At 52.0% G+C, this 40,758-nt stretch carries 46 protein-coding genes and 1 pseudogene (1 of these 47 running past the window's edge); 44 read left to right on the forward strand and 3 right to left on the reverse strand.

Annotation, left to right across the window (positions count from 1 at the left end; all coding sequences use genetic code 11):
- The 18 genes from HZA73_09695 to HZA73_09780 all read left to right on the forward strand — a co-directional run.
- Nucleotides 1-782 carry the 3' portion of an NAD(P)H-hydrate dehydratase gene (locus HZA73_09695; GenBank protein MBI5806306.1) on the forward strand. Its footprint begins 772 nt before the window's first position, so the window shows 782 of its 1,554 coding nt (coding positions 773-1,554); its start codon lies beyond the left edge, outside the window; the stop codon is at nt 780-782.
- Complete coding sequence (locus HZA73_09700; GenBank protein MBI5806307.1) at nt 779-1,141, forward strand: sulfite exporter TauE/SafE family protein; 363 nt, start codon at nt 779-781, stop codon at nt 1,139-1,141. The genes HZA73_09695 and HZA73_09700 overlap by 4 nt, the downstream gene beginning before the upstream one ends.
- Nucleotides 1,138-1,602, forward strand: a complete 465-nt coding sequence (locus HZA73_09705; protein MBI5806308.1) for a tetratricopeptide repeat protein — start codon at nt 1,138-1,140, stop codon at nt 1,600-1,602. The genes HZA73_09700 and HZA73_09705 overlap by 4 nt, the downstream gene beginning before the upstream one ends.
- Nucleotides 1,603-1,608: 6 nt before the next feature.
- Complete coding sequence (locus HZA73_09710) at nt 1,609-2,622, forward strand: tetratricopeptide repeat protein (protein ID MBI5806309.1); 1,014 nt, start codon at nt 1,609-1,611, stop codon at nt 2,620-2,622.
- A gap of 3 nt (nt 2,623-2,625) precedes the next feature.
- Nucleotides 2,626-2,979 (forward strand): zinc ribbon domain-containing protein, encoded by a 354-nt coding sequence (locus tag HZA73_09715; protein ID MBI5806310.1) that lies wholly within the window; start codon nt 2,626-2,628, stop codon nt 2,977-2,979.
- Between the two features lie 308 nt (nt 2,980-3,287).
- A complete protein-coding gene (gene pdxA / locus HZA73_09720; GenBank protein ID MBI5806311.1) occupies nt 3,288-4,262 on the forward strand; it encodes a 4-hydroxythreonine-4-phosphate dehydrogenase PdxA in 975 nt (324 codons plus the stop codon).
- Between the two features lie 4 nt (nt 4,263-4,266).
- The gene (gene ftsE, locus HZA73_09725) at nt 4,267-4,971 is read left to right on the forward strand and encodes a cell division ATP-binding protein FtsE (GenBank protein ID MBI5806312.1); all 705 of its coding nucleotides are present in this window, start codon (nt 4,267-4,269) and stop codon (nt 4,969-4,971) included.
- Nucleotides 4,972-5,304: 333 nt separating this feature from the next.
- The gene (locus HZA73_09730) at nt 5,305-5,460 is read left to right on the forward strand and encodes a hypothetical protein (protein MBI5806313.1); all 156 of its coding nucleotides are present in this window, start codon (nt 5,305-5,307) and stop codon (nt 5,458-5,460) included.
- Between the two features lie 374 nt (nt 5,461-5,834).
- Complete coding sequence (locus HZA73_09735) at nt 5,835-6,395, forward strand: sigma-70 family RNA polymerase sigma factor (GenBank protein ID MBI5806314.1); 561 nt, start codon at nt 5,835-5,837, stop codon at nt 6,393-6,395.
- A 226-nt stretch (nt 6,396-6,621) separates the two neighbouring features.
- On the forward strand, nt 6,622-7,209 hold the full coding sequence (locus HZA73_09740) for a zf-HC2 domain-containing protein (GenBank protein ID MBI5806315.1): 588 nt from the start codon (nt 6,622-6,624) through the stop codon (nt 7,207-7,209).
- A gap of 31 nt (nt 7,210-7,240) precedes the next feature.
- Nucleotides 7,241-8,500, forward strand: a complete 1,260-nt coding sequence (locus HZA73_09745; GenBank protein ID MBI5806316.1) for a hypothetical protein — start codon at nt 7,241-7,243, stop codon at nt 8,498-8,500.
- Between the two features lie 10 nt (nt 8,501-8,510).
- Nucleotides 8,511-8,702: a PspC domain-containing protein gene (locus HZA73_09750; GenBank protein MBI5806317.1), complete on the forward strand. Its 192-nt coding sequence runs from the start codon at nt 8,511-8,513 to the stop codon at nt 8,700-8,702.
- Nucleotides 8,703-11,081: 2,379 nt separating this feature from the next.
- Nucleotides 11,082-14,132, forward strand: coding sequence for a hypothetical protein (locus tag HZA73_09755; protein MBI5806318.1), 3,051 nt, complete (start codon nt 11,082-11,084; stop codon nt 14,130-14,132).
- A gap of 12 nt (nt 14,133-14,144) precedes the next feature.
- Nucleotides 14,145-14,576 carry a hypothetical protein gene (locus HZA73_09760; GenBank protein ID MBI5806319.1) on the forward strand — a complete coding sequence of 144 codons (432 nt, stop codon included), beginning with the start codon at nt 14,145-14,147 and terminating at the stop codon, nt 14,574-14,576.
- Between the two features lie 98 nt (nt 14,577-14,674).
- Complete coding sequence (locus HZA73_09765) at nt 14,675-15,895, forward strand: hypothetical protein (protein MBI5806320.1); 1,221 nt, start codon at nt 14,675-14,677, stop codon at nt 15,893-15,895.
- A 20-nt stretch (nt 15,896-15,915) separates the two neighbouring features.
- Nucleotides 15,916-16,419 carry a hypothetical protein gene (locus tag HZA73_09770; GenBank protein ID MBI5806321.1) on the forward strand — a complete coding sequence of 168 codons (504 nt, stop codon included), beginning with the start codon at nt 15,916-15,918 and terminating at the stop codon, nt 16,417-16,419.
- Between the two features lie 114 nt (nt 16,420-16,533).
- Nucleotides 16,534-17,268, forward strand: a complete 735-nt coding sequence (locus HZA73_09775) for an RHS repeat-associated core domain-containing protein (protein ID MBI5806322.1) — start codon at nt 16,534-16,536, stop codon at nt 17,266-17,268.
- A gap of 14 nt (nt 17,269-17,282) precedes the next feature.
- Entirely contained in the window at nt 17,283-17,702 is a 420-nt protein-coding gene (locus HZA73_09780) for a hypothetical protein (protein MBI5806323.1), read from the forward strand.
- A 96-nt stretch (nt 17,703-17,798) separates the two neighbouring features.
- Here the strand turns inward: HZA73_09780 and HZA73_09785 are convergent, their stop codons facing one another.
- Complete coding sequence (locus HZA73_09785; GenBank protein MBI5806324.1) at nt 17,799-18,071, reverse strand: hypothetical protein; 273 nt, start codon at nt 18,069-18,071, stop codon at nt 17,799-17,801.
- A 97-nt stretch (nt 18,072-18,168) separates the two neighbouring features.
- Between HZA73_09785 and HZA73_09790 the strand changes: the two are divergent.
- The 4 genes and pseudogenes from HZA73_09790 (at nt 18,169) to HZA73_09805 (ending at nt 23,045) form a co-directional block, all read left to right on the forward strand.
- A pseudogene (locus tag HZA73_09790) lies at nt 18,169-18,525 on the forward strand (GIY-YIG nuclease family protein).
- Nucleotides 18,526-18,970: 445 nt separating this feature from the next.
- Nucleotides 18,971-19,930 (forward strand): hypothetical protein, encoded by a 960-nt coding sequence (locus HZA73_09795; GenBank protein MBI5806325.1) that lies wholly within the window; start codon nt 18,971-18,973, stop codon nt 19,928-19,930.
- 432 nt (nt 19,931-20,362) lie between these two features.
- A complete protein-coding gene (locus HZA73_09800; protein ID MBI5806326.1) occupies nt 20,363-21,691 on the forward strand; it encodes an insulinase family protein in 1,329 nt (442 codons plus the stop codon).
- A gap of 1 nt (nt 21,692) precedes the next feature.
- Complete coding sequence (locus tag HZA73_09805) at nt 21,693-23,045, forward strand: insulinase family protein (GenBank protein ID MBI5806327.1); 1,353 nt, start codon at nt 21,693-21,695, stop codon at nt 23,043-23,045.
- A gap of 528 nt (nt 23,046-23,573) precedes the next feature.
- Here HZA73_09805 and HZA73_09810 read toward each other — a convergent pair.
- Both HZA73_09810 and HZA73_09815 read right to left on the reverse strand, forming a co-directional pair.
- Nucleotides 23,574-24,086 (reverse strand): hypothetical protein, encoded by a 513-nt coding sequence (locus HZA73_09810; protein ID MBI5806328.1) that lies wholly within the window; start codon nt 24,084-24,086, stop codon nt 23,574-23,576.
- 2 nt (nt 24,087-24,088) lie between these two features.
- Nucleotides 24,089-25,516, reverse strand: coding sequence for a tetratricopeptide repeat protein (locus HZA73_09815; GenBank protein ID MBI5806329.1), 1,428 nt, complete (start codon nt 25,514-25,516; stop codon nt 24,089-24,091).
- Between the two features lie 186 nt (nt 25,517-25,702).
- Between HZA73_09815 and HZA73_09820 the strand changes: the two genes are divergently transcribed.
- The 22 genes from HZA73_09820 to HZA73_09925 all read left to right on the forward strand — a co-directional run.
- Nucleotides 25,703-26,275, forward strand: coding sequence for a DUF3267 domain-containing protein (locus HZA73_09820; protein ID MBI5806330.1), 573 nt, complete (start codon nt 25,703-25,705; stop codon nt 26,273-26,275).
- A gap of 38 nt (nt 26,276-26,313) precedes the next feature.
- Nucleotides 26,314-26,874 (forward strand): RNA polymerase sigma factor, encoded by a 561-nt coding sequence (locus HZA73_09825; protein MBI5806331.1) that lies wholly within the window; start codon nt 26,314-26,316, stop codon nt 26,872-26,874.
- A gap of 5 nt (nt 26,875-26,879) precedes the next feature.
- Nucleotides 26,880-27,155 (forward strand): zf-HC2 domain-containing protein, encoded by a 276-nt coding sequence (locus HZA73_09830; protein MBI5806332.1) that lies wholly within the window; start codon nt 26,880-26,882, stop codon nt 27,153-27,155.
- Between the two features lie 72 nt (nt 27,156-27,227).
- Complete coding sequence (trxA, locus tag HZA73_09835; GenBank protein MBI5806333.1) at nt 27,228-27,554, forward strand: thioredoxin; 327 nt, start codon at nt 27,228-27,230, stop codon at nt 27,552-27,554.
- Nucleotides 27,555-27,607: 53 nt separating this feature from the next.
- Complete coding sequence (locus HZA73_09840; GenBank protein ID MBI5806334.1) at nt 27,608-27,820, forward strand: DUF2892 domain-containing protein; 213 nt, start codon at nt 27,608-27,610, stop codon at nt 27,818-27,820.
- A gap of 39 nt (nt 27,821-27,859) precedes the next feature.
- Entirely contained in the window at nt 27,860-28,075 is a 216-nt protein-coding gene (locus tag HZA73_09845; GenBank protein MBI5806335.1) for a zinc ribbon domain-containing protein, read from the forward strand.
- Nucleotides 28,076-28,092: 17 nt separating this feature from the next.
- Nucleotides 28,093-28,230: a hypothetical protein gene (locus HZA73_09850; protein MBI5806336.1), complete on the forward strand. Its 138-nt coding sequence runs from the start codon at nt 28,093-28,095 to the stop codon at nt 28,228-28,230.
- Between the two features lie 40 nt (nt 28,231-28,270).
- Nucleotides 28,271-28,468 carry a 4Fe-4S binding protein gene (locus tag HZA73_09855; protein ID MBI5806337.1) on the forward strand — a complete coding sequence of 66 codons (198 nt, stop codon included), beginning with the start codon at nt 28,271-28,273 and terminating at the stop codon, nt 28,466-28,468.
- On the forward strand, nt 28,465-29,394 hold the full coding sequence (gene trxB, locus HZA73_09860) for a thioredoxin-disulfide reductase (GenBank protein MBI5806338.1): 930 nt from the start codon (nt 28,465-28,467) through the stop codon (nt 29,392-29,394). Before HZA73_09855 ends, trxB begins: the two co-directional genes overlap by 4 nt.
- Nucleotides 29,395-29,485: 91 nt before the next feature.
- Nucleotides 29,486-29,866 carry a desulfoferrodoxin gene (locus HZA73_09865; protein ID MBI5806339.1) on the forward strand — a complete coding sequence of 127 codons (381 nt, stop codon included), beginning with the start codon at nt 29,486-29,488 and terminating at the stop codon, nt 29,864-29,866.
- Between the two features lie 148 nt (nt 29,867-30,014).
- Entirely contained in the window at nt 30,015-30,590 is a 576-nt protein-coding gene (locus HZA73_09870; protein ID MBI5806340.1) for a rubrerythrin family protein, read from the forward strand.
- A 71-nt stretch (nt 30,591-30,661) separates the two neighbouring features.
- The gene (locus HZA73_09875) at nt 30,662-31,066 is read left to right on the forward strand and encodes an OsmC family protein (GenBank protein MBI5806341.1); all 405 of its coding nucleotides are present in this window, start codon (nt 30,662-30,664) and stop codon (nt 31,064-31,066) included.
- Nucleotides 31,063-31,254 (forward strand): YtxH domain-containing protein, encoded by a 192-nt coding sequence (locus tag HZA73_09880; protein ID MBI5806342.1) that lies wholly within the window; start codon nt 31,063-31,065, stop codon nt 31,252-31,254. The genes HZA73_09875 and HZA73_09880 overlap by 4 nt, the downstream gene beginning before the upstream one ends.
- Before the next feature lie 38 nt (nt 31,255-31,292).
- On the forward strand, nt 31,293-31,808 hold the full coding sequence (locus HZA73_09885; protein MBI5806343.1) for a DUF255 domain-containing protein: 516 nt from the start codon (nt 31,293-31,295) through the stop codon (nt 31,806-31,808).
- Nucleotides 31,809-32,145: 337 nt separating this feature from the next.
- Nucleotides 32,146-32,595, forward strand: a complete 450-nt coding sequence (locus HZA73_09890; protein ID MBI5806344.1) for a redoxin domain-containing protein — start codon at nt 32,146-32,148, stop codon at nt 32,593-32,595.
- Nucleotides 32,596-32,819: 224 nt separating this feature from the next.
- Nucleotides 32,820-33,527, forward strand: a complete 708-nt coding sequence (locus HZA73_09895) for a TetR/AcrR family transcriptional regulator (GenBank protein ID MBI5806345.1) — start codon at nt 32,820-32,822, stop codon at nt 33,525-33,527.
- 186 nt (nt 33,528-33,713) lie between these two features.
- Nucleotides 33,714-34,040, forward strand: coding sequence for a hypothetical protein (locus HZA73_09900; protein MBI5806346.1), 327 nt, complete (start codon nt 33,714-33,716; stop codon nt 34,038-34,040).
- A 30-nt stretch (nt 34,041-34,070) separates the two neighbouring features.
- On the forward strand, nt 34,071-35,393 hold the full coding sequence (locus tag HZA73_09905; protein ID MBI5806347.1) for a hypothetical protein: 1,323 nt from the start codon (nt 34,071-34,073) through the stop codon (nt 35,391-35,393).
- Between the two features lie 56 nt (nt 35,394-35,449).
- A complete protein-coding gene (locus HZA73_09910) occupies nt 35,450-37,711 on the forward strand; it encodes a carbohydrate binding family 9 domain-containing protein (GenBank protein MBI5806348.1) in 2,262 nt (753 codons plus the stop codon).
- A gap of 50 nt (nt 37,712-37,761) precedes the next feature.
- Nucleotides 37,762-39,126: a TldD/PmbA family protein gene (locus HZA73_09915; protein MBI5806349.1), complete on the forward strand. Its 1,365-nt coding sequence runs from the start codon at nt 37,762-37,764 to the stop codon at nt 39,124-39,126.
- On the forward strand, nt 39,126-40,439 hold the full coding sequence (locus tag HZA73_09920; protein MBI5806350.1) for a TldD/PmbA family protein: 1,314 nt from the start codon (nt 39,126-39,128) through the stop codon (nt 40,437-40,439). The genes HZA73_09915 and HZA73_09920 overlap by 1 nt, the downstream gene beginning before the upstream one ends.
- A 74-nt stretch (nt 40,440-40,513) precedes the next feature.
- Nucleotides 40,514-40,758 (forward strand): isochorismatase family protein (locus HZA73_09925; GenBank protein ID MBI5806351.1); only part of this gene is annotated, 245 nt, incomplete at its 3' end.

Below are 40,758 nucleotides of genomic sequence, written 5' to 3' on the forward strand. Positions count from 1 at the left end.
CCGGTTCGGCGGGGATGACCGGGGCGGCCCGCCTGGTCTCGCTTTCCGCCCTGCGCTCCGGGGCCGGGCTGGTCTTTCTGGGGATCCCGGAGAGCCTGGGCGATGTGATGGAGTCCAAGCTGACCGAGGCCATCATCAAGCCGCTGCCGGAGACCCGCACCAGGACCCTGTCGCTGACGGCGCTGGACAGGATCAAGGCGCTGATGGCCAAGGCCGATTCGCTGGTGATGGGCCCGGGGCTTTCCACTCATCCGGAAACATTGGAACTGGTGCAGTCGGTGGTCAAGCACCTGAACCTACCGGCCGTGCTGGATGCCGATGCCTTGACCGCCCTGTCCGGCAATGTCCAGGTGTTTAAGACCCAGGCCCCGCTGGTGCTGACCCCCCATTACGGGGAAATGGCCCGGCTGACCGGAAGAACCATCACCGAGATAAAAACCGACCCCATGCGGGCGGCCAGGGAATTCGCGGTTGAATTCAGCAAAACCGTGGTGCTCAAAGGCGCCCCCACCGTGATTGCTTTGCCTTCGGGAAACATCTGGATCAACACTACCGGCAACAGCGGGATGGCCACAGCCGGGTCGGGCGATGTGCTGGCCGGTCTGATAGCCGGGCTGCTGGCCCAGGGCCTGTCCCCGGAAAATGCGGCCAAGCTGGGGGTCTATCTGCACGGGCTGGCCGGGGATCTGGCCAGGGAAAACAAGACCGAGTACTGCCTGCTGGCGGGGGATATTTTGGATGAACTTCCCGCCGCCTACAAAAAACTGATGGAGGTTTTATGATGATCTGGCTGGGATACGCTTTGTTGGGGGCGGTGGCCGGGGTTTTCAGCGGACTGCTGGGCATAGGCGGGGCCATTTTGATGATCCCAGCCCTGGTGTACATCTTCAAATTCTCCCAGCAGCAGGCGCAGGGAACTTCAATTGCCACCCTGCTCCTGCCCATCGGGCTGCTGGCGGCCTGGAAATACTATTCGGCCGGGCATGTCAATGTCAAGGCGGCGGCGCTGATGGCCGGGGGGTTCTTCTTCGGCGGCCTGTTGGGGGCGGTGCTGGCCGGAAAGATCCCCGGGGTCTGGCTGCAGCGCTCGTTCGGTTTTTTTCTGCTGATCATCGCGGTCAAGATGATACTGGTGAAATGAACAACCTGGATGGATGGATAATCGGCAACGTCAGGGAGGCCCGGGCCGGAGGCCGCCTGGAGCAGGGCATTCCCTTTGCCATCTGGCAGAGGCAGTGGGATATCTGCGACCTGTCGGGAAACCGGGCCCGGAGCCGGGTGATAGCCGAAAATATGTCCGGGCTGGCCCGGCGCCATCCCCGCTACGCGGTCACGGACCGGCTTTACAATGCCAAGATCCACTTCTATTCCGGAGAATACGCCAAGGCGTTGGAACTTTCCCAGGAGGCCCTGCTGTTGAGCCGGCAGGATGAAGATGATCCAAGACTTCCCGATATCTACGTCCAATTGTCGCAGTCCCACCAAAGTCTTTCCAACTTTGAGAAAGCCCTGGAATACCAGGCTCAGGCGGCCGGCCTCTACCGGTCAAAAGGCGACCAGATCAGCCTGGGTAATTCCCTGGCCAACAGCGGCCTGATATAGTGGAAAATGGGCCGGTCCCAGGAAGCCCTGTCCCATCTGGAGCAGGCCAGGAAGATATTTGAAAACAACCGCGACGAACGTTCCATGGCGGTGGTGCTGACCAACACCGCCAACGTGCTGCTGGCCACCGATGAGATGGAACAAGCCCAGAAGAACTATCTGGCATCGCTGGCGATCTGCCAGCGGACCGGAGACCTGGCCAAGCAGAGCTCCCTGCACAATAATCTGGGAGCGATCACCTTCCGCCGGGCAGATTATTCCGGGGCCCTGAAACATTACAACCTGGGGCTCAGGATCGATGAAACTTTGGGCAACCTTACCGGACAGGCTGCCAAGCTGAACAACATGGCGGTGATGCTGGGCTCGATGGGGAAGCATGACGAGGCCATGTCCAGTTTTGAAAGGGCTTTGAAGATAGACATGAAGACAGGCAACCAGGACGGCCAAATGCGCAAGCTGGGCAACATCGCCACCCTGCATTCTATAAAGGGAAACTATCCCCAAGCCATTGAGTGCATTGATCAGGCCATAGAGATATCCAGGAAGATCAACAGCCGGGGTTATTACGGGTATTTCCTTTCGCAAAAAATATCATACCTGGGCAATCTGGGAGACAATGACGGAGCCAAGAGCATAGGAAACGAGGCCATAGAATTGACCAGGGATTCCGGCAATCTCAGCCAGCTAGCCACGCTTTACTCCAATCTGGCCGACATTTACTATGACACCGGAGAACTGGACAAAGCATATGAATATTCCAGCCTGGCCATAGATATCATCAAGAATCACGAATTGTTCGAGGTCTTAAAGGAGAACAGCTGGTACACCCACAGCATGATACTGGAGAAAATTGGTAGAATCAAGGAGTCTTCGGAATACCTTAAAATGGCCTATGACGAAGTGCAAAGCAAGGCCCGGAACATCGGGGATGAACAGGAGCGGAAGGGGTTCTTGACCAAGAACCGGGCCATTGCCGAGATCGTGGAAAAATGGGAAAGTTTCCAAACAAAAGAAAAGTGATACATGCCGATATACGAATACCAGTGCCTTGATTGCAAGAAGAACTTCAGCCTGCTGATCCTCAGCCCCTCCACTTACGGAACCCCCAAGTGTCCGGGCTGCGGAAGCGAAAGGCTGGAGCGGCTGATGTCCCGGTTCCGGACCATCCGGTCCGAGGAATCCAGGATGGAGCGGCTGGCCGACCCTTCCACCTTTTCCGGGGTGGACGAGAACGACCCGGCTTCCGTGGCCAAATGGGCCAAGAAGATGGGGAATGAGCTGGGAGACGAGGCCGGCGAAGGGTTTGACGAGATGGTGGACCAGACGATTGAGGAGGAGGCGCATAAAAGCGCGGGCACGGAAGAATCGTTTGAGTAGTCCGGCAAAGAGGCAAGGCAACGCGGGAACCGATGGAGCAGCCAAACAAGGAAGACCGGCAACGATGGAAACGCTGGAAGACCTCTCCCTCTAATCCCTCCCCTCGAGGGGAGGGAAGGGTTGGGTCGGTGGTGTGGGATGGCAGGGACGACAATGGACAAAGGGTTTCCAACGGTGTATACGTCTACCGCCTGCAAAGCGGCGGCAAATGCCTAACCCGTAAGACGATTCTTCTAAAATGATATTTTATTCAATGGTTAATAACTCTGTGCCTCTGAGTCTCTGTGGCAAAAATTGAAAGCTGACAAATGAAACCATGCATAGCCATAACCATCGGCGACCCGGCCGGGATCGGCCCGGAGATCGCCCTTAAGGCCGCGGTCGACCGGGAGGTCTTGCGGCACTGCCGTCCGGTGCTGGTCGGTCCCCAGGATATCTGGGAGCAGGCGGCCAGGATCTACGGCATCAGGATCACCGGGCTGGAGATACATGACATCTATTGCCAGAAATTCTTCCTGACCCCCGGCAAGACCTCAGCCCAAAGCGGGGGCATCGCCGCCCGTTCCATTATCGCCGGAGCCCTGCTGGCGTTGGACAACCAGGTTAAAGCTCTGGTTACCGCGCCCATCTCCAAGCTGGCCCTGCGCCAGGCCGGGTACCAGCAGCCGGGACACACCGAACTGCTGGCCGAGATCTGCGGGGTGAAGGATTTCGGGATGATGTTTGCTTCGGAGAACATCAAGGTCACTTTGGCCACCATTCACCAGCCTTATGCCCAGGTCCCCAAAACCCTGACCACGGCGGTGATCAGGGAAAAGATAGAGCTGACCCAAAAGGCCCTGGTGAACTGGTGGGGCGTCAAAGATCCCAGGATCGGGGTGCTGGGCCTGAACCCCCACGCCGGCGAGGACGGGCTGTTCGGCACCGAGGAAAAAAAGATCATCCTGCCGGCGGTACGATATTTCCAAAAAACCGGCTGCGCGGTGACCGGCCCCCTGTCCTCGGAATCGGGCTTCGGCCTGATCCTCCGGGGAAAGCTGGACGCTCTGATTGCCATGTACCACGACCAGGGCCTGCTGCCGCTGAAGGTTCTGGGCGGCACCATCAACATCACGCTGGGATTGCCCATCATCCGGACCTCGCCGGACCACGGCACAGCCCTGGACATAGCCTGGCTGAATAAGGCCGATCACAACCCCATGAAAAATGCCATACTGCTGGCGTCCGCCCTGGGGGCAAAGAACATTTCCGGTCAACCATTCACCAGCCGAAACGGGAAATGAGAAAATGATAGAACTAGTGCACGTTACCAAGACCTTTCAGAACAGCTGGACCGCTTTAAAGGACATCAGCTTTGAATTGGAGAAGGGGGAGTTCGTGTTTCTGATCGGACCTTCGGGCTCGGGCAAAAGCACCATCCTCAAGACCATCATGATGGAGATCCTTCCGGACGAGGGCCTGGTGAAGGTGGCGGGTTTCGGCTCGGACTGCATCAAGGCCCGGGACATCCCCAAACTGCGGCGCAAACTGGGGGTGATCTTTCAGGACTTCAAGCTGCTGCCAGAAAAGACCGTCTACGAGAACGTGGCCTTTGCCCTGGAGGTGACCGGGGCGGCCGAGAGGCTGATCCACAAAAAATCCATGGCGGCCCTGAACGAGGTGGGGATGTCACACAAAAGGCATTCCTTTCCCTACCAGCTTTCGGGAGGCGAACAGCAGAAGACGGCCATAGCCAGGGCTCTGGTCAACGATCCCTTCATTCTTTTAGCCGACGAGCCCACCGGCAACGTGGACCCGGCCGGAACCCTGGAGATAATCCAGATCCTGAAGAACATCAACGCCAAGGGCACGGCGGTGCTGATGGCCACCCACGAGCACGAGCTGGTAAAGAAGATGCCCCACCGGGTGATAGAACTGGAGGCCGGGGCCATCATCAGGGACATGCCGGGCAAGAGCCATTACCGCCGGGGCAGCCATACTGAAAACGAATAGCCCGTATTTTTGCAAATTTTCGTAATAAATATAATCCAATAACCTCGGGAAAACTGGGGAACAAAAGGCACCAGCCCCGGTATGTCGCGTTAAAACGATCAGTGAGCATCGCAGTTGACGGCGGAAAAAGCTTGTCTGCATGTTTGAGGGCTTGGCCAAAGCCCGAGTTCAGACAAGCCCGCCAGCAACGAGAAGCGCAGCGCGGGCCCGCTGAAGCTTTAGCGTAAGCGTGGCCCGGAGAGTTTTAAGCGACGAGCTTTTTTCTTTTTGGTTCTTTTTCTTAGTTGGCGGAACAAAAAAGAAAAAGAACAATAATAAAATTAAGGAGAAAATATGTCCAAGACAATCACCGCCGCCTCCAACGGGATAGGAATGGGGTCGGCCCTGGCCATGATCCTGTCCTGGTCCATCAATCATTCGATCCTGTGGGCCATACTGCACGGGATCTTCGGATGGTTCTATGTCATCTACTTTGCTATAAAGCATTAAGACACAGGCTTCCGGCGGCCGGGAGACCGGCCGGTAAAGGAAGTTTAAAAAATATTTTGCGTTCTGTGAAACAAATTTAACCCCTCCGGCGTATTCTCCTTTGAACAGGGAAACAACCAACCATCAAAAGGAGAACGTCAATGAAAACCAGCAACCCCCAGTTTGAGTGGGACGGCTTGATCCCGGTGGCCTTTCTGGTCAGCATGATAGTGATGACAATAGTCAGCATCTAAATGACTGAACAATATACAGGCCGCTAATAAAAAGCCCTCCAACCCGTAATTGGCAGGGCTTTTTACGTTATTTCAGGTCTTCCAGCCGCTCCGGTAAATCAGCAACATCAAGAAACACCAGGGAAAAGCCAAGCATCGCCAATGCCCACCGACAAACAGGACATAATACTGGTCCAGCGCTGCCTGGACGGAGATTCCAGGGCTTTTAACGACCTGATGAACAAATACAAGCGCCAGGTCTTCAGCCTTATTGTCCGTTTGGTCAAAAGCCCGTCCGATGCCGAGGACATCCTGCAGGATACCTTCATTAAAGCCTACCGCAATCTGTCCTCGTTTGACGCCCAGTACCCCCTGCTGACCTGGCTTTTCAAGATAGCCCACAACACCTCCATAGATTTCTTAAGGGCCAACAAGGGCGAGACATTGACCATCAACGACGAAGAGAATCCGATAGACCTTGAAGACACCGGTTCCTCCCTGGAGGAAAAGATGGAGCAGCTTTCGGAAAAGGAGCTGATAACGAGAATGGTAAACACGGTCCCGGCTCCTTACCGCGAGGTACTGATCATGCGCCACCAGCAGGAGCTTTCTTATGAAGAGATATCCGAAGCCATTCAGATCCCCATGGGCACGGTCAAGGTCCGCCTGTTCCGGGCCCGGGAGATCCTAAAAACCAAGCTGGAAGCGGCCGGTTATGGGTAGCTTGAAGTTAAAATACGACGAAATAAACAAGACCCAACCTAGGCTAACCACAGAAACACCGAAATATACGAAACACGGAACTAAAATCCATAAAAGTAAATATTCAGTAATTCCGCCATTTTGTGTTTCTGTGGTAAAAGTAACAATGTCTAGTAGTTCTAATAACCTGCCAAACCAGCGAAACAAAATGCCCGCCCATTGCGTATTCACCACAGAGGATAAAAAAATGAACTGCACAGAAATTAAACATAAGCTGCCGGACTATATCGACCAACTGCTTGATAAGCAAGAAGTTAAGTCGGTAAAAGACCATTTAAGGACCTGCCGGCCCTGCCAAAGGGAGTACCGGCTGTACGCTATGGCTGTTTCCTCGGTGGCCGGCTTACCGCTGCTTTCTCCCTCGCCGGAGTTCAATTCCAAGGTCTTTTCGGCCCTGGGGTTGGAATACAAACCATCGCTATTCCCGGCCTGGTCCAAGTGGGCCGCCGGACTGGCCAGCCTGGCTCTGATGTGGGCCGGAGGGGCAATGCTGGCAGGGATCTATGCCGTCAGCAGGCTGGGCCTGGCCCAGACCTATTTGTACCTGAAAAACCCACAGAAAATCCTCACCGCCCTGCAGTTTGGCCTGATTAAAACCTGGTTCGTTCTCTCCGATATGGTTAACAATTTCCAGGCCCTGGCGGCCTGGCTGTTCAAAGGTTCAAACCTGCCGCTGCAGATATTATTAACATTCCTGGCTGCGGCCGGAGTGGTGATGCTGGCCATGATGAAGATGAGATACCAGCCCCAGGGCAGATCCTGGAACCATTCATAAAAAAACAAAAATAAACACAAGGAGAATTAAAATGAACACAAACCGTAAGTTCATGATCGGCCTGGTCCTGGTCCTGGCGATCGGGACGCTGGTGCTGATGATGGCCGCAGCCACCCTGCTGGCCCAGAAGGATACAATGGTCATCAAGACCAAGCTGCTGGACAGGAACACGGCCGTCAAGGTGCAGGGCCTAAGCGAGCCGGCGCCCAAGGCCGGCCAGACCTACAAGCTGAAGATGGCCGACAAGGACATCGAGATCAACGCCAAGGACTCCCGGGTCGGGGATGTGTACGTGGCGGCCGGCGACACCATTGATGACGACCTGGCCACCACGGGCGGAAGCATCACGGTGGACGGGGTGGTGACCGGCGACTGCGCGGACATGGGCGGCTCCATCATAGTCAACGGCGAGGTGCAGGGCGACGTGGCCTGCTTCGGCGGTTCGGCCGATGTGGCCGGACTGGTGGGCGGCGGCCTGGCCTGCTTCGGCGGCTCGGCCAATATCACCGGCAGCGTGGGTGAAGATCTGGTCTGCTTTGGCGGCACGGTCACGCTGGGGCCCAAGTCCTCGGTGGGCGGCGACGTGGCGGTGATGGGCGGCACGGTGGAGAAATCCGACAGCGCCCAGATCGGCGGCGAGATCCAGAAGCTGGACCTGGGAATGCTCAACAACATGCTGCCGGGTATGATCGGCCATGCCAGGGTGGTGCACGAGCATCCAGTAAAGTCAAGGTTCCTGGTCTTCGGGGTCTGGTTCTTCGTGGCTTTGGGCTTAAGCCTGATAATCCTTTTGATCACGGCCCTCTTTCCCCATCATATTGAAGCTGTGAAGAACGCCACCGTGCAGGACACCTGGAAGTCCTTCGGCATAGGCCTGCTGGTGATAGTGGCCTTCATGCCGGTCTGGATAATGCTGATCATAACCATAGTCGGCATCTTCGTGGTGCCGCTGGCCTACGCCGCGGCCCTGCTGGTCTCCCTGGCCGTCTTTGGGATGATCCTGGGCCAAAGGTTCTTCCAGGTCACAAACAAACCCCAGCCGGGCACCGTGCTGACCGCAATGACCGGTTTCCTGCTGCTGATGGCTGTGATGGTGGCCGGGATGCTGATCAACGTGGCCGGCAGCCCCTTCAACATCCTGGGCTGGATCCTGGTGATCATCAGCTGGATAGCCTGCTGGATAGGCATCTCCCTGGGACTGGGCGGGGTCTGGCTGTCCCGGTTCGGCACGGTCAAGACCTACCGTACCCCGGCTTTGCCGCCGGCAGTCCCCGAAACAAAGCCGCAGTAAAGGGGAAGCCATGATCAAGAAACTTTACCGTTCCCGGGACAATAGAATGGCCGGAGGGGTCTGCGCCGGACTGGCCAAGTACTTTGAACTGGACCCCACATTGGTCCGGCTGGGAATGGCGGTCCTGATGGTGCTGGGCGGAGGGATACTGATCTACATCATCGCCTGGCTGATAGTGCCAGAGGAACCAACGGTACAATGAACTATTAGCCCTACAACGCTCTGCCTATGCCAAGGCTTCCTCCTACGCAACTGCTGCGGCGGACATGTTGGCAGACATGCATAGCTTCGCCGGACAAGCAATTGACAATTAGCAGGAACCCCGGAGCCTGAGATATCAGGTCCGGGGTTTTGTGTTTTTAAATCCAAATGATTATCCCATTCGCTCAGGAATAATTTATGGGATCAATTATTGGACACGGGCTTCGATAAGGTTTCGATAAACTCAACCCGGCGCCTCAGCCGAACGATTTACACGGATTTATTGAATATATCTGCGAAAATCGGTAATAATCAGCGTGTATCTGCGTTCCGGTTGGTTTTTGGTTAGGCTTCCTGAAGGAATGGGATAGTCATTTAACCCGAATAACACATAGGTCCCCCAAAACATAATTCCTAAAATAACTTGACATTTATCCTGGTTTGGTAGTATCATACTTTTCAATAAATGTAAAAACAGATTTGTTCACTCGTCATATACACTCTGTATATAAAAATGTTTAACCAAACATTAAACATACAATGTTCTGGCATGCATTTTGCCAGACCAGACCAAAGATCTGAGTCGTTACCGACAGAAAACAATGACCTAAAGTATAAGGTCCCGTCTTGCTTCGCATCAGGAAGCAGGGCGGGGCTTTTTGTTTAACATTTCATTTTTTACACCTTAGAAAACGAGAAAATATTGATTACTGACATCCTGCGGGGCGCACACTCCGTTCTGCGCCCCGCAGAGAAGATCATCAATGCCACAGAGAACAACCCGCATGTTACAGAGGCTTTTGTCAATGCCGCATGGACCTTTCCGCATACCACAGAAATGATCGTCAATGTCACAGAGAGGAAACCGCATAATGCAGAACAGGCACATATGATGTATCGAAGACACAGTGCTTCTGAAACCGCTTGCTCTCATTAATCACACGGTCACCCATACCAAAAAGGCAGTTGTGCTGCAGATGGAATTGTTGAAAATATTAACATGGGGAACTAAATAACAAAATCATATAAAGGAGTAAATTACAAAATGAACAATCATATCAATTTAAATAATAGACATATATATATTCTGATCTTAGTCGGTTTATTAAATTTGCTCTTGCCTTTAACAGCTTTTGGCTGGGGGACATATAGTGTTACAGGTTGCGGGAATGTAATTCTATCACCTGGTGATGTTTACCAAGGTGGATCAACTGCTTATGCTAATTCATATGAAAGCGATCTGCAAGATTGGTTGGGAGCTACATATGACGGCAGATATTCTTTTGTTGAGCAAACGCCCTATGTCCAGGATTATTTAGGTAATAAATTACATTTCAGGAAAGGTGCTTCCGATTCAACAATGGTAGCCTCCAACAATGGCACAGCATACTGTGCTTTTACTGTTTCCCTTGATCCAGACTATTCTGGCGAAGACGTATCTGTATATCTGTATTTAATGCGGGCTACAACACAAATAGTTTCTGTTGCGAGGTTCTTTATAAAAGGGAAAAAACATCCAAAATGTGACATGGTAGGAAATCCAGTATCTGCCTATTATGGTAACAAACAAATAAATGAGATTGATATCAGCAAAAATGATTTAATGTTAAATCGGCAATATGGACGCAGAATAATATCTATAACCGATACCGGTAAACCTTGGAACAGACCTTTTGCTGCAACCAATTGGAACCATAATTGGAATAAATACATTTATAAGGCAACAAGTAATGACACAATAATTTTAATGAATGGTACAGAGGGTGCGAGCAAATTCATTCGGGTTGCCGGGAGCACGAATTATAAATCCGAACGGCAGGGTATGGGCTACTTAGACAGCATACCCGGTGGCGGGTGGAACTTGAATATATCTGATGGTAGTCGTTACCGGTTTAATATATATGGCAGTTTGGACAGCCTTTTATTAAAGAATGGTAATTATTATAGGCTTTGGCATACTGCAGATAGCACATATCTGGACAGTATAACAAACATGACGAATGATAGACTGAAATTCCGGTATAATATTGCCAATAGATTGGCAAGAGTGTTTTATGATTCGACCCAGAATTTCATTGAGTATAGATATGACAGTACCATTACTGGTTGGTCAATTAGTCAAGTATTGATGCATTATAGTCCAAGTGATTCTGTGAAAGTAATCAGCAGGTATTACTATGATGGGTATGTTCCAAATTATGTGGGAGCCGGTAACATATCTGTATATCAAAAAGGGTATAATTATTCAGATACTATTTATACTAACAATCGTAACAAAGGTGATCGTACAATCTGTTGGTATGATTCAACCTATAGGGGACGCGTTTCATACCAGGAGGTAGTACATGGTGACAACGACACCGGCCATGTGGATGACGAAGTGACATACAGGGCATACTTCAAATATTATTTTGGTACTGGCACGACCGGTTACGACAGCACTAAGGTATACTATTGGGAAGACCAACCATTTACCGGAGCCCATGATCCGGCGGATACCTCTTTCAAACCCAAGGATAGCCTTTCAGCCTGGACCGATAACGAAAAGTATTTTATCCGAACGCTGATTTTCAACAAGGACGGCACCAAATACAAGGATATGACCTATAGTCCCATTACCGGGATTACTGTTACTACAAAAGATACGCTTTATGACAAAGATTACAATCCCGGCTTGGTTATAGGCTCCAACAATGACAGCACTAAATATTATTATTCACACTACCATAACCCCGGCGATACCACCACTCGCTACTGGCCCAGCCCCACCAAGATAAAATACCCCAACGGCGACTCCGTTCTCACCTACTTCTCGGCCAAGGGCGACAGCAACTACCGCCTGCCGGATTCCACCATTGACGAGGCGGGCAAAAGGACCTGCCACTATTACGATGCTTCCAACAATTACGTGGACACGGCCACGGTTTACAAAAACAGGGTACTGGCCGACGGCGAGGGCAGCAGCCACGATGTCAGTCAAAGATACCACTATAATAGTAAGGGCAACCTGACCGAAACCCTGGATCTCCTGGGTCACAAGACCATAATGCATTACACCGATTCCGACACCGGGCAATACCTGATTGAACAAAGAATAGACATGGGGACTGCCGGGGAAGGGAACGAGGACATCGTCACCCAATACGGCTACAATCTTACCCAGGGGACTATGGACACCATGACGTTCTACCGGGATTATCCCAACGACCCCAGCCGGACGTTCTATACTTATGACGTCAACAAGCGGTTGGTTAAGACTGTATATCCTGATACTTCAGTTGATTCCATGACCTATGACCTGCGGGGCAATCTGCTGGAAAAGATAACCCAAAAGTCGTACACTCTGCTTTACAAGGCCATATACGAGTATGACCCGCACGATCATCTAACCAAGCTTAAGGAATACAAGGATCCTCAGAACTCGCCGAACGATTACGATTCCACCGTGTATACTTACAACCTGCACGACAGGTTGATCTCCCAAACCAACGCCTTGGGGCAGACCACATATTATAACTACTGCATGGACCGGTTAGTGAAAACCACCTACCCCGATGATACCTACGACAGCCTGGGTTATTGGGCCGGGGGCGATCTTAAGTTCAAATTAGACCGCAAAGGGCAGGTGACGTATTACCAGTACGATGGCTATAACGGCGGTTGCGGGTGCATGTCTTCCAGCCGTTCCAGATTGGCTAAGAAGTATTATTATGATAGCTTGGACCAATACCAAAACGGTTTTGCCTATCCTTCGGATTCCGTGATCTACGATTACGACCAGGTTGGCAACCGCACAAAAATGGTTGACAAAAACGGGACTACGATGTATTCTTATGACGATATGAACCGGCTGTGGAGCGACTCCTGCGGCTACCTGAACACCAAGAACCGGTACCAGTATGATATGGCTGGCAACCGGACGAAACTGAATGTTTACCAGGGCAATGATACCACCGTCTGCTACCTGGATCAAAACTACGACAATTACGATGCGGCCAATAGGGTGGGCCTGACAATTGCCTCGGGCGACACTTTTGATCTTAGTTACTGGGACACCGGCACGCCCAAGGAGGTGCAATACCCCAACGGGGCCAAAGAGGTTTACGGGCTAAATGTTCGTGGACAGCTTGACTCCATAGCCACCACGTTAGGCGATACCTTGACCTGGTTCAAACACAGCTACGGGTACAACGGCCTGGGGGACAGGGAATGGCAATACATTTACCAAACCCGGCCGGAGGTGTCCACATTATCCGATACCTTTAAATATGGCTACGACGGATTGCGGCGGCTGACTACTGCCATATACCCGCCCAGCACCAACAGCGGTGATACTGTAACCTACGTTTACGACGCTGTGGGAAATAGGCTGGAGAAACAGAGCATGGTCAATGGAACCACTACTTATACCATTGACAACTTGACCAACCGTATGGCCCAGGCAAATAACATTTATTTTACTTATGACAGCAGCGGCAACTGGACCCGTAAGGCGCACGATACCGACGAAGGATTAGTGACGGACATCATTTTCACGTATGATCATGAGAACCGGCTGGTAGACGCCCGTGGCCCCGGCTATAATCCATACTATATGACCACGTATTACAATGGCGATGGTGTTAGATTAGCCAAGAGCACCAATGCTGACGCCGAAAAGCGGTATGCGTATGACGGCATGAACACGGTAGTGGAGCAGGATGCCAGCGGTTACTTAAGGTACAAGTATGTTTATGTCAACGGAATGCTGTTGTCCCGCATTGACGGTAGTGATAATAAGTATTATTACCACAGAGACGGGTTGGGTTCAATAATTGGCGTAAGTAATAGCACACCTGAAATTACCACTGCGCAATTGTTTGATGAGTTTGGCAATTGGCTGTACTTTGACAGTGATTGGGACTATTATGGCTATACGGGCCAGGAGTACGACTGGACGCTGATGGATGCGGTGAACCTAAGGGCCAGGGAGTATTACCCGGAATATGGCAGGTTCATGCAGGAGGATCCGATAGGGGACCAAGGGGGATTAAATTGGTATGGTTATACCGGGAACAATCCGGTAAATTACATTGATCCGAAGGGATTAGAAGGTTCATATGGTGGATGGATGTTAATTTGGCCACCTACTTTAAGGTATGGCATTGGCGGTGGTATTATGTATTACTATTATCAGCAAATGATTAAAATGAATTGGAAAGGAGCTGATGCATATTTTCATTGTCTCGGATCTTGTGAAGCAGCTAAATGGGCAGGACCCTATACAAGCTTATACTGGGGTGTTTTCAGAGAACTAACCGATGAAATACGTGGAAAAGGTTGGTCTGGTGAAGATATTAAAAGTAATATACAAGGTATCAATTGTCCATTAAGCCAGACATGTAAGGAAAAATGTAAACCGCTGGTACCTAAAGGCATGCCACTAGATTAAGAAAGGTTTAAAATGAAGATATTAAAAATTACATTTTTAACGGTTGTTTTAACGATCACCGCTTTCATCATCATTAGGCAACCTTGGCAAAAAAATGTAATGGTTTTATCTCAACCATTACTTCAAAACAATCAAACAATTGAATTATGGGAAAAACCATATCATAATATCTTTAGCATGGAGTATACAACATGGTTTGTATTTAATAATAACGGAAATAGGACTTGGCATTTGATTGATGACAAATATATTTCCTTTGGCACAGTTTCGTTATTCGTATCAAACAACAACGATACAATTAGAGTTGAAACAACTGGAGCAGCTACACCTCTTCATTTAATTGCACAGTATAGTTTATCTGATAAAAATTTTGTTGCAAGAAGTGAAGAAACTGTTAGTAATAAAGCAGGATGGAAATTGCTTAGATCATTAAAAATAAGATAAATAGATGTCTCAACTGCCCCGCCTAATGGCGGGGCAGTGATGGTACTGCTGAAAAACCCTACAACGACCTGGGCGACCGCACCAGTCAGTATGTGTACATGACCAGACCCGGCACCACCGCGCTCTCCGGCACGATAAATTACACCTACGATGGCTTGCGGCGGCTTACTACTGCCATATATCCGCCCAGCACCAACAGCGGGGATACTATAACCTACACCTACGATGCCATGAGCAACCGGACGGCTAAAACAAGCGTAAACAACGGAACCACGCCGTATGCCGTTGACGACACTACCAACCGGATGTCCCAGGCTGGGAATTACTATTTTGACTATGACAGCTGCGGAAACTGGACCCGCAAGTGGCATACAACAGACGAAGGTTCGGTAGTTGATATTTATTTTAGTTACGACTACGAGAACCGTCTGACGGACGCCCGGGGGCCTGGAGGCGATCCGTATTACATGACGAACACGTATAACGGAGACGGAGTTAGACTATCTAAGGCCACCAACGCCGACCTCGAGAAGCGTTATGTGTATGACGGCATGAACACCGTGGTGGAGCAGGATGCCAGTGGTTACTTAAGGTACAAATATGTTTACGTGAACGGAATGCTGTTATCGCGTATAGATGCCAGCGATAATAAGAGCTACTACCACCATGATGGTTTGGGGTCAATTATTGGCGTAAGCAACAGCGCACCGGAAATACTCACAGCTCAATTGTTTGATGAGTTCGGCAACTGGCTGTATTTTGATAGTGATTGGGATTATTACGGCTACACGGGCCAGGAGTATGATTGGACGCTGATGGATGCGGTGAACCTTAGGGCAAGAGAATACTATCCTGAGTACGGCAGGTTTATGCAGGAGGACCCGATAGGCAATAGGGGCGGGAGCTTGAATTGGTATTTGTATGTGGCAAATAATCCGATTAATGCTGTTGATTTACATGGCTTATATATTATTGACAACAGTTATGATAAGTATTTGAGACAGAAGTTATTGACGACGCAGGGTATAGCATTAATGAGGGCAACAATAACTGCTAATCCTTGTTGTGTCGGTGGACAAAATAATGTAGATAAAATATTGGCTGCATTACATAATAGTATTTTTATATACAATGATGTTGAATCAACATATCGGGCTTCATGTCAATATAATAATATCACTTTCACAAGAGAAACATTTGACTCTAGGTCTGGTATTGTTGCTTCATCGGTATTGCACGAACTTACCCATATGGCGTTTCGTGTTTCATCGGAATATTTACCCAAGAAATATGAAGCAGATTGTTTCGGGTATAAATAATTAATTGAAAGGGAAAGAAAATGCATAAAAATATTCTAATAGCGATAGTGGCAATATTGTTATCTTGCACAAAATATGGTATATCAAGTAATGATAAAAATATTATTTACGGTTTAGTTATAAGTGATCAAAAAAGTATTCATGCACAAGAGATGCCTACGTTTAATATAAAAAAAATATATGTTAATATTCTCGGCTGTGACCCAAACAATGAATTGGTTGAATATTTAAAGCAAAATAATGCGATTGATATAGTGCCTGCATCGAAGAGCATTAATGTTTACCACGACCCAGTGAAGTTTGATTATTATAAAAACCCAATTTCAGTGAGGAGTAAAAGCAATAACGAAAATGGCATTATATTTGAGATAAAAAGTATTAAAAAGGAACCTAAAACAGGGATAATAACTGTTAACTTATTCTATTATGCGGGGCCTTTATTCGCGGGTAATTATGAGTATTTAATAGATAAAAACGATAAAGAATGGTATATTGTAAAAAGAAGCATTGGCGAAATATCATAATGATGTGAACCAGACCCGCCCTTAAGGGGCGGGTCTGGTTCTTACAGCTGGGACGGGGTAAGATTATCCAAGGCCACAAATGCTGACGCCGAAAAGCGGTATGCGTATGACGGCATGAACACGGTGGTGGAGCAGGATGCCAGCGGTTACTTGAGATACAAATATGTTTATGTGAACGGAATGCTCTTGTCCCGCATTGATGGTAGTGATAATAAGTATTATTACCACAGAGACGGGTTGGGTTCAATAATTGGCGTAAGTAATGGCACACCTGAAATTACCACTGCTCAACTGTTTGATGAGTTTGGCAACTGGCTGTATTTTGACAGTGATTGGGACTATTACGGCTACACCGGCCAGGAGTACGACTGGCCGTTGATGGATGCGGTGAACCTTAGGGCAAGAGAGTATTACCCGGAGTATGGAAGGTTCATGCAGGAGGACCCGATAGGAAATGCAGGTGGTTCACTTAACTGGTATTTGTATGTGGCAAATAATCCGATTAACTGGACGGACCCCACTGGGAAGATCGTGTACAAATGTGTCAGTGGTGCACATGTCTACATTAAAATATCTGGCAATAAATATAATAATGCATGGGGTTTCTATCCAGTTGGTGCACCTTTGTCGGGCATAGCTTCTGGTTTGTTAAACGAATGGGTGCCAAGCTATGTTAAGGTATTTGAAACAGGAGGCAACTGCAAAGCTGTGACCTCAGATGATTGTAACGATCAAGCAGTTTACAACGCAATTCACACTTTAGCAAGAGCTCAATTACCATATCATTTGATTTATTTTAACTGCATTCATTGGACAGATACCGCCTTAAGTATAGGTGGCGTTAAATAAAAAGGAGAATGAAAATGTTGATCAACCTTAAAGCACTATCTCTTGTCGAAAAAATAGTTGGTGCTATTGCTATTATTGTTAGCGGCTATTATATCCTTCATGGGTCCTCTGCTTGGATTCTTTTACATTTGACCTCTAACATACAAGGATTTTTCCCCAAAATGACATTCGTGGTAGAGACTATCGTCAATTTTTATTTAATACCACTTTTAATTTTAGTTACTGGTCTTTTTTATGTGAATGGGAAAATTAATATATTAGCTATGTGGATTTCGATTATACTTTGTCTGTCAATCGTATTTATGATAGTTGTACAGCATGGCAATATCAAACCATATTTGCTTATGCTTGTAATTAATGGTTTGTTCTTAATTCTTTATATTGTTCATAAACAAGTAGAGTCAAAGAAAAAAGAATCTGCCTGTTGTGTATAATGCACAATAAGATTTTCCACGACGAAGCCCCGCCGATTGGCGGGGCTTTTACGTTTGGTGGTATTTAGGCCCGGCTGTTCTTGTCCGCCGTAGTTTTCACGTAGGTGGAAGCCGGGCTGTTCTTTTTACGAGAGCGTCCAGGTAGTGCAGTAAAGCCTTTTTGTCGCCCTTGGGCAACTCTTCGGCCTTACGCAAGCGGCGCCAGAGCGCGGCCTGCTGGGGGTCTCTTTTATCTTTAACGGCCTTGATGCCCAGAAGCTCTTCAACAGAAACCTTGAGGGCCTTGGCCAGCGGCTCCAACAGGTGGGCCGGCGGATGTTTGGTTTCTATCTCGTAGTAGGCGATAACACCAAATATATTGCTTGACACTGAAATATTGAAATGCTAAACTAATAAGCAGTTAAAAAACAATGCTGGAAATAGTAATTCTGGATCAGAGTACACTGAACCAACAACAGAAGTAAAAATGATCGACAAAAAAGAGATCCGGCGGTAGTACAAAGAGACCATCCAGCCCATGGGGGTCTACCAGATAACCAACCTGGCCAACGGCAAGATATTCCTGGAAAGCAGCAAGAACCTCAACGCCATATTCAACCGCAGCCTGTTCCAGCTCCGGGGCGGACTCCATGTGAGCGAGGGCCTGCAGAAGGATTTCAAGCAATACGGCGAATCAAATTTTGCCTTTGAGGTCGTGGACCGGCTGGAGCCTAAGGAAGGCCTGGGTTATGATTACAGCCGCGACCTGAAGGCCCTGGAGGAGATCTGGCTGGAGAAGCTTCAACCCTATGGCGACAAGGGTTACAATGACAAAAAAGCGTAAACTTGGCCAAATGCCTGTCTAACTTGTTTAGGAAAAGTAGAAAGAATTTAGCAGGTTTGGTGATAACGCAGATATTAACTCAAAAATGTTCTTTTCTTTTTGTATCGCCAACAAGAAAAGAACCAAAAGAAAAAGCTCGTCGCTTAAAACTCTCCGGGCCACGCTTACGCCCTGCCTACGTATAGCTTCGGCGGGCAAGCAGGGCTTCAGCGGGCCCGCGCTGCGCTTCTCGTTGCTGACGGGCTTGTCTGAACTCGGGCTTTGGCCCAGCCCTCAAACATGCAGACAAGCTTTTTCCGCCATCAACTGCGATGCTCACTGATCGTGATTCGATAAACTCATCACAAGTTTTTAACGCGACAACCGTGGTTGGGGCCGGTTGTCCTCTATGTTTCCTGAGATGATGGGGTAAGCATTCTTTACCAAAACGCAAACGAAGTACAATATGAAAAAAAGCATTCTTTTATCTTTGGCCCTGCTGTCACTGTTGGCTGTACCGGTATCAGCCGCCGCCCCGCCGGAGGGGCCGGATTCGGTCTACGTGGGGATGTATGTCAACCGGGTGTACGACGTCTCCCTGCGGGACAACAGATTCACGGCCGACTTCTACCTGTGGTTCCGCTGGAAGAACCAGGACCTGGATCCCGTCAAGAGCTTCGAGATCGTGGGCGGCGAGAAGACCTTCCAGTCCGAGCCCTACCGGTCCAAGAACGGCGATGTCAACTACGCCTTCAGCCGGGTGACGGCGGTGATGACCCAGCACTGGGATGTCTCCGCCTTTCCCTTTGACGATCACGTCCTGACCGTACAGATAGAGGACGGGGAGAGCGAGACCGGATCCCTGGTCTATGTCCTGGACGCCGGAAACCTGGGCAAGAGCCCGGATATTAAAATACCCGGCTGGGCTTTGGACAAGTTCTATTTCGGGGTGGTGCCCTATACCTATGCCACCAATTACGGAGATCCCACCCTGCCCCCGGAAAATCAATCAATATTTTCCAGATTTTACTGCTCGGTCCGGGTGGTCAGGGCGGGAGTGGGATATTTCATAAAACTATTCATAGCGGTATTCCTTTCGGCCCTGATTGCCTTCATGAGCTTTTTCATATCCCCGACAGACCTGCAATCCCGCACCGGACTGGGGGTGGGCGCCATCTTTGCCGCGGTCGGCAGCCAATATGTCATCGCCTCGTCGCTGCCCGACAGCAACATCATGACCATGGCCGACCAGTTGCACATTGCGGCTTTCCTCTTCATATTCTTGTCCATACTAGTGGCTGTCATTTCCCTGAACCTGTATAACCGAGGAAAAAAAGAGTCCTCGGCCAAACTGGACCGTTTTTGCCAGAAGGCCTTTCCCATTGCCTACGGCACCATCACTCTGCTGATAATTCTTTTCCGCTAAGATCTGCCGCCGCCAGCCGGCCATTGAAATATGCGGTTTCCTGGGGTATAATGGTTCAAAAGAAAATGCCTATCTAACTTGATCAGGAAAAGTAGAAAGAATACAGTGGATATGGTAAAAACGCAGGTTTTGCCCGGTTATGTTCTTTTCTTTTTGTACCGCCCAAAAGCAAAGAACCAAAAGAAAAAGCTCGTCGCTTAAAACTCTCCTGGCGTTGCGCTTCTCGTAGCCGGCGGGCTTGTCTGAACTCGGGCTTTGGCCCAGCCCTCAAACAGGCCAGACAAGCTTTTAACCGCCGTCAACTGCGATGCTCACTGATCGTTTTAACGCGACAACCGGGGTTGGCACCTATTGTCTACATGTTTCCTGAGCTGATTAGATAATCATTCAAAAGAATAGTGCCTCACAAAAATCAACAGTCATGGAGAGACGATGCTTAAAAAAACGATGATCATCCTTTTGCTGTTCAGCTGCTGGACAGCGCCCTCCTTTGCCCTGGACACTTTGGCGGTCTACGAGGACAGCCTGGCCAACGGCCTGAAGATCCTGGTGCTGGAGAAGCACGACCTGCCCATCGCCAGTTTCCAGGTCTGGTACCGGGTGGGGTCGCGCAACGAGCGGCCGGGCATCACCGGGATCTCCCACCTGCTGGAGCACATGATGTTCAAGGCCTCGGGCGGCATAGGTTCGGGAGAGTTCGCCCGGACGGTGCAGAGATACGGGGGCCACAATAATGCCTTCACTTCCGAGGACTACACCGCCTATTACGAGAACATCGCGGTGGAGTTCCTGCCCCGGATGATGGAGATGGAGGCCGGGCGGATGCACCGGCTTAAATTAGATTCGCTGGAGTTCGAGTCGGAGCGGCAAGTGATACTGGAGGAACGCCGGCTGCGGGAGAACTCCCCCTGGGGCCGGCTGGCCGAGGAATCAGACGCCGCGGCCTTCATGGCCCATCCCTACGGCTGGCCGATCCTGGGCTGGCCCTCGGACCTGCGGGCCATCACCATCAGGGATCTGCGGGGTTACTACTCTACCTATTATGCCCCCAATAACGCCACCTGTGTGATCGTCGGAGATGTCAAACCAAGGGAAACGGTGAAATTGGTGGAGAAATATTTTGGCGGCATTCCCCGGGCCCTGCAGAGCCCTCCCGTAGTGGCCACGGCAGAGCCGGTTCAGATGGGAGAGCGCCGGGTCAGCGTGGTGCGCCAGGCCCAGACACCATTGATGTTGATAGCCTTTCACGGCTGCCGGGCCGGGGAATACGACGAGGCGGTGCTGGACCTGCTTTCGGCCGTTCTCTCCGGCGGGGAAAGCGCCCGGCTCTACCAAAGCCTGATCTACCGGCAAAAATTGGCCCTATACGCCGAGGCTTACAACGAGGCCCGGACCGACCCCGGCTTGATAAGTTTTTACGCCGCGCCCATTGCTGGGCGGACCACGGCTGAACTGGAGCAGGCCCTTTATGCCGAACTGGAACTGGTAAAGACCCAGGGGGTCACCGCCGAAGAACTGGCCAAAGCCAAAAAACAGCTTAAGGCCCAGTACATATTCTCCCGGCAGAACAATTATGTGCTGGGGAACCAGCTGGGATCCTCGGCTTCGCGCCACGGCTGGCGGGACGTCAACAACTATCTCAAATTCCTGGATAAAGTAAGAACGGAAGACATCAAACAGGCCGCAGTGAAATACCTGGCCCCGGATAACCGTACTGTGACCACGCTGGTTCCCCAAGCCGCAAAGGGGCAGGAGAAATAAAATGAAAAAAACATTCATACTTTCGGTACTGATGCTGGCAACTCTTGCCGCCGCCCAGTCCGGCTGGCAGCCGCCCCGGCCCCAAAGAGTGGCGCTGGGCAACGGACTGGTTCTGCTGGTGGTCCCCAAGACCGGCCTGCCGCTGGTCACCGTCAGCGCCATGGTCAGGGGCGGCAGCGCTTCCGACCCCAAAGCCTTGAACGGGCTGGCCAATTTTACCGCCGAGATGCTTTCCCGGGGGACCTCATCCCGCACCGCCCGGCAGATAGCCCAGAGCTTTGACCAGTTCGGGGCCCAGTTCTCGGTCAACTGCGATTACGATGCCGCGTATTTTTCACTGACCTGCCTGAGCCAGGACCTGGAAAAACTGCTGCCGGTATTCATGGACCTGCTGCAAAACCCCAGGATGGATTCTTCCGAGGTGGAGAGGCTGAGGGAACAGCTGGTCACTTCCATACAGGCCCAGCAGGACCAGCCAATGTCCCTTAGCCAGGAGGCCTTTGAAAAATGGCTGTACGGCCAGCATCAGTATGATCACCAGGTGGAGGGGGAAGAAGCCACGGTCAGCGCCATAAGATCAGGGGACCTCATCTCCTGCCACAAAAAATATTTTGTTCCCAACAATGTGGTGATCGCCATAGTGGGAGACGTGAAACCGGGCAATATCACGGGGCTTTTCAAGAAGCTAACCAAAACCTGGACCAAGGCCGAAACTCCGGGCATATTTTACGGCCAGATCCCCAAAATTGAAAAACCGGGACTGCTAATGATCCACCGGCCCATCACCCAGTCATATGTTGTGCTGGGGTTCCTGGGACCAAAGCGGCTTGACCCCGATTATCAGGCGGCCCGGCTTATGAACTACATCCTGGGCGGCGGCGGGTTTGTCTCCCGTCTTTTTACCAAGATCAGGGTGCAGCAGGGCCTGGCTTACGATGTTGACGCCTATTTCTCCCCCCGGTTGGACCATGGGCCCTACACCTTTACCGTTCAGACCAAATGCCAGTCTGCCGATACCGCCATCAAGACCATGATCGCGGAAATGGAAACGATCCGGAAGGAGCCGGTCACGGATCAGGAATTGTCAGAGGCCAAGGCTTACTTCCGGGGCAGTTATCCCTTCCGCTATGAGACCAACGGACAGATCGCCAGTCAGATCCTAGGCGCCGAGCTTTACGGATTAAGCCCCGACCAAGTGACAAAGGACCTGGAGCTGATACAGAAGGTGAGCAAGGAGGATATCCGGCTGGCCGCCCAGCGACTGCTGAAGCCGCAGAATTACATCGTTACCATGGCCACGGACACAGCCATCACCAAGATCAGCATTCCCGGCTTGACGGTAGAGAAAAAATAGTATGATTATCTAACTTGCTCAGGAAAAGTAGAAAGAATGTAGTGGATACGTTATAAACGGAGATTTAACCAGGCTATGTTCTTTTCTTTTTGTGCCGCCAACTAGAAAAGAACCAAAAGAAAAAGCTCGTCGCAAAGAACCATCCGGGCCACGCTTACGCTAAAGCTTCAGCGGGCCCGCGCTGCGCTTCTCGTTGCCCGCGGGCTTGTCTGAACTCGGGCTTCTGCCAAGCCCTCAAACAGACCAGACAAGCTTTTAACCGCCGGCAACTGTGATGCTCACTGATGGTTCTTAACGCGACAACCGGGGTTGGGCACCGGTTGATCATGCTGTTTCCTATGCTAATCGGATAGGCAGTAAAAATAGCACTAGGGGGTCTGCCCACGAACTTCTCAGTAACAAAAAGACAGTCTCAGCATTATTGCTGAGACTGTCTTTTTCATAGAAGAATTATTTTTAGAAATCCACGAAAAAAAGTTTCCTGTCCTTCATGGTTTCCTTATAGTTTAAGGTATGGTAAGCAACCGGTTATTTTCCTTCTTCCCCATTGGACACCAGATCATCCAGGGTCATCTCCCGGACAGTAGGTTTTAAAATCTGTCCCATCAGCGGGTCTTTTCCGGCCGGTGAGCCCCCGCCCAGTTCATCCAAAGTGAATTCCCGGGCTCCCACCCCGATCTTGGAAGCCGGGTCGATCTCCAGCGGGGATTCAAAGCGGCGGGGGGCATCCGGCTCAACCGCCGGGGACGCGGCCGGGGATGGCGCTCCCAATTCGTCCAGCGTGAACACCCGGGCCCCCACACCGATCTTGGAGGCCGGATCGATCTCCGCCGGCGGTTCGAAACGGCGGGGGGCATCAACCTGAACAGCAGGCTGGTTCTGGCTGACCGGCTCGGCCGGGGCCTTGGCATAGTGGGTTATGCCCATGGCCTGTTCCGGTGTTTTGACAGGCTCCTTGGCTCCCGGCAGAAATTCCTTAAGCCGGCTGGCCGGGCGTTCCGATTCCAGGGCCTGTTCTATTTTTTTTAAAGCCTCGTCCATGGCTAGGTCCGCTTGGCCCGGTAAATGGCGATCTTGCGCCGGGCCTCATCGTTGGTGGGCTGGACAGCCAGCACCTTCTCCCATGACTTGATGGCCAGGTCGAATTTTTCCATTTCCTCGTAGGCCGTTCCCAGATTCAGGTAAGCCAGGGAATAATCCGACTGTTTGGCGATGGCCTGGTTGAAATATTCCACCGCCTGTTGGTAATCCTTCTTGCCCTTATAAAGGCAACCCAGGTTGTTGTAGGCCTCGGGGGCCTCGGGCGATAGCTCCACCGCTTTCTTGAACTGGGCTTCGGCGCCGGAGAGCTCCCGGCGGTAGTAGAGCATCACGCCCCGGTCGTTGTTTTCCTCGGCCTGGCGCAACCGCCGTTCGTTGCCGGACTGGCGCTGTTCGTTGCGCTGGGCTTCCAGCACGGCCAGCATGGCTTCCTGAGCCTGGGCCAGCCTCTGTTCCACCGCCTCCAGATTGCCGCCGCCGCCGCCGGGCTGGGCCTGGGACAGGTTCTTTAAACCGGACTCCATCTGCTCCAAGGCCAGGGCCAGTTTGCCGGTTTGGTCCGACTGCAGGGCCAAAGCTTTCTCGGCCAGAACGGCCTGCTGTTCCTTGAGCTCCTGCTGGCCCTTGGCCAGGCTGGTTACGGCCTGGGTCAGGCTCAAATTCTGTTCCGCCTGGCGCTGGGTGTCCTCCAGCATCAGCTCCAGGATGCCGGTGAATTTTTCCTGGCTCTGGACCAGGGCCTCCTTGATGGCCGTCAATTGCGCTTCCGAACCTCCGCTTTCCGCCCGGCCGGTCAGGGCCTCCTTGATGGCATCCAGCTTGGCGCCCAGTTTGTCTCCGTCCTGGGCCTGCTGTACCTCCTGGGACGATCTTTTCTGCTGTTCCTCCAGGGTCAGTTCCAGAATGTCGCTGAACTTGGCCTGGGACATCTTAATTTCCTCGGTCAGGCCGGCCAACAGCTGGTGGATCTGGGAGAGGTCGGCCTTGGGCAGTTCTGCCAGCTTGTCGCTGATCTGGGCCAGGGGTTGTTTCAGCTCCGAGAGGTCCAAAGCCTGGCCTTCGCCGCCCTGGGCGGCCGGGGCGCTTTTGACCGCCTCGGCCAACCGGTCGATGGCCTCGTTGGTGGCGTCGGTCTTCTTTAATATGTGAAGCAGGGTGGCGGCGGTGTTCTCCTTGATCTCCTTGAGCTCGGCCACAACCGGACCGGCCTTGCCGCCGTCTTCAAGCGGCTCATCGGCCTTCCGCATCTTCCGGTCTATCACCGGCAGAGAGCACCTCCGGGCCTCGGCATCGAATATCTCGCACTCGGCGCCCAGGCAGTCCCGCAGTTCGGCCAGGGGGAGTTCTTTTTCCTCCAGCAGCCTGCCGTCGGCGTCGTACTTAAGCTCTTTGACCACCTGCTTGGATGTCAGGAATGGACACTTGTTCATCGGCAAAATTTCTCCATTATTGAAAGTTTAAGATAACATAAACTTAAGGCTAAGTCAATATGTTTTTGCAAGAATCTCCACTCAAACCGGGATTAAAGCGGCTTGAGGAAACGGGGTTGATGTTTTTCCTTGACTTTGATTAAAAGCTGGTCTAAACTTAATTTCTAAACCTTTTATGGGGGAGAGATGGGGACCATAAACGATCATACCGGAGCACAGGAAAACAATGGCGGCCGGATAGTAAAAGAGATCACCATATCGAAGCTGGCCATAAATGTTTTTGCGGTATTTGCCACCCTCATCATTTTTGTGCTCTTTCTCGCCGCATGGAAAATGCTTTGGAACATGCCATATAAAAGGGGCATCCTCAAGCAGACCTATTTGTTCATATTACTGTCCTTTCCGGTTCATGAGTTGATCCATGCCCTGGGTTTTTGGTTGTTCGGCAATATTCCTTGGTCAAAAATCAAGTTCGGATTTGTGCCCAAGCTTATTGCCTTTTATGCCAATCCCCTATATCCCTTAAGCAAAACCGCCTACCTTTGGTCCGGAGCTCTGCCCGGCTTGACCATAGGTATAGTGCCGTTGCTTCTGGGTTTCATCATTGGTTCTATGCCCCTGAGCTTTATTGGATTGATCTCTGTGATGGCGTCCACGGGGGACCTTTTCGTTATCTGGACCCTACGGGGAGTGGCTTCAAATCAGTCCGTTTTGGAGCATGCCGACCAATGCCACTTCAGCATAATAGAAAAAGCGTAAATCCTTCCCATAATCCAAGCATCTAAATAAGTAACAACTTGATCTACGACGAAAACATCCTCATAAAACAGGCCCGGGCCGGAAGCCAGAGGGCCCTGTCCCAGATAGTGAAGCACCACCAGAACGGGATCTATTCCCTGGCCCTGCGGATGCTGGGCAACCGGGAGGACGCCGAGGACGTCCTGCAGGAGACATTTCTGGCCTTTCACAAAAGCCTGCCCCGGTTCAAGGGGCTTTCCACCCTTTCCACCTATTTCTACCGGATGGCCACCAATTTCAGCCTAATGAAACTGCGGCAGAAAAAGACCCGGCGGCCCGAGCATCACACGGTGAACCTGGAGGAAGCCTTTGAAGAACCGGACAAGAAGCCGGACCCCATGCAGAGCACCCTGAACCTGGAACTCAAGAAAAAGCTGGACGAGGCCCTGCTGGAGTTGCCGGAAAAGGAGCGGGCGGTGTTCATCCTCCGGGACGTGGAGGACCTGCCGGGGGAAGAGGTGGCTAGGGTCTTAAAGATCAGCCTGCCGGCCATGAAATCGCGTCTGCACCGGGCCCGGAACGTCTTAAGGGAAAAATTATCACCATATATCAGGGATTGACCAAAATGAGCGCCGTTAAAAAAACCGAACAGAAACATCATTGCCGGGGAATGGGAACGGTGTTCTCCCAATACCTGGATAAAGAGCTGGCCCAGCAGGTCTGCCGCAAGCTGGAGAAGCACCTTAAGGACTGTCCCGACTGCCAGACCTATTTTGACACCCTTAAGAAAACTGTCACCCTGTACCGGGGCCTGGGTCCACAAAAGGTCCCGGCGGACGCTCAGCGCAGGCTGTACAAGGTCATCCGGCTGGAAGCCGGGAAAAAAGGCGCAAAAAAATGAATCCCCGGCGGAGGCCCCGGCATCTAAAATTCAGATAACAAAATCAATCAATATATGAACAGGAGAGATACAATGGCGGCGATCCATTTAACAGACGGAACCTTCGATCAGGAGGTTTTAAAATCAAATACTCCGGTGCTGGTTGACTTTTGGGCGTCCTGGTGCGGTCCCTGCCGGATGGTGGGACCGGTGATTGAAGAATTATCAAACGACTACCAAGGCAAGGTCAAGATCACCAAGCTGGATGTGGACGCCAATCCGGAAAAATCCGGACAGTTCGGCATCCGCAGCATTCCAACAATGCTGATCTTCAAGAACGGCCAGGCCATAGACACCCTGATCGGCGCCATGCCCAAGGCGGCCATTGCAGCCCGGCTGGATGCGGCCATCACCAAGTGATAATGGAACCAATTTCCGGCCACACCAGGCAACCATTAAATTGGAGGTTCATCATGAAAAGGAACGAGAGCACAGCCGACCGGATAATACGGGCTATAATCGGGATTGCCCTGTTGGTCTTTGGATTCATAGTAACCGGAATCCTGCACTGGGTATTGCTGGCAGCAGGGATATTGGCTTTATTTACCGCCATCACCGGGTTCTGCGGGCTATACAAACTCCTGGGGATCAGTACCTATAAAGAGCAGACCCCGCCCCAGAAATAACCACCAAAATCAAAACCCCGTTCCTGCGAAAGGATGAACATGCCCATCTACGAATACCAGTGCACTAAGTGCGGCCACAAGTTCGAAAACCTTACCAACTCCTGCTGCGCCCCCAGCCCCAAGTGCCCCAAGTGCCAGGCGGACACCGAAAAACTGATGTCCACTTTTGCCGCCTCGGTGGACGGAGGATCAGGCGGCCACGGCCATGACGGCGGGGGAAGCTGCTGTTCCGGCGGAGGCTGCAGCTGCGGCTGAAGTCCTGAAATACTGCCATGAACAAACACCGGATCAGAAGATACCTTCTATTCATCATCTCCCTGACAGCCCTGGCGGGCTTCGGGTCCCAGATCCTCCGGGGGATCATCCACGGCACCGCTTCCCAATGCAGCGTTTCCGGGCCATGCCGGTGAAAATACCCTGAAGGAAAAAACAAAACAGGTTTTAAAATAAATGATAGTCATCAGATCGGAATACTGCCCCCAGAACCACCACTGTCCCTCCCTGCGGGTCTGCCCGGCCGGGGCCATCAAGCAGGACGGGGTCAAGGCCCCGTACATCGACCAGAAAAAATGCACCGATTGCGGCCTCTGCGTCCAAAGTTGCCGGGTATTTCAGCAGGTTGCCGCACCATCGCCGGTCAATAAATGAGAGATACAAAAAATTACGACATAGCCATTCTGGGAGCCGGTCCGGCCGGGATGACCGCCGGGCTGTATGCGGGGCGGGGCGGACTTAAGGCGGTCATTGTCGAAAAGATGATGCCCGGAGGTTTGGTGGCCAACACCGAGCGGATCGACAATTATCCCGGCTTTCCCGAAGGCATATCAGGTTTTGAGCTGGCCCAGAAAATGGAACAGCAGGCCAAAAAGTTCGGGGCCGAGATCATCTCCGCCCAGGCGGAGGAAGTCGTGCCGGAAGACAGATATCAGCTGATAAAACTCTCCGACGGAACGATCATAAAATCAAAGGTCCTGATCATCGCCACCGGCGCCTTTCCCAAGACACTGGGGGTGCGGGGCGAAAAGGAACTGCTGGGCAAGGGGGTCTCCTATTGCGCCATCTGCGACGGAGCTTTCTTCAAAAACCAGGCGGTGGCGGTGCTGGGCGGGGGCGACTCCGCGGTCCAGGAGGCGGTTTACCTGGCCGGCCTGGCCTCCAAAGTGACGGTGATCCACCGGCGCAATGTGTTAAGGGCGGCCGATTTCATCCAAAAGGTGGCCTTTGCCAATAAGAAGATAGAATTTGCCTGGAACAAGGACATCCTGGCCATCGAGGGCAGCGCCGGGGTGACGGGCATCAAGGTGATGGACAAGCAAACTCTGGCGGAAGAGGTGATCCCGGTGACCGGGGCCTTCATCTACGTGGGCTACAAACCCAGCAGCGACCTGGTAAAGGACATTGTCAAAACGGACGAACAGGGCTACATCATCACCGACGACCGGATGGCCTCCTCAGTTCCCGGGATCTATGCCTGCGGGGACGTCCGGCAGAAGCTGGTCCGGCAGGTCTCCAGCGCGGTGGGGGACGGCGCCACCGCAGCCATAGCCGCCCAGCAGTATCTGGAATTCAAGTAAGGGAATAGTACGCCATGTCCTAAACGCATACAACTTAATCATCAAAGTAAGGGCAATTCATGAATTGTCCCAACAGAAAAGGAGAAACATCATGGCCGAAAGAAACCAGGTATACAAGTGCGAGGTCTGCGGCAATATCGTGGAAGTGCTGCACGGAGGCAAGGGCGAGCTGGTCTGCTGCGGCAAGCCGATGAAGCTGTTCACCGAGAACACCGTGGACGCCGCCAAGGAGAAACACCTGCCGGTGATCGAAAAAACCGCCGACGGCTGGAAGGTCAAGGTCGGCTCGGTGGCGCACCCCATGGAGGACAAGCACCACATCGAGTGGATCGCCATCTACGGCGGGGACCGGGTCCACCGCAAGTACCTTAAGCCCGGCGACGCTCCGGAGGCCGAGTTCCTGTGCCCGGCCCAGGAGATCACCGCCAAGGAATTCTGCAACCTGCACGGCCTGTGGTCAGCCAAGGGATGACCATCAACGGGTTATTCTGAGGATAGCTTCCCGCCTTGCTTCCGAAGAATCTTCCTGAACATTGTTAGATCCTTCGAGGACCAAGAGAGTTGCCAAACACAGGATGACGAATTGCGAATAACAAAGTAAATATAGAGAAGGAAAACAAATGAAAAGCATCAAAGGGTCCAAGACAGAACAGAACCTGCTGAAATCCTTCGCCGGGGAATCCCAGGCCCGCAACCGCTACACCTATTTCGCCAGCGCCGCCCGCAAGGAGGGCTACGAGCAGATCGCCAACTTCTTCATGGAAACTGCGGAGAACGAGAAGGAGCATGCCAAGGTGTTCTTTAAGCTGCTGGAGGGCGGGGAGCTGGAGATAACCGCTTCCTACCCGGCCGGGAAGATCGGTACCACCAGGGAGAATCTGGAGGCCGCGGCTGCCGGCGAGAACATGGAATGGACCACCATCTATTCCGATTTCGCCAAGACCGCCCGGGACGAGGGTTTTGAGGACGCGGCAACGGCCTTTGAACAGATAGCAAAGGTGGAGAAATTCCACGAGTCCCGCTACCGCAAACTGGCCGGCAATCTGGCCAACGGGGAGGCCTTTAAAAAGAAAACATCCGTCAAATGGCACTGCATCAACTGCGGATACGTGGCCGAAGGCGCCGAGGCCCCCAAACAGTGCCCGGCCTGCAAGCATCCCCAGGCGTACTACGAGGTGCTGGCGGAAAATTACTAGGATCTATAAGGAAACCATGAACCCAGGAATTCTTCCATACTTTCCAGGTTTCATTATAAAAAGGAAATCAGATGCCGTTGACATTACAATGGGTAAAAGACCTGCAATTCGTGGCCGAAGATGACAAGGGCCACGGCATAGTGGTGGAATCCAGGAAAGAAGGGATCTCCGCCGGATTCACCCCCATGCAACTGATCCTGATAGCGGCTGCCGGGTGCATGGCCATGGACGTGGTCTCCATCCTGCAGAAGAAAAAACTGGACGTCAAGAGCTTCCGGGTGCTGATGGACGGGAAGCGGGCCGAGGATCATCCCAAAAGGTTTACCGAGATGAATTTTGTCTACGAGGTCAAAGGCGACATCCCCAAGGCGGCGGTGGATGAGGCCATCAAACTATCCAAGGAAAAGTACTGCTCGGTCTCGGCCACCATCCAGCAGGGGGTCCAGATGAATATCGAAAGCAAGGTGGTGTCATGATCCTCTATATCCTAAAGATCGTGTTGGGAGCCGTCATCGGGGGCGTGGTGGGATTCCTATCCTATAAATTCATCGGCTGCCGCGGCGGGAGCTGTCCCATAGTCGGCAATCCCTGGATATCCACCTTTTGGTGGGCCATGATCGGGGGTATTTTCATGTACGGTGGTAAATTCCCGCCCGCCCCATGACGGGTAAACCCTAAAATCAATCATTATCGGAGCTTTTAATGAAAAGATACATCATGACGGTTCTGCTTTCACTGGCCGTGCTGAGCAGCATCTCCTGCGCCGGCAGCAAAAAAGAAACCCCCAAGGCCGCGGCCGGAGCTGTAGCCTGGATGGCCTGGGACCAGGCCGTGACCTCGGCCCAGGAAGAAGGCAAGTTCATAGTGGTCGACGTCTACACCGACTGGTGTCACTGGTGCAAGGTGATGGATGACAAGACATATTCCGATCCGGCGGTGGCCGGGCTGATGAAGGAGAGCTTTACGGCGGTCAAGCTGAACGCCGAGAGGGCCAATACTGTCAACTTCAAGGGTAAGGCCTATACCGAAATGGACCTGGCCCGCAGTTTCGGGGTCAACGGTTATCCCACCACCATGTTCCTGGCCAGCGACGGCTCGGTCATCGGCAAGATCCCGGGCTACATCGAAGCCCCGGTGTTCAAACAGATACTGGAATACCTCACTTCCGGATCGTATAAGAGCATGAGCCTGGACCAATATATGTCGGGGAAGAAATAAATGAGGCGAATAATTTCACTGATAGTGGTGCTGCTGGCCCTGGCCGCCATAGGGTTTGGATATCTGCGCCGGGAGCACAAGAAGCTATACATCAATGCCGTGGCCATCTGCTATTCCTGCATCGGGCTGGAGTAGGACCGCTTTTTGACAGGAGCGCCTCCGCTGAAGCATTCGCCTAAAGTTAGTGCCTCCGCTAAAGCTGTGGCATTTGTGGCGGACAAATTTAAAAGCGTAAGCTGACGGCCCCCCAAGGGGAGGCAAGAATGCAGCGTAAGCGGATTTACATGATTCACTTATAGGATCAAACGGAACAGCAAAAGCAAAAGGAGGGAATGTGATCAAGATCGGCCAGAAGGCGCCGGACTTTGTGCTGAGGGACCAGCACGGGACAGAGTTCAAGCTCAGCGAACTGAGGGGGCGCAAGGTTCTGCTTTCGTTCCACCCCCTGGCCTTTACCAAGATCTGCTCCCGGCAGATGCAGGCCCTGGAGAAGAACCTGAAAGCCTTCGATCTTTTGAACACGGTCCCGGCGGGCTTAAGCGTGGACACCGTTCCCAGCAAGCATGCCTGGGCCAAGGCACTCAAGGTAAAAAACCTCAGGATGCTTTCAGATTTTTGGCCTCACGGCAAAGTGGCTAAAGATTACGGGATATTCCGCCGGGAGCAGGGATTCTCGGAACGGGCCAATATCCTTGTTGACGAGTTTGGGAAGGTGATCTGGATAAAGGTTTATCCCATCAAAGAGCTGCCGGACCTAAATGAAGTATTAAAAGTTTTGAGTTTATAACTGGGGCATCTTTAGTTTTTAACCCCTGCTGTCAAAGGCAGGGGTATTTTTTGTGGGGAAAAAGAAAATTTTAATCAAATTCCTAACCAAAAGCAATACTTATTGTTATACATTTTTGTTTGTACATTTAACCGATAAATATGAGAAATATTTTAAACAGGGGCTTGACAAATTAAACATTTAATGATATAATACAAACGTTTGTTTAAATAAAGGATGATAAAATGTCTCCTAAAGACTATTCCCTGCCAGAACCAAAGAGCCGCATATTCAATGCCGCCGCCGCCCTGTTCGTCAACAAGGGTTTTGAAGCAGTGGGCGTACGCGAGATAGCCAAAGAGGCCAAGGTCAATATTGCCATGATCAATTATTACTTCGGCGGTAAAGTCGGTATTTTAAAAGCTATATTGGAGGAGACCTACCAGAAGTATTATGAGGCCCAAAGTTCAGCCGGAGATGATACCACGCCGCCGGAAGAGCGGGCCAGGAATCTGGTGACAAATGTGGTCCGGTTCTTCAGGGAAAATACGGAAATAGCGCTGGTCACATTCAATACCATGCTGTTTGATATTCCGGATGTGTTGTGTTTGCGGGAAAAATGGGGTAAGATGAATTATGCAGTGATGGGAGGGTTCTTTAAACAAATAGGCGTGGACCTTATGGATCCGGTTCACAATAGTATTTATAACGGGTTTTTGGGGAACATGATAAAAAGCCATTTTCAATTCAGATACACCATTGAACATTTGCCGGCCGGCATAATAGATGAAAAATGTTCAGAAAGCAAGGATGACAATTGGCAGAGGAAGCATGAATATAATGACGATTTTTATGAAAGGTACATCGATCTTTTAGTGCATCAATATTTCCATGGCGTGATCTACGCCACCCAGAAAGACAAAATGAAACTCCATAAAGGAGAGAATATATGAAACAAAGAGTATATTTTATTCGTAATTGACTAATAAACATAGGAAAACCGTAATCCCGAATCTTCAAGCAGCTTCACAAACATAAATATTGCCGAAAATTCGGCATATTTTTGATTCAACAATATAAACAAACGTTTGTGCTTTTGCAACTTTGTATAAAATCAACTCTAAAAAAGTGAGGTTATCATGGAAAAGAAAATAATGGTCCTAATCATTTTGGGTTTGGCTTCATTATCCAAAGCCCAGACAAATCCACAAAACATAATAAATTCAAAAATATCCGAAGGCTACTATGCGCTGTATTTGACGGAAGGAGCCATCCCGGCCGGTGCACTGCGGCAGGATCAGACATTGAAAACCAACCGCAATGAAGCAATCAAACAGCAGAACACCAAAGAACGCAATATTGTCACAACGTTGGCAGGTTTCGGCCAGGCTCATAAAAGCAAAGCCGGACTGTCTAAAAAAGGCAATGAAACCAAGACCTGCAATACCCGGACAGTTTACAACTAAAATAAACGAAGATCAATAAAGGAGTTGCATATGAAACTGACAGTATTCCTATCCGAGGTGATGTTGATGGCCTTGCTGGCCGGATCGGCGCAGGCCCAGACTCCGTCCAAAGTTGCTTTGGATAAGATTTTAAAAAAACAAACCATAGAAGCGATCACAGTATTGCTGGACAGCAACTACGTTTTTCCGGAAACGGCAAAGAAAATGAATCAGTTAGTGCTGAAAAACCTTCGTTCCGGCAAGTACAATAAGATAACCGACCCGGAAGAGCTGGCCGGACGGATGACCGAGGACCTGAGGTCGGTCAGCCATGACCTGCACCTAAATGTTAGGTACGAACCGGGGCAGATAGCGGCCATACGGGCAGATACCCTTAAAAATCAGGTTCCGCCGGAGCTGATCAAGAGCTGGCAGAGGATAAATTACGGCTTTGTCAAGGCGGAGTACCTGCCGGGCAATGTGGGATATCTGGAACTGAGGGCTTTTACCGACCCCAAGATGCCCGAGGCCGGACAGGCGGCAATCTCGGCCATGAACTATCTGGCCAACGCCCAAGCCATCATCTTTGACCTGAGGAAGAACGGGGGCGGACATCCCGAGATGATCCAGCTGTTATCCAGTTTTCTTTTTACCGAGCCCACCCATCTTAACGATATCTATGAACGCCCCGGTAACACCACCCAGCAATATTGGACCCTGCCGTACATTCCCGGTTCCCGCAGACCAAATGTGCCGGTCTACATCCTGACCAGCAACTATACCTTTTCCGGGGCCGAGGAGTTCACCAATAATCTTAAGGAGCTCAAGCGGGCCACCATCTTGGGCGAGAACACGGGCGGCGGAGCCCACCCGGTGGATTTCAAGATAGTTAACGACCTATTCATCATTTCCCTGCCATTTGGCCGGGCCATCAACCCCATCTCCAAGTCCAACTGGGAAGGGACCGGGGTGATACCGCATGTCAAGGTTCCGGCCGATAGCGCCTTCAATGCGGCTTACCTGATGGCCCTGGACACCTTGATCAAATCAGCTGCTGACCAGCAAGACAAACAAGATCTGAAAAACGTCCGTTTGTTCAAGCAAGCAGAGTTCAGCAATTATAAAGTGCCGGAGGAAAAACTTCGCAGTTATGCCGGCAATTACGGGGCCAGGACCATAATTTATGAGCAGGGCCAATTGTTCCTGCTCCGTCCCCAGCGTCCCAGGAATAAGCTGCTTCCGGTATCGGACGTCAGTTTTATGATCGATGTCATTGGCGGGAAGATTGACTTCATTTTAAGCCCTGAGGGAAAGATCCTGGGAATGGATTATATAAGACCATCCGGGGATACGTCCCGATTTGAGAGGAAATAAACCGTTCCGACGGTCACTTTATAAATTACAACACATTGATCAACTGGAGAGCTACCATGAAATCAGATCGCAATTTCAAAACCTTGGCTTTGGCTTTAGCGCTGGGGATCACCCCCGGCCTGCTGTGGGCCCAGGAAACCGCCGGAGAGAAGATAGCAGATACTGCCGCCCCAAAGGTCTTCAGCGTGCGGCAGGTCCAGACCCCGCCGGAGATCGACGGCATCATCGAAGATGCCTGGCAGCAGGCGGACTCGGTCAGCGATTTCGTCCAGCACCAACCTTACGAGAAAGCCGAACCCAGCGAGAAAACAGTGGTCTACCTGCTGCAGGATGAGGAAAATCTTTACGTTGCATTCCGCTGCCACGCGGTTAAGAACCCTCCGGTGGCCTGTTTTACAAAGGACGAGGATTATGTGACAGTCAAGTTCGACCCCTTCGGAAGCCGGACCAACGGATATTTCTTTTTGGTCTTCGGCAGCGGTCTTTTTTGGGACGGCTTGATCATGGACGACGGCCGGAGCCAGGATCAATCCTGGGAAGGGGTGTGGTACAATGCTGTGAAGATGTACCCCGACAGGATGGAAGTGGAAATGAAGATCCCCTTCAAGACATTGCGCTACAAGAAAGGTCTGGGGGAATGGAATATTCAGTTTGCCAGGCACATCGCCACAACCTTTGAGGACGACTACTGGACCGAGGTCACCCAAAAGGACGGGGACCTGGTATCCCGCTGGGGAAAGGCTACCAATATCAATCCAAGATCATCGGGATACTATTTTGAACTGTATCCCGAGGGGTTTTTCCGTTTTGAGGATTTTCGGGGGGAGACCCCGGCCAGGAAGGTCAAGGGCAGCATAACCGCTAAGTGGGACCTGACCCCCCAGACCAGCCTTAATGCCACGGCCTATCCCGACTTTGCCCAGATCGAATCGGACCCGTCCTCGGTGAATCTTTCCCGGTATCCCACCTATCTTCAGGAACAGAGGCCTTTCTTCGTGGAGGGCCGGGAGATATTCCGTTTTTCGGAATTCCAGGGCAGCGGGTTCTTCCAGCCGCTTAACATCTTTTATTCCCGCCGGATCGGAAAATCCATAGACGGCGGAGCGGTGCCGATCATCGGAGGCTTGAAGGCCACGCACAAGACCCCGGATTGGAACCTGGGCGCGCTGGCGGCCTATACCGAGAGATATGATTATGACGACCAGTGGGGCCAACCCGCCACCGAATCGGAAAAGAAATTCGGGGTTTTCAGGGTTTCCAAAAGAATTCTGAACAATTCGGACGCCGGTCTGTTATTCAGCGGCATGTCGGTCAACAGCCGGGAGTACAATTATGCGGCCGGGCTGGATGCTTCATTTCGCAAAGGACCTAATCAGCTGATCCTGCAGGGGGCATACAGCCAGGTCCAAAGGCCGTCCGGCCCTGATACGGTTAAAAACAAGGGCTGGGCCATTTCCGCCGGGTACCACGGGTTCATTGACATGTTTCAGACCATGGCCTCATATGAGGCCATAGACGATTCCTTTGACGTGGGGGACATAGGTTTTGTCCCCTGGGCCGGGCGGCAGCAGGCTCTTCTGATCAGCGGACCCTTTTGGACATTCAAACAAGGGGCTGTGCGCAACCTCTATATTGCACCGGGGATAATCAGGTCAAGGGAGCCGGGCTGCCCGAGATGGTCGACCTCCGGATATTTTCAGGTTAATCCAAACTGGAGGAATAACTGGGGAATCAATATTGAGGGACATTACGGTAAGTCCTACGAAATGGTATTCGATCCCGTCACGTATTCCCCCCGGTGCATAGATTACACCAGCCGCGACATAAGTTTTAACTTCTGGGGCATGCTGATGGGAAACAATATCAACGGAGGATGCAATTATAACTACAGTTATAATTATGCCAGAAATTATCTGGCTTATCAGGGCTCGAATTGGCTGACCTTCAGTTATTCATTTTTCTCGCCCCTCAGCGCCACCCTGACCTCGATTCTTTGGGTCGAATGGGACCAGGACAAAACAATAACAGCCATGACTCCGATCTTAAGGCCCAGGATGGATTACCGGATCACCGCCAAAATGACGCTTTCGTTATTCAACGAAATGGTGGCGGCCACCCCCGCGACCGAGCTGGGGAAGACCAGGCTTCAGACCGACAGGTTTGGCTTATTATATTCATGGAATTTTTCTCCCAAGAGCTGGCTGTATGTGGCTTTGAACGATTACAATTCGCTTGATTATTCGGTAAATCCCGACGGAAAGATGACCCAGAGATATGCCATAGGAGCCATAAAGGCCAAATACCTGCTTTATTTCTAATTTTAAAGAGCCCGGAATATTTTATCATCAATCTTTAAACGGGAGACACGATGTTCGATAAATTGGAGAAGATGCTGGCCGGAGCCAAGGCCGATTACATTGACATCCGCTATGAAGAGGTGAAGGAGACCGCCATCGGCTTCAGCGGAAAGGAGCTGACCACGCTGTCGGCCAATGCCGGCGACGGATATGTGGTCCGGGCCCTGGACCAGGGAGGCATGGCCTCGGTGGCCTTCACCCGGCCGGAGGAGGCCGAAGCCGCAATCAGAGCGGCGGCGGAGAACGCTTCCTTGTTCTCCCGGAACACGGCAAAACCGGTCCGGATGGCCAAAGCAGAAACAGTCCGGGACACTTATTCACCAAAGCTGGGGGAAGACCCCCGGCAGATCCCGATAACGGAAAAGCTGGAGCTGGTAAGGAAGTACAACAACATCCCGCTGGCTCAGCCAAAGGTCGTCAACACCAGCATCGCCTATAGCGAAGTTTACCGCCGCAAATATTACATGAACAGCGAGGGCAGCCGTATTCAGGAAGACCTGGTTACCACCAGCGTCCGGGGCCTGATCACCGCCCGTGAGGGCAGCCTGACCCAGAACATCAGGGTGGGAATCGGCGGCAGCGACGGCTTCGGCGCCGTCAGGGGGCAGGAAAGGCATTTTGAAGAAAAGACCAAGCTGGTGCTGGACCTGCTGTCGGCCGAACCGGTGAAAAGCGGCTCCTACAGCTGCATCCTCAATCCCAGCCTGGCCGGGGTCTTTGCCCACGAAGCCTTCGGCCATTTCTCGGAGGCCGACATCGTGGAAACACTGCCGGCCATGAGGGAAAGAATGACGCTGGGAGCCACGTTGGGCAATGGGATATTGAATATAATAGATGACGCCACCAGGCCGGGGCAGCTGGGTTTCTATAAATACGACGACGAAGGGGTGGCGGTGCGTCCGGTCCAGCTGATCAAGAACGGGGTGCTGTCCGGCCGGCTTCATTCGCGGAGGACGGCGGCCGAGTTCGGAGAGCCCTTGAGCGGCCACTGCGTGGCCGAGGATTACCGCTATGCGCCGATAGTGCGGATGGGAACCATCTACATCCAGCCCGGGGAAAAAGGATTTGACCAACTGCTCCAGTCGCTGGGGGATGGATTGTATCTGCTGGATGCCAAGGGCGGCCAGACCTCGGGGGAGAATTTCACCTTCGGCGCCAACTACGGCTACGAGGTCAGGCAGGGCAAGATCGGCCGGATGGTCCGGGACATAAACATCTCCGGCAACCTTTACCAGACGCTGATGGACATCAGCTCGGTGGGCAGCGACCTGAGGCTTTCACAGATCGGCGGCTGCGGCAAGGGGCAGAGCAACATCCGTTCCTGCAACGGCGGACCGCACATCATAATCGATAACCTGATAGTGGGGGGCATCTGATGGAAAAGCTTTTGGAAATGGCCGGCCGGGCCGCCGATCAGGCCGAGGTGTTTTCGGCCGAGCAGAGCTCCAGTTCGGCGACCTTTCAGGACGCCAAACTGTACGACATAAGGACCAACTTTCTGTCGGGGGTCTCGCTGAGGATCATCAAGGACGGCCGGCTGGGGTTTGCCTATACCCGCAACCTAAAGGACCGGCAGGGTCTGCTGGACAACGCCCTGGACTCGCTCCGGGGAGGGGTGGAGGCTCATTACGATCTGCCTGACACTAGGGTTGGCAAGAGCCTGGCCACCTACGATCCGGCGGCATCCAGGCTGTCCAGCTCAGACCTGACGGACGAAGCCAAACGGATATGCGAAATCCTCAAGGCCGCTTCCGCCGGAGAGATCATGGCCGGAGCCTACGTCAGCGTGGATTCCCTGCGGGTATTGAACAGCAGGGGTGCCGACCTGAGCCAGCGGAATTCCCTGGCCGGTTCCTACAGTTCCATCATCTTCCCCGGTTCGGGCAGCGGGATAGGCCGGGAGGTCAGGAGCAGGTCAATGGCAAAGATGCCGGATAACCTGATATCCGAGATGACCGATCTGTTCAAGCAGGGGCAAAAGACAGTTCAGCCAAAGGGCGGCCGGATGAAGGTCCTGTTCATGCCGGAAAGCATGATCACCCTGCTGTGGCGCATCGTCAGCGGGCTCAGCGGCCGCAGTGTCTATGAAAAGATCTCGCCCAACGCCGCCCGGCTGGGGCAGAGGATATTCAGCCCTAAACTGACCATCTACGACGATCCTCTCAACGATGCCTGCCCCGGCGCCCGGGCCTGGGACGACGAGGGGGTGCCCTGCAAGAAACTTTCCCTGATCGAACAGGGCGTGTTGAAGGGCTTTTTCTACGACCTCAAGTATGCGGAAAAAATGAGCGCCGCCTCCACCGGCCACGGCTACCGGGGCGACATCTGGAGCGGGGACCCCGTCACCGTAAAACCCGGGCCTTTCCTGGGGCACCTCTTTATGGAGCCGGGCACAGCCTCCCTGGCAAAACTCATATCCCAGATGGACCGCGGCATCATCATCGAAGGCGTGATGGGGGCCCACAGCGGCAACATCCCCAACGGGGACTACTCCATCGGCATCGGTCCCGGCCTGTATGTTGAGAACGGCCAGATCGTGGGCCGGGTTAAGGACGCCATGGCGGCGGGCAACATCTACGAAACGCTGTCCAACGTGGTGGAGGTGGGGGACACGCTCTATCCGTCTTTTGAAGGGGCCCGGGTCCCGCCGCTGCTGTGCGAAGGGGTCTCGGTGACCACTAAAACCTAGGCCCGGACGGCTCAAGCCCGGCAGTAGCACAGGCTCACATAACTGTTGAATATCCAACATTCAGGGGAACGATCATGAAACCAGCCCTGCTAGTAGTAGACCTTCAAAAAGCCTTTTTCTCGTCCGGCCAGCAAACGGCCCAGTCGCTGGAGCAGTCAGTGGCTTATGTCAACAGCGCCATCGGGATGTTCCGGGAGCACGACCTGCCGGTGATCTTCGTCCAGCACCTGATGCCGGAAGAAGGGCTGGCGCCGGGCCAGCCGGGTTTTGATATCCCGGAGAAGATCGGCGCGCTGCCCACGGATATATCTATCAGCAA

It is taken from the genome of candidate division TA06 bacterium (assembly GCA_016235665.1).
Classification (GTDB): domain Bacteria; phylum Edwardsbacteria; class AC1; order AC1; family EtOH8; genus UBA5202.

Excerpts from the sequence above, each read along its gene's own strand:
- HZA73_09805 (MBI5806327.1), top strand. The coding sequence starts at position 21,693 with ATGAAAAAAACATTCATACTTTCGGTACTGATGCTGGCAACTCTTGCC.
- HZA73_09700 (MBI5806307.1), top strand. The coding sequence starts at position 779 with ATGATGATCTGGCTGGGATACGCTTTGTTGGGGGCGGTGGCCGGGGTT.
- HZA73_09740 (MBI5806315.1), top strand. The coding sequence starts at position 6,622 with ATGAACTGCACAGAAATTAAACATAAGCTGCCGGACTATATCGACCAA.
- trxB (MBI5806338.1), top strand. The coding sequence starts at position 28,465 with ATGAGAGATACAAAAAATTACGACATAGCCATTCTGGGAGCCGGTCCG.
- HZA73_09910 (MBI5806348.1), top strand. The coding sequence starts at position 35,450 with ATGAAATCAGATCGCAATTTCAAAACCTTGGCTTTGGCTTTAGCGCTG.
- HZA73_09795 (MBI5806325.1), top strand. The coding sequence starts at position 18,971 with ATGAAAAAAAGCATTCTTTTATCTTTGGCCCTGCTGTCACTGTTGGCT.
- HZA73_09870 (MBI5806340.1), top strand. The coding sequence starts at position 30,015 with ATGAAAAGCATCAAAGGGTCCAAGACAGAACAGAACCTGCTGAAATCC.
- HZA73_09855 (MBI5806337.1), top strand. The coding sequence starts at position 28,271 with ATGATAGTCATCAGATCGGAATACTGCCCCCAGAACCACCACTGTCCC.
- HZA73_09705 (MBI5806308.1), top strand. The coding sequence starts at position 1,138 with ATGAACAACCTGGATGGATGGATAATCGGCAACGTCAGGGAGGCCCGG.
- HZA73_09830 (MBI5806332.1), top strand. The coding sequence starts at position 26,880 with ATGAGCGCCGTTAAAAAAACCGAACAGAAACATCATTGCCGGGGAATG.
- HZA73_09845 (MBI5806335.1), top strand. The coding sequence starts at position 27,860 with ATGCCCATCTACGAATACCAGTGCACTAAGTGCGGCCACAAGTTCGAA.
- HZA73_09895 (MBI5806345.1), top strand. The coding sequence starts at position 32,820 with ATGTCTCCTAAAGACTATTCCCTGCCAGAACCAAAGAGCCGCATATTC.
- HZA73_09765 (MBI5806320.1), top strand. The coding sequence starts at position 14,675 with ATGACCAGACCCGGCACCACCGCGCTCTCCGGCACGATAAATTACACC.
- trxA (MBI5806333.1), top strand. The coding sequence starts at position 27,228 with ATGGCGGCGATCCATTTAACAGACGGAACCTTCGATCAGGAGGTTTTA.
- HZA73_09900 (MBI5806346.1), top strand. The coding sequence starts at position 33,714 with ATGGAAAAGAAAATAATGGTCCTAATCATTTTGGGTTTGGCTTCATTA.
- HZA73_09710 (MBI5806309.1), top strand. The coding sequence starts at position 1,609 with ATGGGCCGGTCCCAGGAAGCCCTGTCCCATCTGGAGCAGGCCAGGAAG.
- HZA73_09820 (MBI5806330.1), top strand. The coding sequence starts at position 25,703 with ATGGGGACCATAAACGATCATACCGGAGCACAGGAAAACAATGGCGGC.
- pdxA (MBI5806311.1), top strand. The coding sequence starts at position 3,288 with ATGAAACCATGCATAGCCATAACCATCGGCGACCCGGCCGGGATCGGC.
- HZA73_09905 (MBI5806347.1), top strand. The coding sequence starts at position 34,071 with ATGAAACTGACAGTATTCCTATCCGAGGTGATGTTGATGGCCTTGCTG.
- HZA73_09810 (MBI5806328.1), bottom strand. The coding sequence starts at position 24,086 with ATGGACGAGGCTTTAAAAAAAATAGAACAGGCCCTGGAATCGGAACGC.
- HZA73_09885 (MBI5806343.1), top strand. The coding sequence starts at position 31,293 with ATGAAAAGATACATCATGACGGTTCTGCTTTCACTGGCCGTGCTGAGC.
- HZA73_09745 (MBI5806316.1), top strand. The coding sequence starts at position 7,241 with ATGAACACAAACCGTAAGTTCATGATCGGCCTGGTCCTGGTCCTGGCG.
- HZA73_09730 (MBI5806313.1), top strand. The coding sequence starts at position 5,305 with ATGTCCAAGACAATCACCGCCGCCTCCAACGGGATAGGAATGGGGTCG.
- HZA73_09735 (MBI5806314.1), top strand. The coding sequence starts at position 5,835 with ATGCCCACCGACAAACAGGACATAATACTGGTCCAGCGCTGCCTGGAC.
- HZA73_09875 (MBI5806341.1), top strand. The coding sequence starts at position 30,662 with ATGCCGTTGACATTACAATGGGTAAAAGACCTGCAATTCGTGGCCGAA.
- HZA73_09880 (MBI5806342.1), top strand. The coding sequence starts at position 31,063 with ATGATCCTCTATATCCTAAAGATCGTGTTGGGAGCCGTCATCGGGGGC.
- HZA73_09760 (MBI5806319.1), top strand. The coding sequence starts at position 14,145 with ATGAAGATATTAAAAATTACATTTTTAACGGTTGTTTTAACGATCACC.
- HZA73_09865 (MBI5806339.1), top strand. The coding sequence starts at position 29,486 with ATGGCCGAAAGAAACCAGGTATACAAGTGCGAGGTCTGCGGCAATATC.
- HZA73_09750 (MBI5806317.1), top strand. The coding sequence starts at position 8,511 with ATGATCAAGAAACTTTACCGTTCCCGGGACAATAGAATGGCCGGAGGG.
- HZA73_09800 (MBI5806326.1), top strand. The coding sequence starts at position 20,363 with ATGCTTAAAAAAACGATGATCATCCTTTTGCTGTTCAGCTGCTGGACA.
- HZA73_09920 (MBI5806350.1), top strand. The coding sequence starts at position 39,126 with ATGGAAAAGCTTTTGGAAATGGCCGGCCGGGCCGCCGATCAGGCCGAG.
- HZA73_09915 (MBI5806349.1), top strand. The coding sequence starts at position 37,762 with ATGTTCGATAAATTGGAGAAGATGCTGGCCGGAGCCAAGGCCGATTAC.
- HZA73_09780 (MBI5806323.1), top strand. The coding sequence starts at position 17,283 with ATGTTGATCAACCTTAAAGCACTATCTCTTGTCGAAAAAATAGTTGGT.
- HZA73_09775 (MBI5806322.1), top strand. The coding sequence starts at position 16,534 with ATGAACACGGTGGTGGAGCAGGATGCCAGCGGTTACTTGAGATACAAA.
- HZA73_09850 (MBI5806336.1), top strand. The coding sequence starts at position 28,093 with ATGAACAAACACCGGATCAGAAGATACCTTCTATTCATCATCTCCCTG.
- HZA73_09770 (MBI5806321.1), top strand. The coding sequence starts at position 15,916 with ATGCATAAAAATATTCTAATAGCGATAGTGGCAATATTGTTATCTTGC.
- HZA73_09840 (MBI5806334.1), top strand. The coding sequence starts at position 27,608 with ATGAAAAGGAACGAGAGCACAGCCGACCGGATAATACGGGCTATAATC.
- HZA73_09815 (MBI5806329.1), bottom strand. The coding sequence starts at position 25,516 with ATGAACAAGTGTCCATTCCTGACATCCAAGCAGGTGGTCAAAGAGCTT.
- HZA73_09715 (MBI5806310.1), top strand. The coding sequence starts at position 2,626 with ATGCCGATATACGAATACCAGTGCCTTGATTGCAAGAAGAACTTCAGC.
- ftsE (MBI5806312.1), top strand. The coding sequence starts at position 4,267 with ATGATAGAACTAGTGCACGTTACCAAGACCTTTCAGAACAGCTGGACC.